This window comes from Streptomyces sp. HNM0645 (assembly GCF_030056615.1).
Lineage (GTDB): Bacteria > Actinomycetota > Actinomycetes > Streptomycetales > Streptomycetaceae > Streptomyces > Streptomyces marianii.
Window position 1 is genome coordinate 1 of sequence record NZ_JASHLT010000022.1, and the last position, 57,671, is coordinate 57,671.

Here is a 57,671-nt window from a genome sequence, read left to right on the forward strand (position 1 = left end):
GCTCCGGCAGGGACACTCATACACAGCGGCCGTTCCTCGATGCTTCGTTGCTCGACACCTCGAAGCGTGAAGAACGGCCGCCTCCGCTGTCCCGGAAAGAACCGCAGATCAGCAGGTCGGGTGACCCGCGCGGTTAAACGCCAAGCTGAGGTGAGGAGCCGTTCGGCGGCTCGGATGTCGCCGTGGACGTGCTCGTACAGGTGTGAGGCGTCGACGTGGACGAAGCGGCAGCTGGCCGCGCGGACCCGGCAGGTGATCACCGAGGTCGGTGCCTGGACGAGTCGCGGCAGCTCGTCGTGGAAGGACAGGTAGTTGGCCTCGAAGGCGCGACGGGTGAGCGTGGCGTACGAGCGGTCCATCTCGGCGCTGTTGGACGCGTCCGGCGCCGGAGAGTCCCAGAGGTCGCAGACCGTGAACTCCTCGCCGGGCCGCAGGTACGAACCCATGAAGATCGCGCTCTTGCCCAGGTAGGCCCCGAGTTCCAGCAGATCGCCCGCGTGCCCGTGGTCCCGCTGATGGCCCAGGAACCAGTCGAACAGCAGCTGGTCGACCGGTCGGAACCACCCCTTCACATCGTCGAGCCGGGCGGGGCGGGGCAGTTCGTCCCCGCCGGGCGTCGTGGACCGGTCGGGGAAATGCACCTGTGCGCCCGTCTGGGACATGAACGTCTTCTCTCTCGGAACGACGAAGGCTGCCACCCCGGTCCTAGTGCCCGAAGGTGTCGGGGCGTTGGCCGGCAGATGTGGAGCGGGTGGGGCACGGATGTGGTGCGGGCGGCTCGCGCTCCCGGGGCCGCACTCCCGGTCGACACGGCGATGTGTGTGCGGCCCCATGGGGTGGATCCCGTTGTGCGCCGTTCTGTACCACCAGGGGGGCGGTGCCGTCACTTCACCGCGCCCGCCATCACCCCCGAGACGAACTGGCGCTGGAAGGCGAAGAACACCGCGAGCGGGATGAGCATCGACACGAACGCCCCCGGCGCCAGGACGTCGATGTTGTTGCCGAACTGCCGTACCTGCTGCTGGAGCGCCACCGTGATCGGCGGCGACTCGGAGTCGGCGAAGATCAGCGCGACCAGCATGTCGTTCCACACCCAGAGGAACTGGAAGATGCCCAGTGACGCGATCGCCGGCCCGCCGAGCGGCAGGACGACCCGGGTGAACAGCCGGATCTCGCCGGCGCCGTCCAGCCGCGCCGCCTCCAGCAGTTCCCTGGGGATCTCCGCGAAGAAGTTCCTCAGCAGGAAGATCGCGAAAGGGAGTCCGAAGGCGACGTGGAAGAGCACCACACCCGTCGTCGTCTCGAAGATGCCGATCGTGCCGAACAGCTTCGACACGGGTACGAGCGCCACCTGCACGGGGACGACGAGGAGCCCGACCACGGCGAGGAACCACCAGTCGCGTCCCGGGAAGTCCATCCAGGCGAACGCGTATCCGGCGAGCGACCCGATCACCACCACCAGCACCGTCGCGGGCACGGTGATCGTGATCGTGGAGAGCAGCGAGTCGGTGATGGTCTCGTTCTGCAGCAGCCGCGCGTAGTTCTCGGTGGTCAGCTGCGCCGGCGCCGTGAACACCTCCCACCAGCCGCTCGCGCTGATGTCGGCGGGCGAACGCAGCGAGGAGAACAGCAGCCCCACGGTCGGCAGCAGCCAGAGCAGACCCACCAGGACGAGGGCGACCCGCAGTACCCCGCCGCCCGTGCGGGCGGCAATGCGGGAGGCGAGCGACGGCCTGGCCCGCACGGGGCCGGTACCGGCGCCGGGGCCGGCGGAGGCGGCGGGACCGGTGCTGACGGAGGTGCCCGCGCTGTCGGTGCTCATCGGCGCGTCTCCCTTCGGATCCGGCGGATGTTGAAGGCCATCACCGGGATCACCAGCAGCAGGAGCAGTACGGCGATGGCGCTGCCGACGCCCAGGTGCGCGTCCGTGCCGAACGACGAGCGGTACAGCTGGAGCGCCAGTACGTTGGCGTCGTCCTGCGCCGAGCCGGGCGCGATGATGAACACCAGGTCGAAGATCTTCAGCACGTTGATCATCAGGGTGACCAGGACGACGGCCAGGACCGGTGCGAGCAGCGGGACGGTCACCCGCCGGAAGACCTGCCACTCGTTGGCGCCGTCCACCCGTGCCGCCTCCAGGAGTTCGCGCGGCACCGCGGCCAGCCCGGCGGCGATCAGCACCATGGCGAAGCCCGCCCACATCCAGAGGTAGCTGCCGATGATGGCCGGGGTGACGAGGGAGGGGCCCAGCCAGTCCACGCCGTTGTACGGCTCCCGGAAGTTGCTCGCGGGCAGCCTGAGGACCGCGCCGTCCGCCTCCTCCGGCAGCGAGAACGTACCGTCGGCCGCCGCGGTGGCCGTGGCGACGACCCGGCCGTCCTTGACCGCCTCGATCGCGATGCCCTTCAGGCCCGGTTCTCCCGCGTCGACGGCGTTCACCGTGCCGCCGCCGCCCTTGGTGAAGTCGAGCCAGGCGGTTCCGGTGATCCGGCCGTCGGCCGCGGCAGGTGCCGTCCTCGCGGGCCGGGCGTCGGACGGCATCCTGTCGGCCGGGACGCCGACCAGCGGCAACGGCACCGGACTGCCCGCGCGGACCGGCTGCTCGGTGACGAACGCCCCGCCCTCGGCGGGCTTCAGCGGATGGTTAAGTCTCGGGCGGGCCTTGGGGAAGCTCGCCGACTCGGAGAAGGTGTCGTGCACGCCCACCCACACCGCGTTGGCGACTCCGCGCTCCGGGTCCTGCTCGTACACCAGCCGGAAGATGATGCCCGCGGCGAGCATCGAGATCGCCATCGGCATGAAGACGACCAGCTTGAACGCCGTTCCCCAGCGGACCCGTTCGGTCAGCACCGCGAACATCAGACCGAGGGCCGTCGCCACGGTCGGAGCCACGACCACCCAGATCGCGTTGTTCTTGACGGCGGTGAGGATGGTGTCGTCGGTGAAGATCTCGACGTAGTTGCCGAGACCGGCGAAGCCGTCGCCGGACCGGTCGAAGAAGGAGCGGTACGCCGAGTACCCGATCGGGTAGACCACGAGCGCGCCGAGCAGCACCAGCGCGGGCAGCAGGAAGCCGGCCGCGACGAGACCCCTGGTGCCGGTCACGCTCCTGCGCAGGCCGCCCCCGGCGGCGGAGGGCACGACGGAGCCCTCCGCCTTGCCGGCGGACGTCTCGGGGGACGTCATCGCGGCGTCAGTTCCCGTACGCCTTGGCGGCGTCGGCCTCCAGCCGCGCCTGCGTGCCGGCGATGTCCTTCGGGTTCTTCAGGAAGTCCTGGAGGGCTTTCCACTCGCCCTTGCCGGGCGTTCCGCCGAACGACTGCGGCATCTGGTCCGACATGTCGAAACGGAAGTCGTCCCCGGCGGCGATGAGTGCCTTGGCGATGTCCCGCTGCACGTCGTTCGGGTACGCGGCGACGTCCAGGGACTTGTTCGGCGAGATGAAGCCGCCGGCCCCGGCCCAGATCCGCGCCGCGTCGGGGGAGGCCAGGAACGTCAGCAGGGCCTGGGCGCCCTTGGTGTCCTTCAGTGCCACCGCCGCGTCGCCACCGGTCACCACCGGGGCCCGGTCGCCGACCGCCGGGAACGGGAACACCTTGGCGTCCGTTCCGATCTCCGCCTCGGTCTGCGCGATGTTGACGGTCACGAAGTCGCCCTCGAAGACCATCGCGCCCTTGGGCTGGTCGCCGCCGGTGAAGGTCTGGGTGACCGACTTGGGGAACTCCGTCTGCAGCGCGCCGCTGGCCCCGCCCGCGATCAGCTCCGGCTTGCCGAACAACTCACCGAGGGTCGTCAGGGCCTGTGCGACGGACGGGTCGGTCCACTTGATCTCGTGCCTGGCCAACTGGTCGTACTTCTCGGGTCCTGCCTGGGAGAGGTACACGTTCTCGAACCAGTCGGTGAGCGTCCAGCCGTCCGCACCGCCCACCGAGACCGGGGTGACGCCGGACGCGGAGATCGTCTCGGCCGTCGTCAGGAAGTCCTTCCAGCTCTTCGGCACGGAGGCGCCGGCGTTCTCGAAGACCGCGGTGTTGTACCAGACCAGCGACTTGTTGGCGGCCTTGAAGTACACGCCGTACGGAGTGCCGCCCACGGAACCGAGGTCCTGCCAGCCCTTGGTGTAGTTCTCGGCGAGCTGCGCCTCTGCCTCCGGGCCCAGGGGCTTGGCCCACTTCTGGTCCACGGCCTGCTTGACGGCGCCGACCTGGGGCAGCATCGCGACGTCCGGCGGGCTGCCACCGGCGATCTTCGTACCGAGGAAGTTCACGATGGGGTCCTGCGCGGGCACGAAGGTGACAGCCGCCCCGGTGCGTTTCTCGAACTCGTCGAGGACCTTCGTGAAGTTCTCCTGCTCCGGCCCCGTCCAGACCGCCGCCACCTCGATCTTCTGGCCGTCCAGCCTCGGCAGTTCGACGGTCGCCGAGGACTCGGAGCCCGGGGTCGCGTCCGCGCTCCCGTCGCCGTCCTCGCCGCCGCCGCAGCCGGCCAGGGTGAGTGCGCCCAGTGCGGCCAGGGCCACCACGGCGGAGCTGCGAGTCGTCCGAGCCGTACGAGCTGTGCGAGTTGTGCGCATCACTGCCCCGTCTCTCCCGCGCCTGCGAAGGGGCGCAGCTGTGACGCAGGCCACGCCCGTTCCGTCCGTGCGCTCAGGTCTACGCCCGGGGAAGGGGCGAGGCAATACCGCCTCCGCCGTCAACTGGGTGATCGTGATGGGCTCGTGACGTGCTGTCAGGCTGCCCTCGGCAGCCCCGCCCGCCGCGGCTCCGGTGTCAGGGGCGTGCGGGTGTCAACGGCGGGACCGGAGCGGCGTCGACGGAGCGGGCCGCGCGGTCCAGGGCGCTGGCGAGCAGGGCCAGGTCCGTGGGGCCGTTGCCCAGCTCGCGCACGGGCCGGCGGGCCGGAGGGTCGCCCATCCGCTCCCAGGCCAGCTCCACGACCGTGGGCCGCAGGGTCGCCGTCCGGGGGATACGGCCCGTCACGCGACCGCTCTGGAACGGCGTCACCCGTCCGTCCGGGTGTCCGAGCCTGCCGCGCCCGGGTGCGGGGTCCTCCAGGCCGGGCGCCGCGGGCGGCGTGTCCAGCACCGCCCTCAGCCGGGTGCTGCGGGCGAGCTCGGTGTCCGCCGTGCGGTCGGGGCGGGCGGACGTCGCGACCAGATGGACGCCGAGGCGCTGCCCGTCGCGGGCCACCGCCTCCAGCGCCCTGACGACGGAGCCCGCCGCGGGGCGGCCCGGACTGCCGAGCGCGGGGGCGACGAGGGCGTCGTAGTCGTCGACGAGGACGACGAGGCGGGGCAGCGGCCGGGGTGTCCCCGTGCCCGTGGCGTCGGTCCTCGCCCGGCCGCCGGCCGGGCGGAGTCTGAGCATGCCGCTGGGCGGCGGGTCCAGATCGCCGCGCGCGTCGGCACGGGTCCCGGACCGGCTCTCCGGGCGGGACTCCGCGGCGCTGGGCGGGCGCTGGCCGACCAGCCGCTCGGAGACCTCGCGGCGCGTGTGCCACTCCTCGAACGCCTCCCGGCCCAGCAGCTCCGCCCGCCGCTTGAGCTCCGCGCCGAGCGCCTGGGCGAAGGCACGCATCCGCAGGGGGTCGGAGGCGACCAGGTGCTCGGTGACGTGGGGGAGGTCGGTCAGAGCCGCCAGGCCCTCACCGCGCTCGCCTCCCGCGCCGTCCACGAGCAGCAGCCCGAGCCGGTCCGGACGGCCGCCGGCCGCCAGCGAGGCCGCGATCGCGCGGAGCAGTTCCGTGCGGCCGCTGCCCGCGGGGCCCTCGATGATCAGGTGCGGGGCCTCCGAGGTGAGGTCGACGGCGACCGGTCCCCCGGGGCCGGCGCCCAGCACGGCGGTACCGGGAGCGGCCGACGCCCAGCGGGCCATCAGCGACGCCGGGGTGGCCCGGGCGAGACCCAGCTCGTCCAGCAGCCGCGCGGACCGCGGCAGCGGGGCCGCCATCGCCCGGCCGTGCGCCGGGGCCTCCCCGTCGGCCAGCAGCGGCGCCAGGGCACGGCCGAACCGCTCGGCCCACGCCTCCGAGACCGCGTCCACCACCCCGACCGTGCCGTGGCCCGCCGGGTGCCCCCCGGCCGTACGCAGCAGCCGCAGCGCCGTCGCCACGTCGCCGCTGAGCAGTCCGACGGCGCCGCACTCCCGGAAGGCCGGAGAGGCAGCGCAGGCCTCCTCGTACGTCGCCGCCACCGGGGAGAGCGGGGAGGCGGGCGGGGTCTCGGCGAGGCAGACGAGATGGATGCCGGCGGCCGCGCCGCCCCCGGCGAGGCGTGCCGTGGTCTCACGCAGTGCGGCGGAACCGGGGTCGCCGTCGAGTACGACGAGGGTGCGCGGTCCCGTGTGGCGGGCCGCCGCCTGCTCGACCGCCCGGCGGTCCGCGCTCGGCCAGCCGGGCCCGAGCGGCCCGTCGTCCAGCCGCCGGGTCAGCTCCGCGGCCCTGGCGGTGGCCTGGTCGCGGTCGTAGGCGAGGAGCAGCCGGCAGTCCTGGCCGTGGCCCGGCCGCAGATGCGGTAGCCAGCCGAGCCAGCCCCACGCCTTTCTGCGCTCCTCCAGCGGCCTGGCGCGGTCGGTGCTGATCAGCACGATCTCCAGCTCGGCGGGCGAGTGGAGCGCGGCGGCCTGGGCGACGACGGAACGGACGAGCCCCATGAGCCGGGCCCGCGGCCCGGCCAGCCCCAGGGACCCCGCCTCGCGCAGGCCGACGGTGACGGGCACGGCGGGGGTGTCCGAGCGGTCGGCGGTCCCGAGGCGCACGACGAGGTTCTCGGGATGGCCCGCGTCGCGCTCCCACAGGCGCGGTCCCGGGCCGAGGGCGGTCAGCAGCACGGCGGCGGGATCGGGCCAGATCTCGGCGGTGGGCTCCGCGGCGGGGGACGGGCTCCCGCCGCCGCCCGCCTCCCGGGCGCCGGGCTCGTCCCGGGCCCCGGCGAGCCGTCGCGCCCAGGCGCCTATCCCGCGTCTGCGCCGCCCGCCGCGCTCGGAGTCCGGGCCCTCCGGGCGGCTCCCGGCGGACCCGAGGCCGTCCACCACTCCCGTGCCGTGCGTGGTGGCGCCGTCGGCGGCGGGCGCCCGGCCGGGGGAGCCGCCGCCCGTCCGGACGCCGTGCAGGTCCCGGCCGGACCCGTCGTCCCGGCCGTACGGGTCCGGGCCACCGGGGACGTCCGCGTTCCGGCGATCGTGCGTCGGGTCCGTGCGGGGGGCCGTGCCGTACGCGGGGACTGCTGCGGCGGTGTCTCGCGCGCCCGGGTGGTGCCCGTCGCGCCTCGTCCGGTCCCCGCCGTACGGGTCCGGGCCACCGGTGCCGAAGCGGCCGCTCCCGGCACCGGCCCCGCCGCCCGTGGCCGGACGTCCGCCGTAGGGAGAAGCGCCGGCGCGCCCGGTGCCGGGGACGTCGGCGTCGGCGGTGCCCGGGGCCGCGGCGGCGTCCGGCGGGTGCCCGCCCGGCGCTCCGGTCCGGCCCTGCCGGGCGTCGCCGCTGTCCGGTCCGTCCGGACGGGTGATGCCGCCCGCGTGCGCGGTGGGTGAGGCGCCCGCGGGACGGCGTCCGCCCGGCGCGGTACCGCGCGGGTCCGGTATGCCCGGTCGCCCTCCGGCATCGCCGTGATCGCCCCGGACCCCGGCCGTGGATGCCGGCCCCTGCCCGTCCGCCCGCCCGCGGTACGGGCCGCCGTCGTCCCGAAGCGATGCCGATGCCGTGCCGGGAGCCGCCGCCCGCTGCTCGCCCGCCTCGCGCGCACCTGCCCAGGACGGGACCCGGTCCGCGCGGTCGGCGTCCGGGGCGGGATCCGGCACGGGACGCCGCACCCGCAGGTGGCCCTCGCCGTCCGGTGCCGTGACCGGACGGACTTCGTGGGCCGGGGAGCCCGAGGCCGACGGGCCGGAATCGGGAACCGGCGGGCCGGAACCGGAGTCCGGGGAAGCCTGCGCGGCCGCGAGCCGGAGCGTGGACTCGCCGATGCGCAGCAGCGCCCCGGGGCCCAGCCGGACCGGCCGCCGTCCGACCGCGGTGCCGTCCAGCGTCGTGCCGTTGGTGGAGCCGAGGTCCGCGACCGTGACGCCGCCGTCCTCCGCGACCGTGACCTCGCAGTGCAACCGCGAGACGTCCGGGTCGTCCAGCGGTACGTCCGCCTCCGCGGCGCGCCCGATCCGGATGCGGCCCTCGTGCAGCAGATGGACCCCGCCCGCGTCCGGCCCCGCGATCACATGGAGCTGCGTCCGCGCCGCCGCGCCCTCGTGGTCGGCCGCCTCGTCCTCGGCGGGCGCCTGGAGGGACAGCACCGCCCCGTCGACGAGCGGCGGCTCGCCGAGCGCGCACCGCTGGGCGTCCAGCCGCTCCCGGCCCGCGTAGAGCACGACCGTCCCGGACGACGGCGCCTCCGGCCCCGACACGGCCGCGGCCAGCGCCGAGGCGACCGCCGCCAGCGCCGTGCCCGCCGGGGCCGTGACGAGCACGTCGCACGCGCGCGCGGCGCCCTGCGAGGACTGGCCGCTGCGCGGCGCGAGGACGGTCAGCCGGATCTGCATCGCCGTCGGCGGTCCCTTCTGCGCGGGGTGCCCGGCAGGGGAGCCGCCCTGTGATTCCCCCCACCCGGCAGGTCGGCACGGACGGGGGCTCTCCCGACCCCACGGCTCCGTGCTGGAGGCATCCTCGCATCCGCCGCGGACAACGCGCCCGGGGCCCACCCGCAAGTGATCTTGATTGGTCGGCTCTGGGCCCAAAAGTGCCTGGTTGGGATCGTCTCTGCCGTTCGGCGCACGGCCGTTCGGCAACCACCGGGGCGTTCCGGACGTCTTAACCGCCGATCCGCTGATCACTCCGGCGACCCGATCGGCGGCACTACAGTGGGTCGGACACCCGGACGGAGCCGACCATGGACCGGGGAAGCGGAACCACGAGGAACGACGTTCCACCGACGATCAGCAGGGAGCGCATGACGTGCGGCCGGTAGGGAGCAAATACCTGCTCGAGGAGCCGCTCGGCCGCGGCGCCACGGGCACCGTCTGGCGAGCCCGCCAGCGTGAGACCGCGGGCGCCGAGGCGGCCGTGCCCGGCCAGCCCGGCGAGACCGTCGCGATCAAGGTCCTCAAGGAGGAGCTCGCGAACGACGCGGACGTCGTGATGCGCTTCCTGCGCGAGCGGTCCGTCCTGCTCCGGCTGACGCACCCGAACATCGTGCGCACCCGAGACCTGGTCGTGGAGGGCGACGTCCTGGCCCTGGTCATGGACCTCGTCGACGGTCCGGACCTGCACCGCTACATCCGCGACAACGGGCCGCTCAGCCCGGTCGCGGCCGCCCTGCTCACCGCCCAGATCGCGGACGCGCTCGCCTCCAGCCACGACGACGGCGTGGTCCACCGCGACCTCAAGCCGGCCAACGTGCTGCTCGCGGAGCAGGGCGGCGAGATGCACCCGATGCTCACCGACTTCGGTATCGCGCGCCTCGCCGACTCCCCGGGCCTTACCCGTACGCACGAGTTCGTCGGCACTCCCGCGTACGTCGCGCCCGAGTCCGCCGAGGGCCGCCCGCAGACGTCCGCCGTGGACGTCTACGGCGCCGGGATCATGCTGTACGAGCTGGTCACCGGCCGTCCGCCGTTCGCCGGCGGCACCGCGCTCGAGGTGCTCCACCGCCACCTCAGCGAGGAGCCCCGGCGCCCCTCCACCGTCCCGGGCCCGCTGTGGACGGTCATCGAGCACTGTCTGCGCAAGGAGCCGGGCGAGCGGCCGAGCGCCGAGAGCCTGGCCCGGGGTCTCCGGGTCGTCGCCGCCGGTATCGGAGTGCACTCCACTCCCGCGCAGATCGAGGCGGCGGAGGGCGTCGGCGCCCTGCTCGCGCCCGACCCGTCGCCGGCCACCGTCCCCGGGATGCCGGGCGCGGCCGACCCCACCCAGGTGCTGCCGAACAACGCCGCCTCCTACCGCCAGGGCGGCGACGGATCGCACGACCCGAACGCCGCGACCAGCGTGCTGCCGCAGTCGGGCCCGGCCGGTGCGGCGGACCCGACCGCGATGATGCCCCCCGTGCCCTCGCGCCCCGACGGCCCGCCGCAGTCCGACGGACCGCACCCCTGGCAGTCCCAGCTGCAGGCCGCCCGGGACCGCAACGAGCAGACCCAGGTCCAGTACCTCGACCCGAGCCAGGACCCCCTGCGCCGCCGCCCGCAGCGCCGCCCGGCACCACAGCAGCAACAGCCCTACCAGCAGCAACAGCCGCAGCCTTACCAGCAGCAGGGCCGGCAGCAGCCGCAGCCGTACGCCCCGCCACAGCAGCAGTACGCGCCGCAGCCCCAGCGCAGGAGCGCACCGCCGCAGCAGCCGCCGCCCCGGCAGCCGGCCCAGCGCCCGCCGCGCGAGCCGCGTCCGCCCCGGCAGCGGAACGCCAACCCGATGCGCATCCCGGGTCTCGGCTGCCTCAAGGGCTGCCTGTTCACGCTGGTCCTGTTCTTCGTGGCGGGCTGGCTGATCTGGGAGCTGACGCCGCTCCAGGACTGGATCGCCCAGGGCAAGAGCTACTGGGAGGCCATCGGTGACGCCGTGTCGAGCGTTTCGGACTGGGTCTCGGAGCTCGGCGGCAGCTCGTCCGACCCCGGAGCCGGTACCGGAACCGGTGCGGGCCAGTAGGACCGCTGCGCGCGATCGCTCTGTCGTTATGTCGACTTCTGCGGGGGAAAAAGCCCCGCAGAAGTGACGGTTGGCGCCATCCGGGGCACGAGGCACCCCGACACCCGCGTACTTTGATGGGCAACGCCAGCCGCTGAGGGAGCAGTCTTGGCACGGAATATCGGCAGCCGGTACACGGCCCATCAGATCCTGGGCCGGGGCAGTGCGGGCACGGTGTGGCTCGGCGAGGGCCCCGAGGGCCCCGTCGCCGTCAAGCTCTTGCGCGAGGACCTCGCCTCCGACCAGGAGCTGGTCGGGCGCTTCGTCCGGGAGCGCACGGCACTCCTGGGACTCGACCACCCCCGCGTCGTCGGCGTGCGCGACCTCGTCGTGGACGGCAACGACCTGGCCCTCGTCATGGACCTGGTCCGGGGTACCGACCTGCGGACCAGGCTCGACCGGGAGCGCCGGCTCGCCCCGGCGGCCGCCGTCGCGATCGTCGCGGACGTCGCCGAGGCACTGGCCGCCGCCCATGCCGCCGGCGTCGTCCACCGCGACGTCAAGCCGGAGAACATCCTGCTGGACATGGAGGGCCGGCTGGGTCCCGGCGGTGCCCACCCCGCCCTGCTCACCGACTTCGGCGTCGCCAAGCTGATCGACACACCGCGCCGCACCAAGGCCACCAAGATCATCGGCACTCCGGACTACCTGGCCCCGGAGATCGTCGAGGGCCTTCCGCCGCGCGCCGCCGTGGACATCTACGCCCTCGCGACCGTGCTGTACGAGCTGCTCGCCGGCTTCACCCCGTTCGGCGGCGGGCACCCGGGCGCCGTGCTGCGCCGCCATGTCACGGAGACCGTCGTCCCGCTCCCCGGCATCCCGGACGAGCTGTGGCGGCTGATCGTCCAGTGCCTGGCCAAGGCGCCCGCCTCCCGGCTGCGCGCCTCCGAGCTGGCGGCGCGCCTGCACGATCTGCTGCCGCTGCTCGCGGGGATGCCCCCGCTCGACGTGGACGAGCCGGACGCCGAGCCCGTGGAAGCGTACGAGGATGATCCCGAGTACGCGACGCAGCCGGCTGAACCGCGGCGCCGCGGGGCCGTTCCGCTGGTCCGCGGCTCGGCCACCGACTCCAACCGGGACACCCACACCTCCATGCGCGTTCCCGGCCCCGACGAGCTGGCGGGGGGCGCCCGCGGCACGGCCCGTGCCCCGCGCACTCCCGGCCAGCGCCGCCCCGGCTCCGCCCGGCACAAGGCGGGTGCCGTCCGCAGACGCCGGATCACACTGGGCGTGGCCGGCCTGGTGCTGGCCGCGGCGGCCGGTGTCGGCGGCTGGCTCGCGACGAGCGGGGACGACGCCTCCGCGCCCCCCGAGGACTCGAAGCAGTCGGCCCCTGCCCAGCCCTAGGTGTTCTGTCCCGCAATCCCCGGGGGGACCGGCGCGTGGCGCCGATGCGGTGCATCGCGAGGCGGAGAGCCGCCCTCACACCGGGCGCATTCGGGCGAGTCGGCAACGCGGCGAGGAGCCGTAGCCGTCGTCGTGCGCCCGCCGGGATCGCGGGACAGCCTTGGGGCGGGCGTGTGGCGAAACCCCTCCCCGGGGCCGGGGACCCCTCTCGGACGGCCGGACGGCCACAGGTGCGACGGGCGTGTCGCGCGATGCCGTTACCCTTGGACGCGTGGCAGTCGTCGATGTATCCGAAGAGCTGAAGTCCCTCTCCTCGACCATGGGGTCGATCGAGGCCGTCCTGGACCTCGACAGGATGAGGGCAGACATCGCCGTGCTCGAGGAGCAGGCGGCGGCGCCGTCCCTCTGGGACGACCCCGAGGCGGCGCAGAAGATCACCAGCAAGCTCTCGCACCTGCAGGCCGAGGTCCGCAAGGCGGAGGCGCTCCGCGGGCGGATCGACGACCTCGAGGTGCTCTTCGAGCTCGCCGAGGCCGAGGACGACCCGGACACCCGGGCGGAGGCCGAGACCGAGCTGGAGGCCGTCCGCAAGGCGCTGGACGAGATGGAGGTCCGCACGCTCCTCTCCGGCGAGTACGACGAGCGTGAGGCGCTGGTCAACATCCGGGCCGAGGCCGGCGGTGTGGACGCCGCCGACTTCGCCGAGCAGCTCCAGCGCATGTACCTGCGCTGGGCCGAGCGCCACGGCTACGGTACGGAGGTCTACGAGACCTCGTACGCGGAGGAGGCCGGCATCAAGTCGACCACCTTCGTCGTGAAGGCGCCGTACGCCTACGGCACGCTGTCGGTGGAGCAGGGCACGCACCGCCTGGTCCGCATTTCCCCGTTCGACAACCAGGGGCGCCGCCAGACGTCCTTCGCGGGCGTCGAGGTCCTGCCCGTCGTCGAGCAGTCGGACCACGTGGAGATCGACGAGTCCGAGCTGCGCGTCGACGTCTACCGCGCCTCCGGTCCCGGCGGCCAGGGTGTCAACACGACGGACTCCGCGGTCCGCATCACCCATATCCCGACCGGCATCGTGGTCTCCTGCCAGAACGAGCGCTCCCAGATCCAGAACAAGGCGAGCGCGATGAACGTCCTCCAGGCGAAGCTCCTCGAGCGCCGCCGCCAGGAGGAGCAGGCCAAGATGGACGCCCTCAAGGGTGACGGCGGCAACTCCTGGGGCAACCAGATGCGGTCGTACGTCCTCCACCCGTACCAGATGGTCAAGGACCTGCGGACGGAGTTCGAGGTCGGCAACCCGCAGTCGGTGCTCGACGGCGAGATCGACGGCTTCCTCGAGGCGGGCATCCGCTGGCGGAAGCAGCAGGAGAAGTAACGGCACAGCCGTACCTGACTGACGGCCGCGCCCCCTCGGGGGCGCGGCCGTTCGCCTTCTCCGTCCCGGTCCTGTCCGGACGGGACCAGGACGGTCAGGCGGTTCCCGACGGCGTCGGAGCGGCGGCCGGACGCGGATCCGCCCCAGGCGCGGCGGCACTCATCCGGCCACCGGACGCCTCCGGCGGGAGCTCGCCCTCGGGGCCGATGGTGACGGCGCCGTCCACCCCCGGCTCCACGGGTTCCGCGAGATCCGCGCCCGGGCCCGCCCCGACGGAGGCGCCGACGGCCCATCCCGGTAGGCCGCTTGCGCAGGCTCAATTTCTCCTCAAGAAGGCGGTGTTCGGCATGCGCAGCCGAACGGGCAGGGATAGATTCTCGAATCCGGGGCGGAAGCTGATTGCGCGACCGCGGGTCCACTGCGCCGGGCTGCGCGTCCACTCACCCTTCATACGGATTCACGCGGATTCACGCGGATCCATGCAGAGGTGCTCGGGGCGGCCGGCGCCCCCGTGTGGTCCCGCCCGGACCCGGCGGGGGGTGCGGGCGTCCGCTTCCTTATCCGCCCGGGGCACTCGCCATCACTTATGCGCACCGCAACTGGCTTTCGCCGTACCGCGGTGCGAGATTCCGTGATGTACATGAAAGCCGGATTCACTACCGACCGCCTCCCGGTGCCGCACGGCCCGAACTGGCATGCCGTCATGTATGGCGCCTCATAAGGAATTTGCTGATGCGATCCCCTTGGGGGGAAGGCGGCCCGGAGGTCCGAACGGTGCGGTCGCCGACCGGGATCCCGTCGCTCCGATGGGGAGCCGGATGGTATTGGGTGTGCGTCCGAGCGTCTGAGGAATTGATAGATTCACAGGGAATCCATAACGATGCCCGTTCATTCAGGGTGAATCGGGCCGCCGGTTGTCCCGTCTGGCACGCCGCGCTTCCGGCCGAACACGTTCTGTAGTGCATCCGGTCCCGGTCCAAACCGGTTGCAGAGGCGTGGGCGGGTGGGAATGACGTTTACTCCTCGGTTCCCTCGGAGCAAGAAATAGATGAAATCTGAACCGGTGGGCTGGTTCCTTGAGCGAAGTTCCTCCGGCTGACAAAGAGAAGTTCAGGAAAGGCCGCCGCGGCAGGCTGTTTTGCCTATTCTCGGTACGGCAGCAGCGTCATCGGCAGTCATACACCCATGGGCGGCCGGAAGCAGCTGACGACGGACGTTCCGCCAAGCACTGCCACTATTCGCAAGAGAGGCAAGGATGGTCGGGCACAGCGGCAGCGGGCCCTCCGAAGAAGGCGCCCATTCCGTGCTCCACACACGACTCATACCGCCTTTGCTCGGTCCCCTTCTGGACCGCCCCAGACTGTTCCGGACACTCGACAAGGGAGTGACGAGACGACTCACCCTCGTGGTCGGTCCGCCGGGGGCCGGCAAGAGCGCGCTGCTGGCCTCCTGGGCCAGATCGCTGCCCCTGGGCGAGCCGGCCTGGCTCACTCTCGACGCCGACGACAACCACGCTCCCCGGCTCCTCACCCACCTCGCCGCGGCCCTGGCCCGCGCCGCCGCCTCCCGGGGAGGCGAGAGGGAAGGGACGCTCCGCTTCCCCGACGGGGTGGGTGTGCCGACCCTGCTCCGCGAGGTCGGCCGGCTCCCGGATCCGCTCGTGCTGGTCGTCGACGCCTTCCACGAACTGCGGCCCGGGCCGGCGCGCAGCGCCCTGCTGCAGTTCGCCCGCTACGCACCGGACGGGCTGAGGGTGGTGCTCGCCACGCGCAGGGAGCCGGACCTGCCTCTCCACAAGCTCCGCGCGGGCGGTGAGCTCACCGAGGTCAGAGGCGCCGATCTCGCGTTCACCCACGAGGAGACGGCGGAGTTGTTCCGGGCGCAGGGAGCGGAGCCCGGTGGCGACCAGGTCGCCGCCGTGGTCCGCTGCTCGGGAGGCTGGGCCCTGGCGGTCCGTTACGCCTCGGCCAACCCGGTCCGGGGAGACGATCCCCGCTCCTGTCTGGAGGGCTGGTCCCAGGCCATCCGCCACTGCTCCGACTTCCTGCTGTCGGAGCTGCTCGACCCGATGCCCGCGGACGACCAGGACGTGCTGCTGCGCACCAGTCTGCTCGGCGAGTTCAGCGCGTCCCTGGTGCGCGCTCTGACGGGCCGCGCCGACCTCAACCGGGTGCTGCGCAGGCTGTCCACCGAGCACGACCTGCTGGTGCGCGACGACGAGTGGACCTACCGGCTGCCCAATCCGCTGATGCGCGGCGTGCTTTCGCGGGAGCTCACCGAGAGGTACGGCTGGCTCGAGGTGAGCCGGCTGCTGGGCAAGGCGGCCCGCTGGTACGAGGACCTGGGAGCGGCCTCCGCGGCCCGGAGGTACGCGGCGGCCGCGCAGGCCTACGGGGCGGGGCCCGCGCCGGGGGGCGGCATCATCCTCCCGCCGGGGCTGGGCCGCGCCGGTGGGGAAGTGTCCCCGCGGGTGCCCGCGGGTGACGCGGCCCCGTCACCCGCTCCGTCATCCCCCGGTGAGCCGGCCGGACCGGGCCACCGGTCGGCCGTGGCCGCCGACTCGCTGACGCGCAGTGAACTCGACGTCCTGAGGCTGCTGCCGCTGGGTCTGACGCTGGACGAGATCGCCGCTCGCCGGCATGTGTCCCTCAACACCGTCAAGACGCAGGTACAGGCCATCTACCGCAAGCTGCAGGTCGGCCGCAGACGCGACGCGGTCCGGGTCGCCACGGAGTGCGGTCTGATCGGTCCTCGCGGCTGAGCGGTGCGCCCGCCGCCGTGGCGGGAACCACGCGCCCCGGAGCGCCGCGGGCGGTGCCCGGCACGGGGGGTGATACGCCGTCACCCTCTCGCCGTCCGGACCGAGACCGCGTTTCACCCCCGACGCGTGATGCCTCCTCCACCGGCCCACCGGTTGGCTTCAGTCGATCGCTGTGCACGCAGAGGACAGGAGGCAGCCAGTGCTGGATGCACGTGCGAGTGGTGACCGGACCGCCGCCGCGGACCGGGGGGACGGCGCGACGGAGGACGACCTCGCCGGGCTCCGGCGGCTGGAGGCCGTCGTCGGGCCGGCCGGGCGGCCGGTGCGGGGGTCCCAGCTCCTCCCCACCCTGCCGGGCGAGCCCCCCTACTCGGTCTTCGTCTCGTCCATCGGCGACCCCACCGCCCTCTGGTCCGACAGCCCCGCCCAGCCCCAGGGCCTGGACGGCGCCGGAGGCGGCACCGACGCCGAGCGGGCCCGGCTGATCAGCGTGGCCGAGGCGCTGGAGCGCTACACCAACTCCTTCTACCAGCCGCATCTGGTGCGCTGGGCGACCGCGGACGAGCTCGGAGACGAGGCGGTCGACCTCGACGCGCTCCCGCGCTGCTCGGACGCGGAGCTCTCCGACGAGTCGAACTGGCTGATCAGCCCCGACAGGTCGCTGCCGCAGCGCTGGGTGCGCGGCTGGTCGCTCACCCGGAGCCGCCCGGTCTGGATCCCCGCGTCCTACGTCTGGCTGTTCACCGCACACGAGGCGATCGGGGAGCGGATCGCCAATCCCATCTCGACCGGCTGCGCGATCCACTCGGATCTTCACCAGGCCCTGGTGAACGGGATCTGCGAAGCGATCGAACGCGATGCGATCGCACTGGTGTGGCTTCAGCGCCTCGAACTGCCGGAGATCGACGTCGCGGACGAGCCGTCCCTGCGGGAGCAGCGTCGGCGGGCCAGGGACGGCTTCGTGGAGTACCGCTTCTACGACGCCACCACGGACGTGGGCGTGGCCACGGTCTACGCGGTCGTGCTCAGCGACCACAACGACACGCTGGGCCAGCTCGTGATGTGCGCGACCGGGACCGACCCCGCGGAGGTCATCCGCAAGATCTACCGGGAGGCGGCCTCCTCGCGCATCGCCCTTCAGGCCCCGCACTCCGTTCCCGAGGACCCGCGCGACTTCACCAGCGTGCTGCACGGCGCCCTCCACATGGGCCGCCCGGAGCGGCGGGACGCCTTCGGGTTCCTGCTGCGACGGCCGCGCACCACCCGGGTGCCCGCGGATCTGCCACGGGCACCGGACGGCCCTCCCGCGCGGCGTCTCGCCTGGCTGGTGGAGCGGCTGGCCGCGGTGGACGCCGAGGTGATCGCGGTGGAGCTGACGACGGACGAGGCCCGACGCGCCGGACTCCGCTCGGTACGGGTCGTCGTGCCCCAGCTGATGCCGCTGTCCTTCGTGCACCGCAACCGGTACCTGGCCCATCCCCGGCTCTACCGGGCACCGGTCGCGATGGGGCTCACGAGCCACCCGGAGCACGAACTCAACCCCCACCCGCAGCCTTTCGCCTAGGAGAGAACCGCCGTGCCGTTCACCACCGCACCCGCACACGTCCTGTGGACCGGGACGTTCGGCAGGAGGGTCGCCGACCACCTGACCGCCCTGACCGACTGGCCCTCCGCCACCGCCGACGCCCTGGGGAGCCGGTCCGCCGAGTGGCCCCACACCGAGCTCCGCGTGCTCGCCCTCTGGCGGGACGAACCCCGCCTCCTGACGGCGGTCTCCCGGCTGCACAGCGTGTGCCGCACGACCTGGCTCCCCGTCGTCCAGGAGTTCCCCCTCATCCGGATCGGCCCCCTGGTCGTGCCGGGCCAGGGCCCTTGCCACTCCTGCTACACCCGACGGCGGGCCCAGCACGACAGGGGACGCGAGGTCTCCCGGGCCCTGCAGGAGTCGCGGGAGGCCGACCCCGGGCACGGGATCGCCGGGTTCACCGACGCTCAGGCCATGATCGCGGCCGGCCTCGCCGTGGATCTCCTCACCCGCTACCGCACCGGGGAGGGCGCGGTAGCGGGGCAGGTGGCGTTCTACAACGTGCTGAGCCGGTCCCTTTTCTCCGACACGGTCATCGGCGTCCACGGCTGCGAGGAGTGCGGGCCGCCGGTGGCACCGGACGACGGCTGGCGGCGACTGGCCGCCGAACTGCCGCTCACCACGGGCACCGTGGCGGGAGGTGAACGGTGAGCTCCCTCGTCAGCGTTCCGGGACAGCGCGGCATGCCCGCCGCCGCCGTCGCCGCGGCCGTGCGCCACGATCCCCAGTTCCGTCTTCCCGTCCGCCCGCAGCTCTGCCGGGGGCTCCACGTGGTCGACACGCCGGACGGCGTGGTCATCGACGGAGGCGCCGAACGCCAGCATCTGCGCGGCGCCTCGGCCGCGGTCCTCCGGCGCAGCCTGCTGCCCCTCCTGGACGGCAGCAGGGATCTCGCCGCGCTGGCCCACGCGACCGGGTGGAACGACTCGGCCGTCCACCAGGCCGTGGCCACCCTGTACTTCGCCGGGGTGCTGGAGGACGCGGCACAGGCCGTACCGCCACCGGGGGGTGACGGGCCGTCGGAGCCGGCCGCGGTCTGGATGTCGCGGACGCTGGACTGCGCCCGTGTGCACCCCCACTCCAGCCATGCGGCGCTCGCCGCGGCACGGGCCAGGGTGCGGCTGAGCGTACGGGCGTCCTGGCAGCGCCCCCTGCGGACGGCGCTGGCCGACCTCGGGATCACCGACGTGCTCCCGCTCGCCCCCGGCGAAGGACCACCGGAGGACGCACTGGTCGTCGCCGACCTCGCGGCGCCCCGCGCGACGGTCGACCGGATCGTCGAGGAGAGCGCCCGGCGCGGCATCCGGCTGCTGCTGGCGGACGAGCGGGACGAACGCGTCGCCGTGGGCCCGCTGGTGGACCCCTCGGCGACCGCCTGCGCACACTGCGCCCGCACCGCCGTCGCGCCCCGGCCCGGTCCACCCGAGTGGTTCCGCGAGGCGGCCCCCACCCCGGGTGCGGCAACCGCGGCCGGACTGATCGCAGAGGAGCTCCGCGCCCTGCTGCTGCGGGGGGAGCCGGTCCAGTCCCTCGGAGGGCAGCTCGTCGTGGACCTGGTGGACATGTCCACCACCACGTACAAGCTGACCCCCGAGGCCGGCTGCCGCACCTGCTACCCGTCCGTCGCAGGCCGTACCGGCCCCCCGCCGGAGGACGGACCGCTGCACTACGAGCACGCCGTGGCCTTCCCTCCCCGGCACCTGGTCAACCCCAAGGCGCACCAGCACCACTTCCGCCCGGAGAACGTCGGGCTGCAGTTCGAGCGACTGAGGTACCCCAACAATCCGAGGTACCCACTGCCCGAGGCGTCCCTGGCGGACCTGGAGAAGCTCGCCGCGGGTACGGAGCCACCACCGTGGCCGGACGCACTGGCGGCCGTGATGCGTTTCACCGCAGGGCTGCGCGGCCCCGGCGACGAGGGGGAGTCCAGCGACTCCGGGCGGGTGAACCGATGGGCTCCGACCGGCGGCAACCTGGGCTCGCCGCATGTCTACGCGCTGCTGCGGGGCGTCCCCGGCCTCCCCGACGGCGTCCACTACTACGACGCCGCCGACCATGCGCTCACCGCCATGCACCCCCACACCGACCACCTGGGCACGCTCCTCGCGGCACTGGGCGGGGACGCCGCCGACGGTGGGGAGCGGCCCGGCGCGCACCTGGTCCTGGCCTCGGACGTCGCCCGCGTTGCCCGGAAGTACGGTCCGTTCGCCTACCGCGTGGGGAACCTCGACACCGGGTGCGCCCTGGCCCAGCTCGCCCTCACGGCCCGGGCGATCGGGCTGGCACACGGCCTGCTGGACCCCCACCCCCTGCAAAGGCACCGGGAGCTCCTCGTGGGTGCCGGCGGTCCCGCGCTCATCACCGCCGCCGTGCGGTTCCAGGACGAAGGGAGCGGCTCGTGCCGCTGATCGACACGGCCGGCCTCACCGAGCAACTGCTGGCCGCACCGCCCACCGCATCCGCATCCGCCGACGTCCGGCCCGGCGCGGCACCCCCGCTGCCCGGTGACCCGGTCCACGCGCTGCGCCGCCGCAGCGCGCAACGGCACTGGGCGCCCGAACCGCTGGACGGGGAGGTCCTCGTCAAGGCCCTCGCGTACGCCTTCGAGCAGGACGATCAGCTGTGGCGGCCGGCCTTCCCCACGCTGCCGACGCCGGCCGCGACCGTCCTGGTCCAGAGAGTCCTCGACGTTCCTGAGGGCTGCCACCGCTACGAGCCCGAGGGGCGGCGGTTGGTGCCCGAGCCGCGTGCCCTGCCGCCGCTCGCGGACCTGGTGCTGCAACTGGAGTTCGCCGAGGCACCGGCCCTGGTGGTGGTGCACGGCGATCTGGCGGCGGCACTCGAGCGGCACGGTGCGGGGGGCCACCGGCTGCTGCTGGCACGCGGCGCGGCGCTGGCCCACTCCGCATGGCTCGCAGCCCTCTCCCTCGGAGCCGTCGGCTCCGTGTTCGCCGGTGTGCTCGGAGCGGCGGGACGCACCCATCTGGGCCTCGACGGGTCCGGCCGGGCACAGCTGATCGGCCTGGCGCTCGGTTCCCCCCGCCGGGCGCGGCCGGCCCCGGCGCCGGGCGACCGGATCGGGGAGTGGTGATGGCCGGCTCGTCCACCCATGTGGCCTCCGGCAGCGCTCAGCCGTCCTGGCTGGACACCGAGCGCCCGGCCATGCGCCCCGACGTCGAGATCACCGAAGGGCTGCACCGGGAACCGCTCGCCTACGACCCGGTCAGCGGCCACTACACCCGGCTGTCGAGCAGCGGGGCCGCGATCCTCACGGCCCTCGACGGCTCCATGACCGGAAGGGAGTTCGCCGCCCGGGTGACGGGGAGGGGTCCCGGTGGAGGCTCCGGCGAGCAGGTGGTGCTGGACTTCCTCGGGGAACTGCGCGCCGCCGGACTGCTGACCGTGCCGCCCGCCCGTGGCCGGGACGCCTCGGCCGTGCGCTTCGCACGCCGAGGCCACATGCCGCGTCTGCCGCTGGTGGGCGCCGGGGTGCGCGCCGTGCTGGACCCGGCCGCCTCGCTCCTCCGCCGCGCCCCGGGGCCGTTCGGCGCGCTGTGGCTCGCCGCGGCGGTCCTCGCGGTGTGGGGGGCGGGGTCGGTGCTCGCCGCTCCGCTCGCGGCCGGCGGTCCCGATCTGTCCCTCCCGGTGTGGGGCTGGACGGTCGTCGTCTGCAGCATGCTGCTGCAGACGACCCTGCACGAGCTGGCCCACGGACTGGCATGCCGCTACTACGGCGTCCCCGTCCGGGAGATCGGCGTCGGCCTTCTCTTCTACCTGGTCCCGGTGGCCTATGTGGACCGCACCGACGCCCACCGGCTCCCCGGACGCGGCTCCCGGGTGGTCATCGCCCTGGCCGGAGTGGCCCAGGACGTGCTGTGGCTGGGCGGCTGGTCGGCGCTGTCGCTGTACGCCGAGGGGCGGGCCGGGCAGATCTGCCTGCTGATGGTCTGGCTGCAGATCGGCCTGCTGCTGGCGAACCTGAACCCGCTGCTCCCCACCGACGGGTACCACGCGCTGGAATCGGCCATGGGCGCACTGAACCTGCGCTCGCGCGCCTTCACCGCTCTGCGGTGCCGGGTGCTGCGGCAGCCGCCGCCGAGCTGGCTCGCCGTCCGGAGCCGCTCCCGGCAACTGCACTACCAGGTGTTCGGACTCGTCTGCCTCGCCTACGCGCTGCTCGTCGCGGTCTTCTGCGCACGCTCTCTGCTGCTGCTGTTCGGGGGCGCGTGATGACGACCTCGACCACGAGGCAGTCCTCGATCGCGACGCGAACCGTGGACGGGCCCGCCGCCGTAGACCCCCTGGCCGTGGGCCCGGCCCTGAGCAGGGTCGCCGGACTCCCGGCGGCCGCCGTGGCACCGCTGGCGGCCGAAGAGGTCGCCGAGGTGCTGGACGGGATCGCCGCGGCCCGCCGGGAGCTGGCCGCCCTCGCACCAACGGTGACCGGTCTGCTGCACGAGGCCGTGCCGTTGATGTCGGCCACCGGCGCGCGCCGGTCGGTGCTGCGCTGGCGGAGAGCCGCGCACGCCGGGAGACCGGATCCGGTGCCACCGGAGCTGCTCGCGCAGGTCCGCGAGGCGCTCGCGGCAAGGGACGCCTCGGCACTGGAACGCTGGGTGGAACGGTCCGGGGCCCTGGCCGAGCTGCGGCAGCTGCTGGGCCGGCGTGCCGGGGCCGCGGAGGCCGCCGAGGAGCAGACACTGCGGCACCTCGTGAGCCTGCCCGCCGTCTCGGGCGCGCTGGCACTCGTCTCGCCCGTGTTCTCCCGTCGTGTACGGCGGCCGGACGGGCGGCCGCTGGACCGGGGGGAGCGCCTGACCGCGTACGGGTACGCCGTACGGTCCGCGCTGAAGGCCAGTCCGCTGTCCTCGCTCACCCATGTCTCGGTCCCGGGAGAGGACCACGGCGCACGGGTCCGGGTCGGCCTGCACCCCTTGGCCGGCCGGGTGCTGCTGCGGGCCGCGGCCGTCCGGGACGGGGTACGAGGCCTGGTCCGCTGGCGGGTCAACGGCTCCCTGCGCGTGGCGGGTCCCGCCGCCCGGCTGAGCGAGCCACGGCAATCGGTGACCGATGGCTGGGCGTGGTCGGACGACGAGGTCCTCGACGCCACTGGGAGGGAGGACCTGTTCGCCGCCCTGCGCGAGCCGGGGAGGCTGCCCGCCGTCCGGCTGGCCCGCTACCTGGAGGCCGGTCTGCTGGACATCGACGACCCCTGCCCTCAGGACGGGCTCCTGGACTGGCTCGCCACGGCACTGGCCGCGTCCCGTGACCCGTCGGACCTCCGGGCGGCCATGCGGCTGCGGACCGCGGCGGGCGAGCTGTCGGTCATCGCCGGCGGCGGCCCGTCGGTCCGTGCCGACGCGCTGGCGCGGCTGCGTGAAGCGCTGGGGGACGCCCTCGGGGCGCTCGGCGCCGCCGACGACTGGCCGCTGAACGACGTCACCCTGGTCTACGAGGACCGGGCCGGCAACCCGCCGGCCCGCCCGCTGGACGCCGAGCGGGCCGCGTTGCTGCGGCGCCATGCCGGGGCCGCGTGCGACAGCCTGCGGGTGTCCCCCGAGTACCAGGCCCTCACGGACGCGTTCGTGGCGCGGTTCGGCCCGGGCGGTGTCTGCGACGACGTGTTCGGCTTCTGCCAGGAACTGGCCGCGCTCGGAATCCCCGGCGGGCCCGGAGCCCCCGGAGCCCCTTTCGGCCCCGCCCCCGGCATGGCCCGCACGGCCCGCCCCGCCCGTCCGGGACGGTCGAGCTGCCTCCCCTCGGTCGCGGCCGTCGTCCAGGAGTGCGAGGCGGACGGTGACGGCCCGCACCTCGTCGTCAACCAGGTCTCATCGGGCACGGGAGGGCTGGTCGCCCGCTTCCACCGGCTGTACGACTCCGCCGACGGCACGGGTTCGGCCGGCTTCGCCGAGCGGCTCCGCGCCTGGGTGCGCACCCTTCATCCGGATGCCGAATGCCTGGAGTTCGTCCCGGCACGCGAGGCCAATCCCCTGCAGGGGGACAGCTGCGGCCTTCTCCCGGCGCTGCACTGGCCCACCGCGCCGCGCCGGTTCGGCCCGGGCGTACCGGTGGAGGAGCTGGCACTGGTGCACGACGGCGGGCGGAACGCCCTGGAACTGCGCCGCCGGAGCGGCACACCGGTGGCCCCCGTCTACCTCGGCACCGTCCCGCGCCATCTGGTGGGCGGAGCGGCCCGGTTCCTGCTCGTCCTGGCGGACCCCTGGTGGCTGCCCCCGGGTCTCGCCGACGGCACGCGCCCCGACGACCCGCCGGGGACGGGACGCGGTGTGTCGGCACGGCGCGTCGTGGCGGGCGCGGCGGTCCGGCGGGCGCACTGGCGGTGGGAGGCGTCCGAGGTACCGCGCCGGGAACGGGGTGAGGAACTGGCGGTCTTCCTCGAACGGGTGGACGCCTGGCGGCGCGCCCACGGCATGCCCGCCGAGGTGTACGTCAGGGGTGAGAGCGGCACCCCGCAGCGCGGGGACAGGGCCCGCAAACCCCTGTGGCTGGCCTTCGCCTCCCCCACGGGGCTGGACCTGCTGGACCGCCTGACCGAACGGCCCGGAACGGTGGTGGTGTTCACCGAGTGCCTTCCACGGCGCCCCGTCGGGGAGGGACCAGGCGCCCATGTGGTCGAGCACTGCGTGCACTTCGCCCGCCCGGTGCGGGGCACGGAACCGGAAGGGCGCCGAGATGGCCGCTGAAGAATGGCTCTACGCCCGTGTCCACCATTCCGGACACCGGGACGGCGAACTCCTGCTGACCGACCTGGTCCCGAGCTGGGTCGAGGCGGCTGAGCACGCGGGCGTCCGGCGGTGGTTCTTCCTCCGTTACGCCGATGCGAGCGGCCCGCACCTGCGGGTGCGCTTCCGCGGCACCCCCGACGCGCTCGACGGCTGCTGGGAGGCCGGCCGCGCCCTGTGGAAGGAGCACGTCCGCCCGCCTGACCGGGGGGAGGTCCACCGGCTGCACCCGCTGGCGGAGGAGGGTCTGCCCGGTCGCGGCAGCCGCCGGCTCAGCCTGGGCCTCTACGGCCGGGAGCACCACTACTACGGATCGCCTCCGGCCGTCGACATCGCCGAGGAGGTCTTCCAGACCAGCAGCGAGCTGTGCCTCGACGCGGTCCGGGCGACCGGTGCGGACCGCACGGCCAGGGCGCATCTCGCGGTACGGGTGATGCGGTCCTGCATGGGCTCGCTGGGGCTGCGCCAGCGTGAGCGGGTCTGGCGGCTGCACTGGGGCCACTGGACCGGCGTCCTCGCCGGGGACCCGGAGTCGCTCCGGGAGACGGAGCGCATCGCCGAACGGTGGCCGGCGGTTGCACGACCGTCCGCCGGTGTCCGGGAGGCCGCGCAGCCGGTCGCCGCCTCCGCCGGTGCCGGGTCCGCCGCCGACCTGCCCGCGGCAGCGGACGCGCTGGGCCGCGACCTCGCGGACGGAGTGCGGCGGGCCCTGCTCGCGGACCCCTCCGCCGTCGCCTCGCGGCTGCTGCTGATGCAGCTGCACATGACGCTCAACCGGCTCGGCTTCCTCCCCCTCGAAGAGGCCGTGCTCGGGCGGGTGGCGGCGCGGGCGGAGCGTCCCGCCTCCCCCGGGCCCCCTCAGGCGCTTCGCGGCGCCTCCCCCGGCACCACCGCCCGTTAGCGGGCCCCGAGACCCGGCGCACGACAGGGCGCCGTAGCGGCCCCGTCCGGGGCCGCAGCATGAAGATCGCGAAAGGAACAGCGTGATGAACGAACTCGATCTGCGCATCGAGCAGGAGCACCCCGAGATCGAGGTGCTCCCCGACACCCGGTCCGCGGGCTCCTGCGCCGGTTGTGCCAGCACGGCCGGGTCCTTCTCCTGCCCGGCGGGCTCCATCGGCAGTGTCGGCTCGGCCAGCAGCGCCGGCTGAGACGGATCGCCCGCATCGGTCCGCACGGACCCGACTGCGGCTCCGGAACCCCGGAGCCGCGCCAACCTCGACACGACAGGAGACCGCAATGAACGACCTCGACCTGCGTCTGGACCAGGAGATGCCCGAACTGGAGGTGCTCCCCGAGGAGTACTCGGCCGGGAACGTGTCCTGCGCCGCCACCGTCGGCTCCGGTTCCTGCCCGGCCATGACCTGGGGGACCGCGAGCACCCTGAGCTCCAAGTAGCCCGACCCCAGCAGACGAGCCGGCGGACACGCCGGTCACACGAATAACGAGCAAGGAGACGCATGGACAGGTTGCCCGACACCGACGTACTGGAGCTCGTGCTGGAGCGCGAACTCCCCGAGCTGGAGGTGCTGCCGGCCGGCTACGCCCCGGGCAGCACCCTCGGGAGTGCGGGGAGCATCAGCTGCGCGTCCTGCCCCGCCGCCTCGATCAGCAGCGCGTCGACCGCCAGCAGCCACTGAGCAGGACGACGGTACGGCGACGGACCAGCGCCGCTCGCCCCCCCGTCGAGCCGCGGCGGCTCCGAGAACGCACCGCCGCCGTCGGCCCGGCGGACACCCACACGGACCCTCGTACAGGAGGAGAACATGAACGACATCACCCCGACTTCCGGCCCGGTACTCGACCTGCGCCTCGATCAGGAGGCGCCGGAACTGGAGGTGCTGCCGGCGGCCCACTCGCCCGGCAGCACCGTCGGCTGCGCAGGAACCGGCAGCTCCATCTCCACGCCGTCGGGATGCTTCAGCAGCGCGGGCACGGCAAGCAGCGTGTGAGCGCCTGCCATCCCGCAGGCCGTTGACGGACGGCCGGTGAACGGGCCCCCGCCCGGCACCTGAGGACGTCCCGGCCGCCGGGGCGGCCGACCCGGCCCTCGTGGGCACGGGCCGGTCGCCCCTCCCCGGCCTCCGCGGTGGATGCGGGGGCTCATGGCCGGCCCGGCGCGTGTCACGTTCCCCGCCTGTCGCGCCGGGCCGGTCTCCGTCTCTTCCGTCCGCACCGGGGTCCGCACGGTCCGTCGACTCGTTCCGGTCACGGAAAGAGACGAAGTTCTCTACGTTCGGTAGCGGCCACCGAGAGGTGACGGCGGCCCTGCACGTACGGCGTGGAGCTCCGGCGCCGTCGTGAGGCGGCCGGTCTCACCCAGGAGGAGCTGAGCCGGCGCGTGGTCATGTCCCGCACCCATATCGCGCACATCGAGGCGGGCAGGCGCAGACCGGACGTGGCGGACGCGCGGCGACTGGACGGCGTGCTGGACAGCGGCGGGTTCTTCGAGCGGTTCCTGCCGTCGCTGAAGGAGGGCGAGGTCGCGGAGCGCTTCGCGGAGGCGCTGGAGCTGGAGCGCCGGGCGAAGGTGATCCGGGAGTACGCGCCGAAACTGGTTCCGGGCGTCCTTCAGACGGCTGCGTACGCCCGGGAGGTGCTCGGCTCCGGATTCCCGCCCAAGACGGCCGAGGAGCGGGACAAGCTGCTCGGTGCACGGCTTGAACGCGCCCGCATTCTCGACGACTTCCATTCTCCGGTGTTCTGGGCTCTGTTCGGCGAAGCGGTGCTGCGTCGAGGGGCTGGTCATCCGGAGATCATGTGCGAACAACTCAGGCACATCGCGGACTTGGGCGAGGTCTATCGGATCCGCGCGCATGTCCTGCCCTTCGCCGTGGGCCTCCACTCTCCCCGTCCGGGACAGCAAGAACCCCCGTGGTCCCGTCGTCGCTTTCGGCGCGTCCGCTTGGACGGCCTTCGTCGGCTCCCTCAAGGTCCACCCGTGCAACCCTGCGTGACCGCGGTTGTCGTTGCCGTGATTCGCGGGCGGGAAGCGGAAATCCGCCGGCGTCTGGCTTTGTCGACAAGGGAACTGGCCGCAGGCGAGGCGTAGTTCCCCTCTTACGTCACAGTTATGCGCCCCGCCTCGGTCAACTGGCCTTATTTCGGGCATCGCAGGCGCAATGAAACTTGACGCGTCCGCGGAAACTGGGAAGGCTGGCGCGCGGCATGCGTACGTGTGGGGCGGACGTGAGCGGGGAAGCGGAAGCGCAGCCCTGAGCGGTCACCGCCCCTGACGCTGCACTACAAACGAATCAGCTACTGGGGGTAGCAACAGATGACCAAGAAGACGCGGGTTCGCGTCGCGCGGATAGCCGCCGGCGCGGTGATCGCCGCCGGTGCTTCCCTGACCGCTGCGGGCGCAGCGCAGGCCCTCGGCGTCGGCGCTGAGGTGACGCAGGAGGGTGCTGAGATCGGTCTCGGTATCCAGGAAGGCGATGACGCCGGGACCAGCCTCGGTCAGACGAGCGGCGGCACCGCGGACGGTGGTGTGACCGACGGTGGTGCGACTGACGGTGGTGCGACTGACGGTGGTGCGACTGACGGTGGTGCGACTGACGGTGGTGCGACCGACGGTGGTGCGACCGACGGTGGTGCGACCGACGGTGGTGCGACCGACGGTGGTGCGACTGACGGTGGTGCGACTGACGGTGGTGCGACTGACGGTGGTGCGACTGACGGTGGTGCGACCGACGGTGGTGCGACCGACGGTGGTGCGACCGACGGTGGTGCGACCGACGGTGGTGCGACTGACGGTGGTGCGACTGACGGTGGTGCGACTGACGGTGGTGCGACTGACGGTGGTGCGACCGACGGTGGTGCGACCGACGGTGGTGCGACCGACGGTGGTGCGACCGACGGTGGTGCGACTGACGGTGGTGCGACTGACGGTGGTGCGACTGACGGTGGTGCGACTGACGGTGGTGCGACCGACGGTGGTGCGACCGACGGTGGTGCGACCGACGGTGGTGCGACCGACGGTGGTGCGACTGACGGTGGTGCGACTGACGGTGGTGCGACTGACGGTGGTGTGACCGACGGTGGTGCGACCGACGGTGGTGCGACCGACGGTGGTGCGACTGACGGTGGTGCGACTGACGGTGGTGTGACCGACGGCGGCAATGCCAACTCCGGCGGCAATGCCAACTCCGGCGGTAACGCCAACTCGGGCGGTAACGCCAACTCGGGCGGTAACGCCAACTCCGGTGGCAACGCCAACTCCGGCGGCGCCACCGGCGGTGACCAGGGTGGTTCCACCGAGGGCTCCGCGACCACCGGCGGCTCCTCCACCACCGGCGGTTCCGTCGCGACCGGTGGCGGCGACGGCGGCTCCGACGGTTGCACCGTGAGCGTCGAGGGTGCCGAGTGCGTCGACAACACCGACACCGACTCCGCCGGCTCCCAGCCGGTCGAGCAGGGCAAGGCCAAGGAGGAGCTGGCCGAGACCGGCGCCGCCGAGACCACGTTCCTGCTGGTCGGCGCCGCGACGATGATCGCCGGCGGCATCGGCTTCCGTATGCTGCCCCGCCTCGTCGGCGGCCGCGCCGCTGTCTGATCGGGCCTGCTCGTCTCTGATCCACGTGATCGGACGTGACGCGCGGTAGCGATCCGTCGCATCCTGCGACAGGGGCCAGGAGAGCCGAAAAGCTCTCCGGGCCCCTGTGTGTTCCTGTGCGTTCCTGTGTGATCCCGTGGGGTTTCGGTGCCTGGGTCCGGCTCCGGCCGGCCCGTCAGGCGGTCTGGTGCGCCAGGAGTGCCAGCGCCGCCACGAGCACCACCAGTAGCGCCACCAGCGCCGCAGGGTTCAGGCCCGCGAAGGGGCCCTGCTGCTGCAGGCGCTCCCGGCTGGCCCGGCAGACGGGGCAGCGGCCCTCCGCGACGGGCGCGGCGCAGTTGGCGCACACCAGTCGGTCGTAGGTCATGCGCTCTCCTCCTCCCGCGCGGCGGAGTCCGTACTTCCGGCGTTCCTCGGTGGTTCTCCGCGTGTCTCTCCGCGCAACGCTCCGGGAACCGCATCCGTTCCCGGTACCACTGTGCCAGCTCGCGAGCGATTCGGCGCGCCCCGTCGGGTTACACCCGTTCCGGGATGCTCGGGTGCGCGGCAAGCGAGGGGTATCCATCCGACATATCGCGCAACTCCGGGCGGTGACTGCACGCGCCATCCTCGTTCGCGTATGGTCACGCACACATACTCCCGGCCGACCGTGGTGCACTCGTGATCCGATTCGACAACGTCTCCAAGAGCTATCCCAAGCAGAACCGCCCAGCCCTGCGCGACGTCTCCCTGGAGATCGAGAAGGGGGAGTTCGTCTTCCTCGTGGGCTCGTCCGGTTCCGGAAAGTCGACCTTCCTTCGGCTGATCCTCCGCGAGGAGCGCACCAGCCACGGCCAGGTGCACGTCCTCGGCAAGGACCTCGCGCGCCTGTCCAACTGGAAGGTGCCCCACATGCGCCGGCAGCTCGGCACCGTCTTCCAGGACTTCCGTCTGCTGCCGAACAAGACCGTCGCGGAGAACGTGGCCTTCGCGCAGGAGGTCATCGGCAAGCCGCGCGGTGAGATCCGCAAGGCCGTTCCCCAGGTCCTCGACCTGGTCGGTCTCGGCGGCAAGGAGGACCGGATGCCCGGTGAGCTCTCCGGAGGTGAGCAGCAGCGCGTGGCGATCGCCCGGGCCTTCGTCAACCGCCCCATGCTGCTGATCGCCGACGAGCCGACCGGCAATCTCGACCCCCAGACCTCCGTCGGCATCATGAAGCTGCTGGACCGGATCAACAGGACCGGCACCACGGTGGTGATGGCCACCCACGACCAGAACATCGTCGACCAGATGCGCAAGCGCGTCATCGAGCTCGAACAGGGCCGGCTCGTACGCGACCAGGCGCGCGGTGTCTACGGCTACCAGCACTGAGCAGGTACTGAGCAGGTAGAGGAAAGGCTGAAACACTCGCCATGCGCGCCCAGTTCGTACTGTCGGAGATCGGCGTCGGTCTCCGCCGCAATCTGACGATGACCTTCGCAGTGATCGTCTCCGTGGCCCTGTCGCTCGCCCTCTTCGGTGGCGCCCTGCTCATGCGTGAACAGGTCAGCACCATGAAGGACTTCTGGTACGACAAGGTCAACGTCTCCATCTACCTCTGCAACAAGAACGACGCGGAGACGGACGAGAAGTGCTCGAAGGGTGCGGTCACCGCTGAGCAGCGGGAGCAGATCAAGTCCGACCTCGCAGACATGAGCATCGTCGAGAAGGTCCACCACGAGTCCGCCGACGAGGCCTACAAGCACTACCGCGAGCAGTACAGCGACACGGCCATCGCCACCGTCATCACGCCCGACCAGATGCAGGAGTCGTTCCGGGTCAAGCTGAAGGACCCGGAGAAGTACAAGGTCGTGGCGACCGCCTTCGCCGGCCGTGACGGCGTCCAGTCCATCCAGGACCAGCGCGGCATCCTGGAGAACCTCTTCAACATGATGCGGGGCATGAACGTCGCCGCCCTCTTCATCATGGGACTGATGCTCGTCATCGCCCTGATGCTGATCGTCAACACCGTGCGGGTGTCGGCGTTCAGCCGCAGGCGTGAGACGGGGATCATGCGTCTCGTGGGAGCGTCCAGCTTCTACATCCAGATGCCGTTCATCATGGAGGCCGCCTTCGCCGGTCTGCTCGGCGGTCTGGTCGCCTGCGTGATGCTCCTGGTCGGCCGGTACTTCCTCATCGACGGCGGGCTGGCCCTCTCCGAGAAGATGCCGCTGGTCAACTTCATCGGCTGGGACGCCGTGATAGCGGTACTGCCGCTCGTCCTCGTGATCGGGCTGCTGATGCCCTCCATGGCCGCTTTCATCGCGTTGCGCAAGTACCTGAAGGTGTGACGAGCGCCCCGGGCGCCGTACGGGTCAACGACCCTACGGCGCCCTTCGCTTGTCCTAGAGTGGGCGCCATGCTGGGCCCCGGATCACGCAAGGTGCCCCGTGGCCTGCGCCACGGGGCGGTCCTGACGCTGGTGTTCGCCGGCGCCCTCGTCACCGGTTCCGCGACGGGCCTGCTGCCCAGCGGTGAGGGCGAGCCGCCCGAGCCCCGCGTGCGGGCCGCCGCCGCCACGGTCGACCGCGAGGAGATCGCGCGGGCCGCCGCCGAGGCCGCCGCGGACGGCAAGTCCGGCGCCAAGGCCGCGGAAGAGGTCGTGAGCCGCAGCGGGGACCGCTGGGGCGCCGTGTACGACAAGGGCGAGTACGAGGAGTTCGCGCGCGCCCTCGACGGTTCGTACACCGGTGTCGGCCTGTGGGCCAGGCGCGGTGCCGACGGCCGGGTCGAGGTCGCCCGCCTGCAGCGCGGCGGTCCCGCCGACAGGGCCGGCATCCGCGTCGGCGACCAGCTGCGCACGGTCGACGGCGCCCGGATAGACGGCCGGCCGGTCAGCGAGGTGGTCCGGCTGCTGCGCGGTGACGGCAAGAGCGCCGGCGCCGGCTCGTCCGTCGTGCTCGGTCTCCAGCGCGGTGACCGCACCTGGGAACGGACGCTGCAGCGGGCCCGGCTCGCCACCGAGGCGGTCACCGTCCGCGAGCTCGGCGGCGAGGCCGTGCTGATCAAGGTCGCCGCCTTCACCAAGGGCGCCGGGGAGCGGGTGCGGCAGGCGGTGGAGTCGGCTCCCGAGGGCGCCGGGGTCCTGCTGGACCTGCGGGGCAACGGCGGCGGTCTGGTCTCCGAGGCCGTCACGGCGGCGTCCGCCTTCCTGGACGGAGGGCTGGTCGCCACGTACGACGTGCGCGGTGAGCAGAAGGCCCTCTACGCCCGGCCCGGCGGGAACACCGAGCGCCCCGTCGTCGCCCTCGTGGACGGCGGCACGATGAGCGCGGCCGAGCTGGTCACGGGCGCCCTCAAGGACCGAGGTCGCGCCGTCACCGTCGGTGCCCGCACCTTCGGCAAGGGGTCGGTGCAGATGCCGGAACGGCTGCCCGACGGATCCGTCGCCGAGCTCACCGTCGGTCACTACCGCACCCCGTCCGGTCACGACGTCGAGGGCCGGGGCATCACCCCGGACCTGGCCGTGAGCGAGCGGGCGGAGGAGCGGGCCCAGACGGTATTGAGTGGCCTCGGGGCGGGGTCGTAGTGCGAAAATGACCGCACTATGGCTAAGGAAAAAGGGCGCAAGCTGATCGCGCAGAACAAGAAGGCGCGGCACGACTACCACATCCTCGACACCTACGAGTGCGGTCTCGTGCTGATGGGCACCGAGGTGAAGTCGCTGCGTCAGGGGCGGGCCTCGCTGGCGGACGGGTTCGTCCAGATCGACGGCCACGAGGCGTGGCTGCACAACGTCCACGTGCCGGAGTACAGCCAGGGCACCTGGACCAACCACAGCGCCCGGCGGAAGCGGAAGCTGCTGCTGCACCGGGCGGAGATCGACAAGCTGGAGTCCAAGTCCCAGGAGACGGGGCACACGATCGTGCCGCTCGCCCTGTACTTCAAGGACGGCCGGGCCAAGGTCGAGATCGCCCTGGCGAAGGGCAAGAAGGAGTACGACAAGCGGCAGACCCTGCGGGAGAAGCAGGACCGCCGCGAGGCCGACCGGGCGATCTCCGCGGCGCGGCGGCGGCAGCGGGCCTGAGCCGGACGGACGGAATACGCTGGCACGGTCGTGCGTTGGTCACGTACGATGGCTCCTGCCCTCCCCGAGGGGGCAGGTCTTGAAAAATCAACATGGGGATGATCGGTTTCGACAGCGGCTGTCGAAGCAGGGGAAGCGTGTCGAGGAAGCGGCAATGATCTCGTAAACCATATGTCGCAACCAATAATCGCCAACACCAAGCGCGATTCCTTCGCCCTCGCTGCCTAAGTAGCGACTTGCGAAGTGTCAGCCCGGGGCTGTTCCCGACCCGGATCCTGGCATCAGCTAGGGAACTGAACCTCTAGGCCCGGTCACGGGGTGTAGAGGGAAAACAAACAGTGACTGAGCCCGTCGGAGACTTGTCCGCGTGATCTCCGGGGCCGAGAAAATCGCAGCGGACTGCACACGGAGAAGCCCTGATTCCGCACCGTTGGACGCGGGTTCGATTCCCGCCATCTCCACCAGTGGAACATCCGGGGGCCCGCCCCCGGATACCGCACCCCATGTGGGCGAGGCCCGGCTGTCATGACAGCCGGGCCTTCGTCATGCGGGCCGGCAGCAGCGCCAGTGCCAGGGCCAGGGCGGCCGCCGTGACCGGGATCGCGTAGCCGTGGGCCGCGCCCGCGTGCTCCACCGTCCAGCCCCCCGCCGCCGAACCGGCCGCGATCCCGCCGAGCAGCGCCGTCACGGCCAGGGTCATGCCCTCGTTCAGCTGCCCCGCCGGAGTGATGCGCTGGATCGTGGTCATGCCGGTCACCATGGTCGGCGCCGTCGCCATTCCGCCGAGCAGGAGCGCACCCGCGACGGTGAGCGGGGAGCCCGTGCCGGCCGCGGCGAGCAGCGGCAGAGCCATGAGCACCGTCATCGCGGCCAGACAGGTCCGCAGCCGGGCGGTACGGCGGACCCGGCCGTAGACGAGGCCCGCGAGACACGAGCCGGCGGCCTGGAGGGCCAGCACCGCACCCGCCGCCGGACCGTCCACGAAGGCGATCGTGGCGACCTCCATCGAGCCGAAGACGGCTCCCGTGGCGAGGAAGACCGCGAGCATCGGGACCATGCCGGGCGTACGCAGCGGGGAGCGGGGCTTCACGGTCCTGTCCGGCACGGGCGGCTCGGTGGACCGCTGGGCCGCGAACAGGACCACGCCCGTCAGCAGCAGCCCCGCACCGACCAGGGTCCCGGCCTCCGGGAACAGTCCCGCGCAGAGCCACGCGGCGAGCACCGGCCCGAGCATGAAGCACAGCTCGTCGGCGGCCTGCTCGAAGGAGTTCGCGGTGTGCCGGGCGGCCGGGTCGTCCTTCAGCAGGTGCGCCCAGCGGGCTCGGGACATCCCGCCGGTGTTGGGCGTCGTGGCGGTCGCGGCGTACGCGGCGAACAGCGTCCAGCCGGGGGCGTCGTGACGGACGCACAGCACCAGGGCGAGCGAGCCGAGCACGGCGAGCACGGTGGCCGGGACGGCGACGCGGGCCTGCCCGTGGCGGTCGACCAGCCGCGCGGTCCAGGGGGCGACGATCGCGGTGGCGGCCAGGCCGGTCGCCGTGACGGCGCCGGCGAGGGCGTACGAGCCGCGCTGTCCCGCGATCATGATCACGGCGCTGACGCTGAACATGCCCATGGGCAGCCGGGCGAGGAGGTTCCCGGCGGTGAAGGCCCGGGCCCCGGGGACGGCGAAGAGCCGGCGGTACGGGCCCGGCGGGCGGGAGGGGTCCGGCTCCCGCTTCCGGGACACCAGGACCAGGGTCCCGCCGGACGTGGTCATCCGGGGGGAGTTCGACTGTGGCATGGATCAAGGTTCGCTTCGGGACCCCTCGGGGGTCCAACACCTGTTCGAACCCCATTGACGCACTCCTGTTGTAGGTTCTCGGGGTGCCCCAGGACCTCGAGCCCCGTCTGCTCCGCGCCTTCCTCGCGGTCGCCGCCGAACTGCACTTCACCCGGGCCGCGGCCCGGCTGTACGTCGCCCAGCAGGCGCTCAGCCGCGACATCCGGCGGCTGGAGCGGGCCGTGGGGTCCGAGCTCTTCGTCAGGACCACCCGGCAGGTGCGGCTCACCGCCGAGGGCGAGCGGCTGCTGCCGTACGCACGACGGGTGCTGGATGCCCACGATGCCCTGGCCTCCGCCTTCGCCGACGCGGAGCGGCCGCTGCTCGTCGACGTGGGCGCCCCGGTGGGGACGGCCCACCGGGTGCTCGGCGAGGCCCGCAGCGCGGCTCCCGGCCTGGAGTTCGTGGCCCGCTACCTCAGTGGGCTCACCGGCGCGGCCGCGGAGATCGTCGCCGGCCGGCTCGACGTCTCCTTCGGCAGGATCGCCGGGATCGACGCGGCGCTGCGCTCCGAACTGGCCCACGAGCCGGTGCGCTACGAGCGGATGGCCGTACTGCTGCACGACGCCCATCCGCTCGCGGCGCTCGACGCGGTGCCGGTGGACGCCCTGGCCGGGGAGACCCTGTACGCCGGCGCGGGCAACCCGGCCACCGCGGAGTGGACGGACCTCGCCGCCCGGCTCTTCGCCGGCCGCGGAATACGCATGGCGGCCCCCTTCCCCGAGATAGCCGGGCAGGAGGAGTTCGTCCGGGTGGTGCGCAAACAGGGCTGGTCGGTGCTGGCGAGCACCGAGTTCCTCCCCGTGCCGGGCATGGTCGTCCGGCCGCTCGTCGACCCCGTGCCGCTGTCGCCGGTCTCGCTGGTCCGGCGGCGCGGGCTGAGCCACCCCGGCCTCGGCGTGCTGCGTTCCGTCGTGGCCGAACTCGCCGCGTCGGGAGGGTGGCTGGACGTGCCGCCGGACGGCTGGCTGCCGGACGGGGACCGGGCCGCTATGGCGCGGAACACCTGACTCCGCGGTCCGGCCGTCAGCCGCGTGCGCTACATTCGTGGTCCGGGTGCAACGTGGTAGGGGTGCTCGGCCCGGGTTTAGGGGGCCCGGTCCGACGGCAGGCGTCCGGTTCCGCCGGCGCTCCCACCTCTCCGTTCAGTGGGGGAAGAGCGTACAGCAGTGGAAAACAGGCGAGAAAAGTCCCGAATAGGGCACAGTCATGACCCCAACGAGGTCACGATCCAGATCGACAGCCTGGAGTTCAGGAACCTCCAGGCTGCCCGGATGAACCCCGAGGCCCCTCAGGAAGACGCCGACGGGCCCGTGTTCGTCGACGAGAGCGGCCGTCGCAGCAAGAAGTTCCGCCGTATCGGATGGGTGCTGGCGCTCGTCTGCGCGGGCTATGCCGTGACCCTCGTGGTCGCCCTCATCGGCGGCAACTCCAACGCCCCGTCGCTCCTCATCCCCGGGCCGGCGGACGACAAGGCGGACACCGCCGAGGAGACCCCCGGGCCCTCCGAGGCCCCCTCCGCCCCCGCCGGTGCCGAGGTCGTCGCCGGCGTCCCCTCGCCCTCCGGCAGCCCGGCAGCGGTGCCGCGGCAGTCCGCCGGGTCCGCCGGCGAGCCGGGCGGCGGCCGGAGCAGCAGCCCGTCGGGCGCCTCCGGCAGCGGCGCGGCCACCACCACCGGCGGCGCCGGCACCGGCGGGGCGACGACCGAACCGAAGCCCGTCGTGTCCACGGCACCGGGCGGCCCGGGAGGCGCCGGGGGCCCGGGCGGCACTGGCGGCGAGGAGCCGCCACCGGACCCGGTCGAACCCACACCCAGCGAGACCTCGACGGAAGAACCCACCGGCGAACCGGTGGCACAGGGCCAGCAGCTGGCCGGGGAAGGTGCCGGCTAGATGACCGCCTCCGGCAGACGGGCCGTCCGGCGACAGAAGAGCGCAGGCCGGTCCGCCGTTCGGCGCAGGCTTCCCATGCGCTACCTGCTGCCCTCGCTCTTCCTCGTCGCGCTCCTCGCGATGCTCATGCTGCGCGGCTATGTGCACAGCGAGATCCTCGCCGACCACCGGGTGCGCCCCCCGGTCTCCAGCGGCCAGGTGCCCGAGCAGATACTGAACGGCGGCCCCGTCGTCGACGCCCGCACCCCCGGCGCGCCCAAGGCGCTCAGCGTCCCCGACAAGAACCTGGTGCTGACCTTTGACGACGGCCCCGACCCGGTGTGGACGCCGAAGGTCCTCGACAAGCTGAAGCAGCACGACGCCCACGCGGTGTTCTTCGTGACCGGCACGATGGCCTCCCGGCATCCGGACCTGGTGCGGCGGATGGTCGCGGAGGGCCACGAACTCGGCCTGCACACCTTCAACCACCCCGATCTGGCGCTCCAGACGCAGAGCCGGATCGACTGGGAGCTCTCGCAGAACCAGCTGGCGCTCGCGGGCGCGGCCGGCATCCGCACCTCGCTGTTCCGTCCTCCGTACTCGTCGTTCTCGGCCGCCCTGGACGACAAGTCCTGGCCCGTGACCGAGTACATCGGCAGCCGCGGCTACATCACCGCGTTCAACGACACGGACAGCGAGGACTGGAAGCGCCCGGGCGTCGAAGCGATCATCAAGCGCGCCACTCCCGAGGGCACCAAGGGCTCCATCGTGCTGATGCACGACTCCGGCGGTGACCGCTCGCAGACCGTGGCCGCCCTCGGCCGCTTCCTGCCCGACATGAAGGAGCGCGGCTACCGGTTCGTGAACCTCACCGAGGCCCTCGGCGCGCCCAGCGCCCACACACCGGTCGCCGGACCGGAGCTGTGGAAGGGCAAGGCGTGGGTTGGTGCCGTCGCCGTCTCCGAGCGGACCACATCGGCGCTGACCGTCGGCCTCGCCGCGATCGGTGTCCTGGTCTTCCTCCGCTTCGGCCTGATGCTGCTGCTCTCCTTCGGCCATGCCCGCAAGGTGCGCCGCCGCCGCTTCCGCTGGGGCCCGGCCGTCACCGAACCCGTGACGGTACTGGTCCCCGCCTACAACGAGAAGGAGTGCATCGAGAACACGGTGCGCTCGTTGATGGAGAGCGACCACCCGATCGAGGTCATCGTCATCGACGACGGCTCGTCGGACGGTACCGCCGACATCGTCGACGACATGTGGCTGCCCAACGTCCGGGTCGTCCGCCAGGCCAACGCGGGCAAGCCGGAGGCCCTCAACAACGGCATCCGCAACGCCCGCCACGACATCATCGTGATGATGGACGGGGACACCGTCTTCGAGCCGTCCACCGTGCGCGAGCTGGTCCAGCCCTTCGGTGACCCGCGCGTCGGCGCGGTCGCGGGCAACGCCAAGGTCGGGAACCGGGACAGCTTGATCGGCGCCTGGCAGCACATCGAGTACGTCATGGGCTTCAACCTCGACCGCCGGATGTACGACGTGCTGGGGTGCATGCCGACGATCCCCGGCGCGGTCGGCGCCTTCCGCCGCGAGGCCCTGGAGCGGGTCGGCGGCATGAGCGACGACACCCTCGCCGAGGACACCGACATCACCATGGCCATCCACCGCGACGGCTGGCGTGTGGTGTACGCGGAGCGGGCCCGTGCCTGGACCGAGGCCCCGGAGTCCGTGCAGCAGTTGTGGTCCCAGCGCTACCGCTGGTCGTACGGCACGATGCAGGCGATCTGGAAGCACCGCCGCTCTGTGGTCGAGAGCGGCCCCTCCGGCCGCTTCGGCCGGGTCGGCCTGCCCCTCGTCTCGCTGTTCATGGTGCTGTTCCCGCTGCTCGCCCCGCTGATCGACGTCTTCCTGCTCTACGGACTCGTCTTCGGGCCCACGCAGAAGACGGTCGTCGCCTGGCTCGGCGTCCTCGCCATCCAGGCCGTGTGCGCCGCCTACGCGTTCCGGCTCGACAAGGAACGCATGGTGCATCTGATCTCCCTGCCCCTCCAGCAACTCCTGTACCGGCAGCTCATGTACGTGGTGCTGCTCCAGTCCTGGATCACCGCCCTCACCGGAGGCCGGCTCCGCTGGCAGAAACTGCGGCGCACCGGAGTGGTGGAGGCGCCGGGGTCGATACCGAACCAGCGCCAGGGCAGCGACGAGCGGAGGCCGGTCGGATGACCTCGCCCTCGCTCGACATGGGCGGCCCCCCACCGGCCGGGGCACGGCACCGGGCCGGCGCGACCGCGCCCGCGGCCTCTCCGGCCGAGCCCGCCGCCGCTCCGAAGCGGCCTGGCCGGGACCGCTACCTCGACCTGCTGCGCTCCATCGCCCTGGTCCGCGTCATCGTCTACCACATCTTCGGCTGGGCCTGGCTGACGGTGCTCTTCCCGTCCATGGGCGTGATGTTCGCGCTCGCCGGCTCGCTGATGGCCCGCTCGCTGGCGCGGCCCGCGTGGGGTGTCATCCGCGGCCGTGTCCGGCGGCTGCTGCCGCCGATGTGGGCGTTCTCGGCCTTCGTCCTCCCCGTGATCTTCTACTTCGGCTGGAAGCCGGTGAAGGAGGAGGGGATCTGGTGGTTCCTCAAGCTGGCCTGGTACATCGTTCCGGTCGGCGCACCGCCGTACCCCTGGCACAGCGGTGACGCCTCGGGACTGCTCGACGACACCTGGGCGGTCCAGGCGGCCGGTCCGCTCTGGTACATCCGCGCCTATCTGTGGTTCGTGGTCGCCTCGCCGCTGCTGCTGTGGGCCTTCCGCAGGCTGCCGTGGGCGACGCTGTTCGCCCCGCTCGCGCTCACCGCGGTCGTCGGCTCCGGGCTGTTCAAGATCCCCGGCGAGACCGGCAACGTCATCACCGACTTCGCCACCTACGGATCCTGCTGGGTGCTCGGCTTCGCCCACCAGGAGGGCATGTTCGAGAAGCTCCCGCGGTACGTCTTCGTGTCCGTGTCCTCGCTGATCATGGCCTTCGGCCTGTGGTGGGCGTCGGGGCACCTGGGCCCGGACGGCTGGGACCTCAACGACATCCCGCTCGCCCAGGCCACCTGGTCGTTCGGCTTCTGTGTGATCCTGCTCGCGTACTCGCCGTCCTGGCAGCGGCTCCCGGGGAGGCTCGCGCACTTCGACAGCCTGGTCACCCTGTCCAACAACCGGGCCGTGACGATCTACCTCTGGCACAACCTGCTGATCATGGCGACGATCCCGGTCATCGATCTGCTCTGGAGGATCCCGGGCCTCGGGCCGACGTACTCGGGCTATCTGGAGCGGGCGTACCCCGTCCTCATGCTGATCGTCGTCTTCCCGCTGATCGGGCTGATGATCATGGCTGTGGGCTGGCTGGAGGACGTCGCCGCCAAGCGCCCCGCCCGGCTGTGGCCGAACGGCGCGACGCGCGAGAAGGCGTCGTGGGGCAGGTCGGTCCGCGGACGGGGCCGCTCACACCGCGCCTGAGCACCGGGTGAGGGCAAGGTTCCACCGCGGTCATCTCGCGCCACGGAGCTGAAACCCGCCATGCCTAGCGTCGGGTCCACTACCCGGAGCATCAGTGGAGGCACGCCATGGCCGGCAGGTGGATCGAGCAGTGGGACCCGGAGGACGAGACCTTCTGGGAGGCGGAAGGCAAGCACATCGCCAAGCGGAACCTGATCTTTTCGGTGATCTCCGAGCACATCGGGTTCTCCGTATGGAGCATGTTCTCGGTGATGGCTCTCTTCATGGGGCCCCAGTACGGCATCGACCCGGCAGGGAAGTTCTTCCTGGTCGCCGTCGCCTCTCTGGTCGGCGCGGCGCTGCGGGTGCCCTACGGATTCGCGGTCGCCCGGTTCGGCGGCCGGAACTGGACGATCGTCAGTGCCGGCATGCTGCTGGTGCCGACCACCGCCCTGTTCGCCGTCATGGAACCGGGAACCTCGTACACCACCTTCATGGTGGTCGCGATTCTCACCGGCGTCGGCGGGGCGAACTTCGCCTCCTCCATGACCAACATCAACAGCTTCTATCCGCTGCGCCTCAAGGGCTGGGCGCTCGGTATGAACGCGGGCGGCGGCAACATCGGCGTGGCCGTGGTGCAGTTGCTCGGTCTGCTGGTCATCGCGACCGCCGGAGCCACGCAGCCGCGGCTGCTGGTGGGCCTCTACATTCCGTTGATCATCCTGGCCACCGTGCTCAGCGCCACGTACATGAACAACCTCGGTCCGGTGAAGAACGACTCCGGCGCCGCCAAGGAGGCCGTCCGGGACAGCCACACCTGGATCATGTCCTTCCTCTACATCGGCACGTTCGGCTCCTTCATCGGCTACAGCTTCGCCTTCGGACTCGTCCTGCAGAACCAGTTCGGCCGTACCCCGCTGCAGGCCGCCTCGCTCACCTTCGTCGGCCCGCTGCTCGGTTCGCTCATCCGTCCCGTCGGCGGCCACCTCGCCGACCGGCTCGGCGGGGCGAGGGTGACGCTGTGGAACTTCGCCCTCATGACCGTCGCGGTCGGCGTGGTCGTCGCCGCCTCCGTGCAGCAGTCGCTGGCCCTGTTCATCGCCGGATTCATCATCCTGTTCATTCTCACCGGCATCGGCAACGGGTCGACGTACAAGATGATCCCCGGCATCTACCGGACCAAGGCGCAGGCCAAGGGCCTCATGGGCGAGGAGGCCCAGATCTACGCCCGACGGCTGTCGGGGGCGACCATGGCCCTGATCGGCGCGGTCGGTGCCTTCGGAGGGCTCGGCATCAACCTCGCCCTTCGGCAGTCCTTCCTCACCTCGGGCAGCGGCACCAGCGCCTTCGTGGTCTTCCTCGGCTACTACGTGCTGTGCTTCGCGGTCACCTGGGCGGTATACCTTCGCAAGCCCGCACGCACCGCCGCACCGGCCGCGACGACCGAGAAGAAGCCGCAGCTCAGCTACGCCGAGGTGTGAGCAGGAGTGCCTCGTAACCACGGGGAAACGCAGCCGAACCGAGCCTGTCACGCGTCCTTGCCAGGCTCGGCCGGCATGTACCACGAACAGCACGCCGCTGCCGCGGTCGCCCCGCTCTCGGGCTTCACGGTCGGGGTCACGGCGGCCAGGCGCGCGGACGAACTGGGCGCGTTGCTGCAGCGCCGCGGGGCGACGGTGCTCCGCGCACCCGCCCTGCGGATCGTGCCGCTCGCGGACGACGGCGAGTTGCTCGCCGCCACCAAGGAGCTCATCGACAACGCCCCGGACGTGGTGGTCGCCACCACGGCGATCGGGTTCCGGGGCTGGGTGGAGGCCGCCGACGGCTGGGGCCATGGCGAGGAACTGCTCGCCTGCCTGCGCGGCGTCGAGCTCCTCGCCCGCGGCCCGAAGGTGAAGGGCGCGATCCGGGCGGCCGGGCTGACGGAGGCGTGGTCGCCCACGTCCGAGTCGATGGCCGAGGTGCTCGACCGGCTTCTGGATGAGGGCGTCGCGGACCGCCGGGTGGCGCTGCAGCTGCACGGTGAACCGCTTCCCGGGTTCGTGGAGGCGCTGCGGGCAGGGGGCGCCGAGGTCGTCGTCGTCCCCGTCTACCGGTGGATGCCCCCGGAGGACCTCGCTCCGCTGGACCGGCTGCTCGACGCGACGGTGGGGCGGTCCCTGGACGCCGTGACGTTCACCAGCGCCCCGGCCGCGGCGTCGTTGTTCTCCCGTGCCGAGGACCGCGGAGTGCTGCCGGAGCTGCTCGACGCGCTCGCCCACGACGTGCTGCCGGCCTGCGTGGGACCGGTCACGGCCCTTCCGCTCCAGGCGCGCGGGCTGGACACGGTCCAGCCCGACCGCTTCCGGCTGGGCCCGCTCGTCCAGCTGCTCTGCCTCGAACTGCCCTCGCGGGCGAGGACCTTGCCGGTGGCCGGCCGCCAGGTCGAGATCCGAGGCCATGCCGTCCTCGTCGACGGCGACGTACGGCCGGTGCCTCCGGCGGGGATGTCGCTGCTCAACGCCCTGGCCCGCCGCCCCGGCTGGGTCGTCTCCCGCGCGGACCTGCTGCGTGCCCTGCCCGGCGCCGGCCGTGACGAGCACGCCGTGGAGACGGCCATGGCCCGCCTCCGCACGGCCCTCGGCGTCCCCAACCTCATCCAGACCGTAGTGAAGCGCGGCTACCGGCTGGCACTCGACCCGGCGGTCGACACCAAGTACGCGGACACCTGACGGGGTTGCGGGGCGCGAGGGCGGCCCCCGCGCGCGGGGGCGGGCGTGCCGGCCCGGGCGCCCGGGCCGGCACGTCGCGGCGGGTGGTCCCCCGCGGCCACGCCGCCGCCGGCGGGCCGTGCGCGGGGACACCCGCCGAAGGGGCCCCGTCGTCCCGCGTGGGATCGGGGCACGTCCGTGGCACGTGGGACCCGCCCGACGCCCGGGGTTCGTCCCCGGGGGGTTCCCGGGGCGCGCTCGCACGGGCACCCTGAATTCATGGGCATCGGCTCGTACGACGGGCGGTTCGACTCCGGGCGCGTCTGCCTGGATCTCGTGGCGGCGGGGCCGGAGGACCCCGGGGGGCTCGGGCGGTGGCTCATGGCGGCCGGACTGCTGCCGCCGGGTACTCCCCTGGGCGCGGTGACCGCGCGGTGGGTGCCCCCGTTCCGTGAACTGCGCGCCTGTGTGGAGGGCTTGGTGGACGCCCAGATCGACCACCGTCCGGGCGCACCCGCTCCCGGGCGCCACGGTGGTCCGGACGGCGCCCTCGTACGGCTCAACGCGTTCGCCTCCGCCTCCGCCCCGCCCGCCGTCACGGCCGTGCGCGACGACGAGGGCGAGCTCGTCCGGGCTCCGCTCGCCCGCCCCGAATGCGCCGCGCTGCTCGCCGCCGTCGCCCGCGACGCGGTGGACCTGCTCACCGATCCCGAGGCCCGCGCCGGGCTCCGCCGCTGCGAGGGCGACGGCTGCCGCCGTGTGTATCTCGACACATCCCGGGGCCGGCGCCGTCGTTGGTGTTCCAGCGAGGTGTGCGGCAATCGGGAGCGCGTGGCGCGGCACCGGCGTCGCGCGGCGCTCTCCAGGGCCTGACAGGCGATCATTTCGCGGTGCTATGACCGGTATCACCGGCCGGATCGGCGAGTCACCGGTCGGCATCCCAAAAGATCTTGAAAGTTTTTCCCGGTCGCGTTGAGTCGATCGGCGCGCCCCTCCGTAGTGATGGACGACAGACAAGCAGTCAGACATCAGACAGGGTCTCGACCGGGAGGTTCAGGTGCGCAAGGATGCCGCCGTGGCCGATGACCGTTCAGGCAGGGCCCGGCATCGCGCCGACTCGTCGCGCACCAGCACATCCGTCCCTGACGAGGAGCTGATGCGCGTGCTTTATCAGGAGCACGCCGGACCTCTCCTCGCCTATGTGCTCCGCCTCGTGGCCGGCGACCGCCAGCGTGCCGAGGACGTGGTACAGGAGACGCTCATCCGTGCCTGGAAGAACGCCGGTCAGCTCAATCGGGCCACCGGCTCTGTCCGACCCTGGCTGGTGACGGTCGCACGGCGTATCGTCATCGACGGTCACCGCAGCCGGCAGGCCCGGCCGCAGGAGGTCGATCCGTCGCCGCTGGAGGTCATGCCCGCGGAGGACGAGATCGACAAGGCGTTGTGGCTGATGACGCTATCCGATGCGCTCGATGATTTGACCCCTGCTCACAGGGAAGTACTCGTCGAGACGTATTTCAAAGGGCGTACGGTCAATGAGGCGGCCGAGAAACTCGGCATACCCAGCGGGACCGTGCGGTCCCGTGTGTTCTACGCACTGCGTTCCATGAAGCTCGCTCTGGAGGAGAGGGGGGTCACGGCATGAACAGGCAGGACCAGTTCGGACAGTTCGGACAGTCCGAAGAGGGGTCGGTCCACGAGACGGCAGGGGCGTACGTCCTCGGCATCCTCGACGACGCGGAAGCCACCGCGTTCGAGGCGCACCTGGCCGGCTGTGACATCTGTGCCGCCCACCTCGAGGAGTTCGCGGGCATGGAGCCGATGCTGGCGATACTCGCCGAGGCCCCGGTGCAGCCGGCCGTGCCCCAGCAACCCACCGTGCTGCCCTTCGACAGCAGGATCATGCAGCCGCCGTCCCGGCCCGCCGTCACGGTTCCGACGGCGCCGAGTCCGCAGCTGCTGGACCGGCTCGTGGACGAGGTCGCGGTGAAGCGCTCCCGGAAGCGCCGTCGCAGCATGTACATGATTGCGGCTTCGGCCGTGCTGATCCTCGGCGGTCCCGCCGTCGCGGTGGTCGTCACCCAGGACGACGCCACGGCGGGCAACGTCGCGGCACCGCACCCGACCAGCCCCGCGGAGAGCGAGTTCTTCGACGGCATGGCGGAGAAGGTCGAGGCGACGGACGCGGTCACCAAGGTCACCGCCACCGTCGGCCTGGAGGAGAAGGGCTGGGGCACCCACGCGGTCCTGGAGCTCAAGAACGTCAAGGGCCCCCAGAAGTGCAGTCTCGTCGCCGTCTCCAAGAGCGGTGAGGAGGAGGTCGTGACCTCCTGGTCCGTCCCCGAGCGCGGGTACGGCATCGCCGACAGTACGAACAAGGAGGCCAAGAAGCCCCTGTACATCCACGGCGGCGCCGCCATGGACCGCAACCAGATCGATCACTTCGAGGTCCGCACCTTCGACGGGAAGCGCCTGGTGGAGGTCGGCGCCTGAACCACGGACACCCGGAGCACGACAGCGGACCTTCCGCCTGACATAACGGCCCCCTTCGCGTACGGTTGACGGCTGCCCAGTGCACGTCAGAAGGGGGCCACGGTGGCCGCGCAGGAAGCCGCTGTCGACTCGGTCCGGGACCGCGAGATCCTTGTCGAACAGGACCATCTGGACCAGGTGTACCGCCGCCTCGAGGAGAAGATCCACGAGGCGGAGTTCCTGATGGACGACGCCGCCAAACGCGGCCAGGTCGGCACGCCCGGCGCGCTCGCCGAGCGGGACGCCCAGGTGTTCCGGGCCGGGATCCACCTCAACCGGCTCAACAGCGAGTTCGAGGACTTCCTCTTCGGCCGGATCGACCTGCTGCGCGGCAAGGACGGCAAGAAGGGGCCCGACGGGGCGTACACCTCCGTCGAGCCGGCCGAGGACGCCGTGCGGACGGACGGGACGGGGCAGTACGCCGACATCGCCGAGACGCTGCACATCGGCCGGATCGGCGTGCTCGACGCCGACTACGCGCCCCTGGTCATCGACTGGCGCGCCCCGGCCGCGGCGCCCTTCTACCGCTCCACCCCCGTCGACCCCGGCCGTGTCGTGCGCCGCCGCGTCATCCGCTCCAAGGGCCGCCGCGTCCTGGGCGTCGAGGACGACCTGATGCGCCCCGAGCTGACCGCACGCCTCGGCGGTCAGGAACTGCCGGTGATCGGCGACGGCGCCCTGATGGCCGCGCTCGGCCAGGCCCGCACCCACACCATGCGGGACATCGTGTCCTCCATCCAGGCCGAGCAGGACCTGGTGATCAGGGCACCCGCCGCCTCGGTCACGGAGGTCTCCGGCGGCCCGGGCACCGGAAAGACGGCCGTCGCGCTCCACCGGGCCGCGTACCTGCTCTACCAGGACCGTCGCCGGTACGCGGGCGGCATCCTGGTCGTCTCCCCGACCCCGCTGCTCGTCGCCTACACCGAGGGCGTGCTGCCCTCGCTGGGCGAGGAGGGGCAGGTCGCGATCCGCGCGGTGGGCTCCCTGGTGGACGGGGCCGAGGCCGTCACGTACGACGATCCGGCCGTCGCCCGAGTCAAGGGCTCGCTGCGGATGCTGAAGGTGCTGCGCAAGGCGGCCCGCGGAGCCCTGGAGCTCGGCGAGACCCCTGGCCGGCTGCGGGTGGTGGCCTTCGGCCGCCGGCTGGAGCTGGAGTCCGACGAGCTCCAGCGCATCCGCCACAACGTCCTGGGCGGCACCGCGCCGGTCAACCTGCTGCGGCCGCGCGCCCGGAGACTGCTCCTGGACGCCCTCTACGCGAAGTCGGGCGCGGCCGGCCGGCACACCGACCCCGAGCTGGCCGCCGAGCTGCGCTCCTCCTTCGACGACGACGTCAGCTCGGAGGACTCGTTCGTCGACTTCCTCGACGCCTGGTGGCCCGAGCTGACGCCGTTCGGGGTGCTCGCGGCGATGGCCGACGAGCGCCGGCTCGGCCGCTGGTCACGACGGGTCCTCAACCCCGGCGAGGTGCGAAGACTCGCCCGCAGCCTCAGACGCGACGGCCTGTCCGCGCACGACGTCGCGGCCCTCGACGAACTGCAGGCGATCCTCGGCACCCCGGTCCGCCCGAAGAAGAAGCGCGAGGCCGATCCGCTGGACCAGCTCACCGGGCTGGAGGAGTTGATGCCGCAGCGCGAGGAGTCCCAGCGCGAGCGGGCCGAGCGGCTGGCGGCGGAGCGCACCGAGTACGCCCACGTCATCGTCGACGAGGCGCAGGACCTCACGCCCATGCAGTGGCGGATGATCGGCCGCCGCGGCCGGCACGCCACCTGGACGATCGTGGGCGACCCCGCCCAGTCGTCGTGGTCGGACCCGGACGAGGCCGCCGAGGCCCGCGACGACGCCCTCGGTACCCGGCCGCGCCGGCGGTTCGAACTCACCGTGAACTACCGCAACCCGTCCGAGGTCGCCGAGCTCGCCGCCCGGGTGCTGACGCTGGCCATGCCGGGAATGGCGGCGCCCCGCGCCGTCCGCTCGACGGGCCTGCGACCCCGGTTCGCGGTGGCGCGCGACGACCTGGAGCGGACCGTCCGTCTGGAGACCCAGCGCCTGCTGGACGAGGTGGACGGCACCGTCGGTGTCGTGGTCGCGATGGACCGGCGCGCGGAGGCCGCCCGCTGGCTCGACGGCCTCGGCGACCGTGCGGTCGCCCTCGGTTCGCTCGAGGCGAAGGGCCTGGAGTACGACGCGACGGTGGTCGTCTCGCCTGCGGAGATCGCCGACGAGTCGCCGGCCGGCCTGCGGGTGCTGTACGTGGCGCTGACCCGCGCCACCCAGCAACTCACCGTGGTCTCGGGCCGGCGCGACGAGCCGGACGCGGACGGGGTCCCGGACCTGCTGAGGGACTGAGGGCCCGCCCGGACCTGCCGGGGCACGTCCCGGTCCCGTTGACGGACTGCGGGCCGGACGGGGCGGGCGGGCGGCCGAACGGGGTCAACTCGCGGAGCGGGGAATCACCTTCTGGGACTCTTTGTTAGCCTGTGTGTGGCACCGGCCCGATCCAAGCCCCCGGGCCCAACCTTCGTCCCTCAGAGGGACCACTTGCCGCGAGGCGAGCATGGCGGGTCGGTGTCACCAGAGCGTCGGGAAGAGGTCCGCGTCACCACGGTGACGCGGACCTCTTCCGTTTCTCCGCTCTTCTGCTTCTCCGCGACTTCTCGTATGGTGGAAAAAGTTTTCCAAAACTAAAACGACCAGTATTACCTGCTACTGGCAGGTAGGTGCGACCATCGGATGGCCCCGCCCGGTCACCACCGGGCGGTGCGGCAACGAAGCTAGGGAAAGCAGAGGAACTCGGCCATGTCAACGGCGCCCAGCGTCTCGTACTCGATGACGGTCCGGCTGGAGGTGCCCGCGAGCGGAACCGCAGTCTCGCAGCTCACCACCGCCGTGGAGTCCTCCGGCGGTTCGGTCAGCGGTCTCGACGTCACCGCGTCCGGCCACGAGAAGCTCCGGATCGACGTCACCATCGCGGCGACCTCCACGACGCACGCGGACGAGATCGTCGAGAAGCTGAACGGGATCGAGGGCGTCACCCTCGGCAAGGTGTCCGACCGGACCTTCCTCATGCACCTCGGCGGCAAGATCGAGATGCAGTCCAAGCACCCCATCCGCAACCGTGACGACCTCTCCATGGTCTACACCCCGGGCGTGGCCCGCGTGTGCATGGCCATCGCCGAGAATCCCGAGGACGCCCGCCGCCTCACCATCAAGCGCAACTCCGTCGCCGTCGTGACGGACGGCTCCGCCGTGCTCGGTCTCGGCAACATCGGCCCGAAGGCCGCCCTGCCCGTCATGGAGGGCAAGGCGGCCCTCTTCAAGCGGTTCGCCGGCATCGACGCCTGGCCGATCTGTCTGGACACCCAGGACACCGACGCCATCGTCGAGATCGTCAAGGCCATCGCCCCGGGCTTCGCCGGCATCAACCTGGAGGACATCTCGGCGCCCCGCTGCTTCGAGATCGAGGCACGGCTGCGCGAGGCCCTCGACATCCCGGTCTTCCACGACGACCAGCACGGCACCGCGATCGTCGTGCTCGCCGCCCTCACCAACGCACTGCGCGTGGTGGGCAAGGCGGTTGGGGACGTCCGGGTCGTGATGTCCGGCGCCGGCGCGGCCGGTACGGCCATCCTGAAGCTGCTCATCGCGGCGGGTGTCAAGCACGCCGTCGTCGCCGACATCCACGGCGTCGTGCACGCCGGCCGCGAGGACCTCGTGGACGCCGCACCCGGGTCGGCGCTGCGCTGGATCGGCGACAACACCAACCCCGACGGCGTCACCGGCACGCTCAGGGAAGCGGTGCGCGGCGCCGACGTGTTCATCGGCGTCTCCGCCCCGAACGTGCTGGGTGCGGAGGACGTCGCGGGGATGGCGGACGACGCGATCGTGTTCGCGCTCGCGAACCCCGACCCCGAGGTGGACCCGGCAATCGCCCGGCAGACCGCGGCAGTTGTGGCCACCGGCCGCAGCGACTTCCCGAACCAGATCAACAACGTGCTGGTGTTCCCGGGTGTCTTCCGCGGCCTCCTGGACGCGCAGTCGCGCACCGTCAACACGGAGATGATGCTCGCCGCGGCAACGGCGCTGGCGGACGTCGTCACCGAGGACGAGCTCAACCCGAACTACATCATCCCGTCCGTCTTCAACGACAAGGTCGCGGGTGCCGTCGCCGGGGCCGTCCGGGACGCCGCGAGGGCGGCGGGCGCGGCTGTGACGGGCCCCACCCCGTACTGAGTCCGGCGCGTCGCGAGTCGCGGGCCCGGAAAACCGCCCTTAGGGTGGCGGACCATGGGCCCGCTACGGGCCGCACGACTTCGGAGGATCCGTCCTCCGGAGGCTCTTTCGGACCGTTTCGGCTCCGTGGAGTCCGCAGGGAGTCGACGGAACGTCACCGGAACGAGCCAGTGGCGCTTTTCGTGTGACTCCGGAGGGTGCCGGATTGGCTTTCCCGCCGCTGGTGGGGGCAGGATGCTCAATTGGGCGCGAGGGTCTGACAGCAGACCCGGGTCCGGGGAACTGTCCGAGGGCCCTGGCAGCATCGGCTTCGATCTCACGCCTCACAGGCAAGAAGAACACGGGAGTAAGAACATGAACCGCAGTGAGCTGGTGGCCGCGCTGGCCGACCGTGCCGAGGTGACCCGCAAGGACGCCGACGCTGTGCTGGCCGCCTTCGCCGAGGTCGTCGGCGAGATCGTCGCCAAGGGCGACGAGAAGGTCACCATCCCCGGTTTCCTGACCTTCGAGCGCACCCACCGTGCCGCTCGCACCGCTCGTAACCCGCAGACCGGCGACCCGATCCAGATCCCGGCCGGCTACAGCGTGAAGGTCTCCGCGGGCTCCAAGCTCAAGGAAGCCGCGAAGGGCAAGTAAGCCTCAGAGCGCGAGGGCGGCCACTTCCCGTCGGGGGGTGGCCGCCCTCGTGCTGTGTCGGGGGTCCGTACCGCCTCGGGGCGGCATTGGAGGCGTGTGTGGCCCACCGAGAGGCGGCGGGCAGGGCGCACGGGCCCCGCGGGCGGCCCCGCCGAGCCGACGCGCACGGCCTTCGGTGCGGGTGAGGGCCGTGGCGCCGGTGCGCGGCGCCCGGCCGTGGGCGCTCGGTGCGGCCCGCCGGGGGTGGTGCCTGCGGCCGTGTGACGGGGGCACCGGTGCGCGGTGGTGTGCGGAGGCAGGCACCACGGTCGCGCAGGGACGGGGCGCCCGCCTCCGTCGCGTACGGGAACGCGACGAGCGCCGGTCCGGGCCGCTGGGCGGCCGGACCGGCGCTCGGAGAAGCGGGTGGGTTCAGACGACCGCGCCGCGCGGCAGATCGACCTTCGCGCCGAGCTCGACGAGCTTCTCCATGAAGTTCTCGTAGCCGCGGTTGATCAGGTCGATGCCGTGCACCCGGGACGTCCCCTGCGCCGCCAGCGCCGCGATCAGGTACGAGAAACCGCCGCGCAGGTCGGGGATCACCAGATCCGAGCCCTGGAGCTTCGTCGGGCCGGAGACCACCGCCGAGTGCAGGAAGTTGCGCTGGCCGAAGCGGCAGTCGGAGCCGCCCAGGCACTCCCGGTACAGCTGGATGTGCGCACCCATCTGGTTGAGCGCCGAGGTGAAGCCGAGCCGCGACTCGTACACCGTCTCGTGCACGATCGACAGGCCCGCCGCCTGCGTGAGCGCCACCACCAGGGGCTGCTGCCAGTCCGTCTGGAAGCCGGGGTGCACGTCGGTCTCCAGGGCGATCGCGTTGAGGGAGCCGCCCGGGTGCCAGAAGCGGATGCCCTCGTCGTCGATCTCGAAGGCGCCGCCGACCTTCCGGTAGGTGTTGAGGAAGGTCATCATCGAGCGCTGCTGCGCGCCGCGCACGTAGATGTTGCCCTCGGTCGCCAGCGCCGCCGAGGCCCAGGACGCCGCCTCCAGCCGGTCCGGGAGCGCCCGGTGGGTGTAGCCGCCGAGGCGGTCCACACCGGTGATCCGGATGGTCCGGTCGGTGTCCATCGAAATGATCGCGCCCATTTTCTGCAGGACGCAGATCAGGTCCTCGATCTCCGGCTCCACCGCCGCGTTCGACAGCTCCGTGACGCCCTCCGCCAGCACCGCGGTCAGCAGCACCTGCTCGGTGGAGCCGACCGACGGGTACGGCAGGCGGATCTTGCATCCGCGAAGTCGCTGCGGAGCCTCCAGGTACTGCCCGTCCGCCCGCTTCTCGATCTTCGCGCCGAACTGCCGCAGCACGTCGAAGTGGAAGTCGATCGGCCGGCCGCCGATGTCGCAGCCGCCCAGGCCCGGGATGAAGGCGTGCCCGAGCCGGTGCAGCAGCGGGCCGCAGAACAGGATCGGGATGCGGGAGGAACCGGCGTGGGCATCGATGTCCGCGACGTTCGCACTCTCGACGTGCGTCGGGTCGAGCACCAGTTCGCCGGGCTCGTCCCCGGGCCGCACCGTCACGCCGTGCAGCTGCAGCAGACCGCGCACCACCCGCACGTCGCGGATGTCGGGCACGTTGCGCAGCCGACTCGGCTCGCTGCCGAGCAGCGCGGCGACCATAGCCTTCGGCACCAGGTTCTTGGCGCCGCGGACGCGGATCTCGCCCTCCAGCGGGGCTCCGCCGTGGACAAGCAGTACATCGTCTGTGCCGGTCATGAATCTCGCGTTCCGGAGGGTCCTCCCAGTGGAGCCGGGGGAGGAGTTCGGGCAGGGGCCAGAGAAAAGGTTAAGGCCCTCCTACCCCTGTCCCGTAAGGCTGAGGGCACATCACAGGTGTAATGAATCCGGCACAATACGTTCCGTTTCGGTACGCCTCCGGAGGGTTACCATCCGCTTTGCTTCGGCGGACGCGCCCTCCCGCTGCCGCGGTGCGCCCTGAGCTGCGTCGGTCCGGACCGGGACGCCTGCTCCCCGCGGAGGGCGAAGATGCGGGATCATGTCTCCCATGACCGAGGTGTCCTCCCTCACAGGGCGGCTGCTCGTCGCCACTCCGGCCCTCGCGGACCCGAACTTCGACCGCGCGGTGGTGCTCCTGCTCGACCACGACGAGGAGGGATCCCTCGGCGTGGTCCTCAACCGGCCCACTCCCGTCGGCGTCGGCGACATCCTGGAGCCCTGGGCGGGTCTGGCCGGTGAGCCCGGCGTGGTCTTCCAGGGCGGTCCCGTCTCCCTCGACTCGGCGCTCGGTCTCGCCGTCATCCCCGGTGACGAGGGACCGCTCGGCTGGCGCAGGGTCCACGGGGCGATCGGCCTCGTCGATCTGGAGGCCCCGCCGGAGCTGCTCGCCGCATCGCTGGGTTCGCTGCGGATCTTCGCGGGTTACGCGGGCTGGGGTCCGGGCCAGCTGGAGGACGAGCTGAGCGAGGGTGCCTGGTACGTCGTGGAGTCCGAGCCTGGTGACGTCTCCTCCCCGCGGCCGGAGTCGCTGTGGCGGTCCGTGCTTCGACGGCAGCGCAACGAGCTCGCGATGGTGGCCACCTATCCGGACGACCCGTCGCTGAACTGAATCCGCGCGGCTTGAGTACCCTTGGCACCTATGAGCACTCTCGAGCCCGAGCGCGGGGCAGGTACGGGCACCCTCGTGGAGCCGACACCCCAGGTGTCGCACGGCGACGGCGACCACGAGCGCTTCGCCCATTACGTCCAGAAGGACAAGATCATGGCGAGTGCCCTCGACGGCACTCCCGTGGTGGCACTGTGCGGCAAGGTCTGGGTGCCGGGGCGCGACCCCAAGAAGTACCCGGTGTGCCCGATGTGCAAGGAGATCTACGAGTCCATGGGCTCCGGTGGGGACAAGGACAAGGGCGGCAAGGACAAGAAGTAGCCGGACGGCCGGTTCGCCGGCCTCCGGACCTCCTTCCGGCTCGGGGGCGGCCCCCGGGGCGCACCGCGCTGGTGCGTCCCGGGGGCCGTTCGTGTCGTCCGGCTCCCGTGCGGCGTCTCCCCGGCCCCGCCCGTCGGCGTGCCGCTGCGCGCTGCGCTTCCGCCGGTCACGGAGTGGTTGAGACCTCTTGCCGCCCCCCTGGGGCAGCCCTGATCTCCTGCGTGTTGTGCACCGCGAGACGACTCCTGCGTATGTTGCAACGTCCCGCCGGATGGGCCCCGCCGTGAAGCTTCCCGTCCGAATGGCCGCCCCCGTCACCGCCCTTGCCCTGTACGACCGCACCGACGTCTTCACGGACCTCGGCGTCCGGCCGCCCAGGACCCGGGCCGAGCTCGTTCCCGTCGGGAGAAAGGTCCCAAGGCGCGGCCCGAGTTGTCCGGACTCGCCGTCGGCGGCGCGTACACCTACGGCGCCATGCCGTTTCATCTGGGCGAACGGCGGTGAGCCGGCGAGCGCGAGCGGCGGCACGTACGAGGCGGCCGTCAACAGTCCGCAGGCGCGCGAGGGCATCGAGGCGTACACCTCGCCTTTCGGGGACGACAGCTGCCCGGCCGTCAAGTGCGCGTCGATGGGCGGCAGCGCGACCGTCACCGCGTTCACCTCCGGCAAGGAGGCGATGGCGACCGGCGGCGACTTCAGCCACGAGGCCGTCGAGGCGGGTGGGGTGAAGGGCAGGTGCGCGGTCGTCCCGCTGCCCGGTGTCACCGATGGCTCGATCGCCCCGGTCTTCACGGGCGGCAACAACATCGGCGTACTGAAGAGCAGTTCGCACCGCACGCTCGCGGTGGACCTCATGAGGTCGCCGGCCGGCGAGGAGGCCCAGGGCGAGTTCTCGTTCATCTCGACGTGGAACGACTTCCTCTTCGCGAAGTCCTGCATCGTCGGCGACAAGAGGCGGACCCCGGCACCGAGCGGGTCGCGCGGTGGCTGTGTGCGACCTCGGCGCGGCCACCGGCCACCCGTTCCCGCCGCACGCGGACAGCGGGAAGCGTGTCCTGCTGCGCATCGTTCCCCCGCTCGCCGAAGAACCCGGCAGCCCGGAGGCGTACCGCTCCACGGCCGACGGTCTCGGGGTCGCCATCCACGGAGCGAGCGAGGCGGGGGTCTTCTGGGGGCCCAGACGTTCCGTCAACTGCTCGGCCCGGACGCCTTCCGCCGTGCTCCGGTGGCCGGGAGGCGGGAGTGGGGGTGCCCGCCGTCACCATCCACGACGCCCGCGCTTCCGCCGGCGCGGTCTCATGCTCGACGTGGCCCGGCACTTCCGCCCCAAGGACGACGTCCCGCGGATGCTGGACGACGGGACGGGGGCTCACCCGGGGCGCCGCGGTGTCCTCCTGGCGCGGCTACGCGGCGGGATCGCCGCCGCACGCGCGGGCCACGACGTGGTCGTGTGCCCCGAGCAGCAGGTGTATCTCGACCACCGGCATGCCGCCGGGGAGGACGAGCCGATGCCCGTCGGGTACGCGCTCACCCTGGAGGACGTCTTCCGCTTCGAGCCCGTTCCACCGGAGCTCGCCGGGACGCCCGGGGCCGCTCGGGTCCTCGGCGCCCAGGCCGACGTCTGGACCGAGGTGATGCAGGTCCGTTCGCGCGTCGACCACCAGGTCTTCCCGCGCCTCGCGGCCTTCGCGGAGGTAGCCTGGTCCGAACTGCCCGCCCCTCCGACCGGGACTTCGCGGACTTCGAGCGGCGCATGTCCGTCCACTGCGCCCGGCTCGACGCACCCGGCGTCGACTACCGGCCGCCCGGGAGCCCGTTGCCGTGGCAGAGGCGACCGGGCGTGCTCGGACGCCCGATCGAGGGGGCGCCCCCAAACGTGTGAGCCCTGCCCCAACGGGGTGTTCCGGATGCGGCTCCCTGGGACCGTGGAGGCTCACGGGGAAAAGTCGTACGAGGAATGCCTTGGGCCGGCAATCCGTTTGTGACGGCAACGGCGTAGCAATTCGGGCATTTCCCTTTTTGGGGGAGATCCGGGGCAGATGCGTCCTTCGTGGACCCCCGCGCCGGACCGCCCGGAAGATGTGCCAGAGTTGCCACGTCCGGGCTGTGAGCACGTACGGTACGGCAACACAGGCGGACAGCCGGGACACCGGGAAGGGGCAGCTGGGTTGACCACGCACGCACCGCAGGCGGCGCAGTCCGTGACGCTGCCGGCCTCGCTCGACGAGGCCGTGGCGGCGCTCGCCGCCATGCCCGCCGCCGTGCCGGTCGCAGGAGGCACGGACCTGATGGCTGCCGTCAACAAGGGTCGGCTCAGGCCCGCGGGCCTCGTCGGGCTCGGCCGCATCAACGAGATCCGCGGCTGGCAGTACCAGGACGGCCACGCCCTGCTCGGCGCCGGACTCACCCACTCCCGGATGGGCCGGCCCGACTTCGCCGCGCTCATCCCGGCGCTCGCCGCCTCCGCCCGGGCCGCCGGGCCCCCGCAGATCCGCAACGCGGGCACCCTCGGCGGCAACATCGTCACCGCCGCTCCCACCGGCGACGCGCTGCCGGTGCTGGCCGCCCTGGAGGCCGACCTGGTCATCGCGGGACCGGGCGGGGTGACCCGCGAGGTCCCCGTCTCCCATCTGCTGGCCGGCCGCGAAATGCTGGGTCCCGCCGAGCTGATCGGCTTCGTGCGGGTTCCGCTCCTGCACGCCCCGCAGGTGTTCCTCAAGGCCACCGGGCGCACCGGCCCCGGCCGGGCCACGGCGTCCGTCGCCGTCGTCCTCGACCCGGCGCGGCGCGGGGTGCGCTGCGCGGTCGGCGCGATCGCTCCGATGCCGCTGCGCCCGCTGGAGGCGGAGCGCTGGATCGCCTCGCTGATCGACTGGGACGGCGAGCGCGGGCTCGCCCCCGAGGCGCTTGCCGCGTTCGGTGAGTACGTGGCGGCCGCCTGCATCCCGGACCAGGAAGGCGACGAGCAACTGCCGCCCGCGGTCCTGCATCTGCGGCGCGTGGTCGCCGCGCTGGCCCGACGAGCGCTGGGGAGGGCACTGTCGTGAGCTCCGAGGAGAACGAGTCCCGGGACGCCGCCCCGCCCGGTGGCGGCTGGCGGCCGATCCCGCAGGGCGGCGAGTACGACGCCGAGGCCACGGCCTTCGTCCAGTTGCCGCCCGAGGACATGCTCGACGCACCGCTCGCCGCCCCAGGCCACGGTTATGTGCCCCCGCAGATCCCGCCCGCGTCCGCGGGCGGCTGGACCGTTCCGGAGGAGGCGTCGGACGGTGAGGCGCCGCACCACTGGACGGCGCCGGAGGCGGGGCGGTCCCGGAACTCCTACGATCCGTACGCCGGGCAGCAGCCGTACGACGGACCCGGTCCGCGGGGCGGACAGGACCCCCGGGGCGGCCGCGAACCGCACGACGCGTACGGCCGGCAGGACGCCACGGACGGCCGGGACGCGTACGGCGCGCAGGACCCGCACGGCGCCCCCCGGGCGTACGGCGCACAGGGTCCGTACGGCGAGGACGAGTCGCACGCCGGGCACGAGGCGCCCCCCGGGCACGAGGCGCCCCCCGGCCGCGGTCCGCAGGGCGGTGGGGACCCCCGTGGCGCGCAGGATGCCCACGACCCGCACGCCACGGGTCAGTGGACGTTCCCGGAAGCGGAGCAGCCGTCGTCCGGCCCCGCCGCGGCACCCGCCACGGGAGACCTGACCGGCCAGTGGACCATCCCGGTCGCCCAGGGGGACATCCCGGAGGAATCGGGCGAGTTCACGACGTCCGCCCTGGCCGCCCAGTGGGGCGGCCGCACCCCGCCGGCCACCCTTCCGGGCGGCGCGCCCGCCCCGTGGGCCACCACGCCCGACGGCGGCACCCCGGCGGAGGGCACCCCCGTCGGCGGTACACCCGCCTCCGGCACACCGGTGCCCGGAGCCGGCCACCCCGCCACCCTCCCCGGCGGCGCGCCCGCCCCCTGGGCGACCGAGGCGTACCCCGCCCGCGAGGAGCCGGCAGGCCCCGCCGCCGAACCCCACGCCGGGCAGCCCTCCGACGAGCGGCACGGCCGGCGGGACGACGAGACGCACCCGGGCGCCGGGGGTGACGCCTCCGATGCCGTGGCCGACCCGGAGCGGAGCGCGGGGGACGCCGCGGGCCCCACCGAAGCCGTCCGCTCCGAAGCCGTCCGCTCCGAAGCCGTCCGCTCCGAAGCCGGCCGGGCCGAAGGCTCCCAGGACCACGGAACCCCGGAGTCCGACACGGCCCCGCAGGGCCCGCCCGGATCGCCCGCGGCCGGGGGCACCGCCGACCCGGACGCCTCCGCCGCCGAGGAGGACCTCGAGGCCGCCACCGCGACGACGGCGAACGACGAGCACCCGCACACCTCGTACCTCCTGCGCGTGAACGGCGCCGACCGGCCCGTCACCGACGCGTGGA

General features: G+C 72.6%; 46 protein-coding genes, 1 other RNA gene and 2 pseudogenes (1 of these 49 running past the window's edge). 41 read left to right on the forward strand and 8 right to left on the reverse strand.

Translation table 11 applies throughout. The features are described from left to right. The 5 genes from QMZ92_RS17720 to QMZ92_RS17740 all read right to left on the reverse strand — a co-directional run. Nucleotides 1-662, reverse strand: a 662-nt coding sequence (locus tag QMZ92_RS17720; RefSeq protein WP_283298357.1) for a class I SAM-dependent methyltransferase, incomplete at its 3' end; no start/stop codon positions are given. A gap of 221 nt (nt 663-883) precedes the next feature. Then, nucleotides 884-1,822: a carbohydrate ABC transporter permease gene (locus QMZ92_RS17725; protein WP_283298358.1), complete on the reverse strand. Its 939-nt coding sequence runs from the start codon at nt 1,820-1,822 to the stop codon at nt 884-886. Next, the gene (locus QMZ92_RS17730) at nt 1,819-3,186 is read right to left on the reverse strand and encodes a carbohydrate ABC transporter permease (protein ID WP_283298359.1); all 1,368 of its coding nucleotides are present in this window, start codon (nt 3,184-3,186) and stop codon (nt 1,819-1,821) included. Before QMZ92_RS17730 ends, QMZ92_RS17725 begins: the two co-directional genes overlap by 4 nt. 7 nt (nt 3,187-3,193) lie before the next feature. Next, entirely contained in the window at nt 3,194-4,573 is a 1,380-nt protein-coding gene (locus tag QMZ92_RS17735; RefSeq protein WP_283298360.1) for an ABC transporter substrate-binding protein, read from the reverse strand. A gap of 196 nt (nt 4,574-4,769) precedes the next feature. Beyond that, nucleotides 4,770-8,525, reverse strand: a complete 3,756-nt coding sequence (locus tag QMZ92_RS17740) for an FtsK/SpoIIIE domain-containing protein (protein ID WP_283298361.1) — start codon at nt 8,523-8,525, stop codon at nt 4,770-4,772. A 412-nt stretch (nt 8,526-8,937) separates the two neighbouring features. Between QMZ92_RS17740 and QMZ92_RS17745 the strand changes: the two genes are divergently transcribed. The 18 genes from QMZ92_RS17745 to QMZ92_RS36060 all read left to right on the forward strand — a co-directional run bounded on the left by QMZ92_RS17745 (nt 8,938) and on the right by QMZ92_RS36060 (nt 29,031). Continuing rightward, a complete protein-coding gene (locus QMZ92_RS17745) occupies nt 8,938-10,623 on the forward strand; it encodes a serine/threonine-protein kinase (protein ID WP_283298362.1) in 1,686 nt (561 codons plus the stop codon). 147 nt (nt 10,624-10,770) lie between these two features. After that, the gene (locus tag QMZ92_RS17750) at nt 10,771-12,009 is read left to right on the forward strand and encodes a serine/threonine-protein kinase (protein WP_283298363.1); all 1,239 of its coding nucleotides are present in this window, start codon (nt 10,771-10,773) and stop codon (nt 12,007-12,009) included. A gap of 271 nt (nt 12,010-12,280) precedes the next feature. Then, nucleotides 12,281-13,387: a peptide chain release factor 2 gene (gene prfB, locus QMZ92_RS17755; RefSeq protein WP_138054937.1), complete on the forward strand. Its 1,107-nt coding sequence runs from the start codon at nt 12,281-12,283 to the stop codon at nt 13,385-13,387. 1,255 nt (nt 13,388-14,642) lie between these two features. Continuing rightward, nucleotides 14,643-16,148, forward strand: coding sequence for a helix-turn-helix transcriptional regulator (locus tag QMZ92_RS17760; protein ID WP_502962082.1), 1,506 nt, complete (start codon nt 14,643-14,645; stop codon nt 16,146-16,148). A gap of 199 nt (nt 16,149-16,347) precedes the next feature. Next, entirely contained in the window at nt 16,348-17,712 is a 1,365-nt protein-coding gene (locus QMZ92_RS17765; protein WP_283298365.1) for a YcaO-like family protein, read from the forward strand. A 12-nt stretch (nt 17,713-17,724) separates the two neighbouring features. Continuing rightward, nucleotides 17,725-18,384 (forward strand): TOMM precursor leader peptide-binding protein, encoded by a 660-nt coding sequence (locus QMZ92_RS17770; RefSeq protein WP_283298366.1) that lies wholly within the window; start codon nt 17,725-17,727, stop codon nt 18,382-18,384. Continuing rightward, nucleotides 18,381-20,141 carry a nitroreductase family protein gene (locus tag QMZ92_RS17775; protein WP_283298367.1) on the forward strand — a complete coding sequence of 587 codons (1,761 nt, stop codon included), beginning with the start codon at nt 18,381-18,383 and terminating at the stop codon, nt 20,139-20,141. The genes QMZ92_RS17770 and QMZ92_RS17775 overlap by 4 nt, the downstream gene beginning before the upstream one ends. Next, on the forward strand, nt 20,132-20,824 hold the full coding sequence (locus QMZ92_RS17780; protein ID WP_283298368.1) for a nitroreductase family protein: 693 nt from the start codon (nt 20,132-20,134) through the stop codon (nt 20,822-20,824). Before QMZ92_RS17775 ends, QMZ92_RS17780 begins: the two co-directional genes overlap by 10 nt. Further along, a complete protein-coding gene (locus QMZ92_RS17785) occupies nt 20,824-21,963 on the forward strand; it encodes a PqqD family protein (protein WP_283298369.1) in 1,140 nt (379 codons plus the stop codon). The genes QMZ92_RS17780 and QMZ92_RS17785 overlap by 1 nt, the downstream gene beginning before the upstream one ends. Continuing rightward, nucleotides 21,963-24,437, forward strand: a complete 2,475-nt coding sequence (locus QMZ92_RS17790) for an amino acid adenylation domain-containing protein (protein WP_283298370.1) — start codon at nt 21,963-21,965, stop codon at nt 24,435-24,437. The genes QMZ92_RS17785 and QMZ92_RS17790 overlap by 1 nt, the downstream gene beginning before the upstream one ends. Continuing rightward, complete coding sequence (locus QMZ92_RS17795; RefSeq protein WP_283298371.1) at nt 24,427-25,377, forward strand: thiopeptide-type bacteriocin biosynthesis protein; 951 nt, start codon at nt 24,427-24,429, stop codon at nt 25,375-25,377. The genes QMZ92_RS17790 and QMZ92_RS17795 overlap by 11 nt, the downstream gene beginning before the upstream one ends. An 85-nt stretch (nt 25,378-25,462) precedes the next feature. Further along, nucleotides 25,463-25,627 carry a thiocillin family RiPP gene (locus tag QMZ92_RS17800; RefSeq protein ID WP_283298372.1) on the forward strand — a complete coding sequence of 55 codons (165 nt, stop codon included), beginning with the start codon at nt 25,463-25,465 and terminating at the stop codon, nt 25,625-25,627. 88 nt (nt 25,628-25,715) lie between these two features. Beyond that, nucleotides 25,716-25,874, forward strand: a complete 159-nt coding sequence (locus QMZ92_RS17805) for a thiocillin family RiPP (protein WP_138054946.1) — start codon at nt 25,716-25,718, stop codon at nt 25,872-25,874. 62 nt (nt 25,875-25,936) lie between these two features. Continuing rightward, the gene (locus tag QMZ92_RS17810) at nt 25,937-26,116 is read left to right on the forward strand and encodes a thiocillin family RiPP (RefSeq protein WP_138054947.1); all 180 of its coding nucleotides are present in this window, start codon (nt 25,937-25,939) and stop codon (nt 26,114-26,116) included. Between the two features lie 126 nt (nt 26,117-26,242). Further along, nucleotides 26,243-26,428: a thiocillin family RiPP gene (locus QMZ92_RS17815; protein ID WP_283298373.1), complete on the forward strand. Its 186-nt coding sequence runs from the start codon at nt 26,243-26,245 to the stop codon at nt 26,426-26,428. Nucleotides 26,429-26,757: 329 nt separating this feature from the next. Next, nucleotides 26,758-27,528: a helix-turn-helix domain-containing protein gene (locus QMZ92_RS17820; protein ID WP_502962083.1), complete on the forward strand. Its 771-nt coding sequence runs from the start codon at nt 26,758-26,760 to the stop codon at nt 27,526-27,528. Nucleotides 27,529-27,976: 448 nt separating this feature from the next. Beyond that, the gene (locus QMZ92_RS36055; RefSeq protein ID WP_349307736.1) at nt 27,977-28,510 is read left to right on the forward strand and encodes a hypothetical protein; all 534 of its coding nucleotides are present in this window, start codon (nt 27,977-27,979) and stop codon (nt 28,508-28,510) included. Between the two features lie 71 nt (nt 28,511-28,581). After that, nucleotides 28,582-29,031: an LPXTG cell wall anchor domain-containing protein gene (locus tag QMZ92_RS36060; RefSeq protein WP_349307737.1), complete on the forward strand. Its 450-nt coding sequence runs from the start codon at nt 28,582-28,584 to the stop codon at nt 29,029-29,031. Nucleotides 29,032-29,206: 175 nt separating this feature from the next. Here the strand turns inward: QMZ92_RS36060 and QMZ92_RS17835 are convergent, their stop codons facing one another. Next, entirely contained in the window at nt 29,207-29,398 is a 192-nt protein-coding gene (locus tag QMZ92_RS17835) for a hypothetical protein (protein WP_283298375.1), read from the reverse strand. A 293-nt stretch (nt 29,399-29,691) separates the two neighbouring features. Here QMZ92_RS17835 and ftsE point away from each other — a divergent pair, with 293 nt between their 5' ends. The 5 genes from ftsE to ssrA all read left to right on the forward strand — a co-directional run bounded on the left by ftsE (nt 29,692) and on the right by ssrA (nt 33,540). After that, entirely contained in the window at nt 29,692-30,381 is a 690-nt protein-coding gene (gene ftsE, locus QMZ92_RS17840) for a cell division ATP-binding protein FtsE (protein WP_093660379.1), read from the forward strand. Nucleotides 30,382-30,422: 41 nt separating this feature from the next. Further along, a complete protein-coding gene (gene ftsX / locus QMZ92_RS17845; RefSeq protein ID WP_283298376.1) occupies nt 30,423-31,340 on the forward strand; it encodes a permease-like cell division protein FtsX in 918 nt (305 codons plus the stop codon). 68 nt (nt 31,341-31,408) lie between these two features. Next, nucleotides 31,409-32,578, forward strand: coding sequence for a S41 family peptidase (locus QMZ92_RS17850; RefSeq protein WP_283298377.1), 1,170 nt, complete (start codon nt 31,409-31,411; stop codon nt 32,576-32,578). Nucleotides 32,579-32,596: 18 nt separating this feature from the next. Continuing rightward, a complete protein-coding gene (gene smpB, locus QMZ92_RS17855; RefSeq protein ID WP_283298378.1) occupies nt 32,597-33,076 on the forward strand; it encodes an SsrA-binding protein SmpB in 480 nt (159 codons plus the stop codon). 94 nt (nt 33,077-33,170) lie between these two features. Next, nucleotides 33,171-33,540, forward strand: a transfer-messenger RNA (tmRNA) gene (gene ssrA / locus QMZ92_RS17860). 59 nt (nt 33,541-33,599) lie between these two features. On the opposite strand, the gene QMZ92_RS17865 is transcribed toward ssrA, so the two are convergent. Then, on the reverse strand, nt 33,600-34,859 hold the full coding sequence (locus tag QMZ92_RS17865) for an MFS transporter (RefSeq protein WP_502962084.1): 1,260 nt from the start codon (nt 34,857-34,859) through the stop codon (nt 33,600-33,602). Nucleotides 34,860-34,942: 83 nt separating this feature from the next. Here QMZ92_RS17865 and QMZ92_RS17870 point away from each other — a divergent pair, with 83 nt between their 5' ends. The 12 genes from QMZ92_RS17870 (at nt 34,943) to QMZ92_RS17925 (ending at nt 50,330) form a co-directional block, all read left to right on the forward strand. Continuing rightward, nucleotides 34,943-35,908: a LysR family transcriptional regulator gene (locus QMZ92_RS17870; RefSeq protein WP_283298379.1), complete on the forward strand. Its 966-nt coding sequence runs from the start codon at nt 34,943-34,945 to the stop codon at nt 35,906-35,908. Nucleotides 35,909-36,067: 159 nt separating this feature from the next. Continuing rightward, complete coding sequence (locus QMZ92_RS17875; protein WP_283298380.1) at nt 36,068-36,790, forward strand: hypothetical protein; 723 nt, start codon at nt 36,068-36,070, stop codon at nt 36,788-36,790. Further along, nucleotides 36,791-38,989, forward strand: a complete 2,199-nt coding sequence (locus QMZ92_RS17880; protein WP_283298381.1) for a bifunctional polysaccharide deacetylase/glycosyltransferase family 2 protein — start codon at nt 36,791-36,793, stop codon at nt 38,987-38,989. After that, entirely contained in the window at nt 38,986-40,260 is a 1,275-nt protein-coding gene (locus QMZ92_RS17885; protein WP_283298382.1) for an acyltransferase family protein, read from the forward strand. The genes QMZ92_RS17880 and QMZ92_RS17885 overlap by 4 nt, the downstream gene beginning before the upstream one ends. A 107-nt stretch (nt 40,261-40,367) precedes the next feature. Then, a complete protein-coding gene (locus QMZ92_RS17890) occupies nt 40,368-41,720 on the forward strand; it encodes a nitrate/nitrite transporter (RefSeq protein WP_283298383.1) in 1,353 nt (450 codons plus the stop codon). A gap of 75 nt (nt 41,721-41,795) precedes the next feature. Then, nucleotides 41,796-42,950 carry a uroporphyrinogen-III synthase gene (locus QMZ92_RS17895; protein ID WP_283298384.1) on the forward strand — a complete coding sequence of 385 codons (1,155 nt, stop codon included), beginning with the start codon at nt 41,796-41,798 and terminating at the stop codon, nt 42,948-42,950. A 258-nt stretch (nt 42,951-43,208) separates the two neighbouring features. Continuing rightward, nucleotides 43,209-43,802, forward strand: a complete 594-nt coding sequence (locus QMZ92_RS17900; protein ID WP_283298385.1) for a CGNR zinc finger domain-containing protein — start codon at nt 43,209-43,211, stop codon at nt 43,800-43,802. Between the two features lie 184 nt (nt 43,803-43,986). Beyond that, complete coding sequence (locus tag QMZ92_RS17905) at nt 43,987-44,574, forward strand: sigma-70 family RNA polymerase sigma factor (RefSeq protein ID WP_026165301.1); 588 nt, start codon at nt 43,987-43,989, stop codon at nt 44,572-44,574. After that, nucleotides 44,571-45,422 (forward strand): anti-sigma factor family protein, encoded by an 852-nt coding sequence (locus QMZ92_RS17910; RefSeq protein ID WP_283298386.1) that lies wholly within the window; start codon nt 44,571-44,573, stop codon nt 45,420-45,422. The genes QMZ92_RS17905 and QMZ92_RS17910 overlap by 4 nt, the downstream gene beginning before the upstream one ends. A 102-nt stretch (nt 45,423-45,524) precedes the next feature. Next, nucleotides 45,525-47,810 carry a HelD family protein gene (locus QMZ92_RS17915; protein ID WP_283298387.1) on the forward strand — a complete coding sequence of 762 codons (2,286 nt, stop codon included), beginning with the start codon at nt 45,525-45,527 and terminating at the stop codon, nt 47,808-47,810. Between the two features lie 450 nt (nt 47,811-48,260). Continuing rightward, nucleotides 48,261-49,694, forward strand: coding sequence for an NAD-dependent malic enzyme (locus QMZ92_RS17920; protein WP_283298388.1), 1,434 nt, complete (start codon nt 48,261-48,263; stop codon nt 49,692-49,694). Between the two features lie 354 nt (nt 49,695-50,048). After that, a complete protein-coding gene (locus QMZ92_RS17925; RefSeq protein WP_017947975.1) occupies nt 50,049-50,330 on the forward strand; it encodes an HU family DNA-binding protein in 282 nt (93 codons plus the stop codon). 411 nt (nt 50,331-50,741) lie between these two features. On the opposite strand, the gene murA is transcribed toward QMZ92_RS17925, so the two are convergent. After that, entirely contained in the window at nt 50,742-52,082 is a 1,341-nt protein-coding gene (gene murA / locus QMZ92_RS17930; RefSeq protein WP_283298389.1) for a UDP-N-acetylglucosamine 1-carboxyvinyltransferase, read from the reverse strand. Between the two features lie 289 nt (nt 52,083-52,371). On the opposite strand from murA, the gene QMZ92_RS17935 reads away from it, so the two are divergent. The 6 genes and pseudogenes from QMZ92_RS17935 to QMZ92_RS17960 all read left to right on the forward strand — a co-directional run. Continuing rightward, complete coding sequence (locus tag QMZ92_RS17935; protein ID WP_283298390.1) at nt 52,372-52,932, forward strand: YqgE/AlgH family protein; 561 nt, start codon at nt 52,372-52,374, stop codon at nt 52,930-52,932. A gap of 30 nt (nt 52,933-52,962) precedes the next feature. Then, entirely contained in the window at nt 52,963-53,250 is a 288-nt protein-coding gene (locus QMZ92_RS17940; RefSeq protein WP_138054965.1) for a DUF3039 domain-containing protein, read from the forward strand. A 325-nt stretch (nt 53,251-53,575) separates the two neighbouring features. Next, a pseudogene (locus QMZ92_RS17945) lies at nt 53,576-54,166 on the forward strand (extracellular solute-binding protein); the annotation flags it as partial. A gap of 449 nt (nt 54,167-54,615) precedes the next feature. Then, a pseudogene (locus tag QMZ92_RS36405) lies at nt 54,616-55,132 on the forward strand (family 20 glycosylhydrolase); the annotation flags it as partial. 286 nt (nt 55,133-55,418) lie between these two features. After that, nucleotides 55,419-56,297, forward strand: coding sequence for an FAD binding domain-containing protein (locus tag QMZ92_RS17955; RefSeq protein ID WP_283298391.1), 879 nt, complete (start codon nt 55,419-55,421; stop codon nt 56,295-56,297). Continuing rightward, nucleotides 56,294-57,671, forward strand: the 5' portion of a protein-coding gene (locus QMZ92_RS17960) for a 2Fe-2S iron-sulfur cluster-binding protein (protein ID WP_283298392.1). 542 nt of this gene lie beyond the right edge of the window; the window shows 1,378 of its 1,920 coding nt (coding positions 1-1,378); its start codon is at nt 56,294-56,296; its stop codon lies beyond the right edge, outside the window. The genes QMZ92_RS17955 and QMZ92_RS17960 overlap by 4 nt, the downstream gene beginning before the upstream one ends.

Excerpts from the sequence above, each read along its gene's own strand:
- QMZ92_RS17725 (WP_283298358.1), bottom strand. The coding sequence starts at position 1,822 with ATGAGCACCGACAGCGCGGGCACCTCCGTCAGCACCGGTCCCGCCGCC.
- QMZ92_RS17730 (WP_283298359.1), bottom strand. The coding sequence starts at position 3,186 with ATGACGTCCCCCGAGACGTCCGCCGGCAAGGCGGAGGGCTCCGTCGTG.
- QMZ92_RS17735 (WP_283298360.1), bottom strand. The coding sequence starts at position 4,573 with ATGCGCACAACTCGCACAGCTCGTACGGCTCGGACGACTCGCAGCTCC.
- QMZ92_RS17740 (WP_283298361.1), bottom strand. The coding sequence starts at position 8,525 with ATGCAGATCCGGCTGACCGTCCTCGCGCCGCGCAGCGGCCAGTCCTCG.
- QMZ92_RS17760 (WP_502962082.1), top strand. The coding sequence starts at position 14,643 with ATGGTCGGGCACAGCGGCAGCGGGCCCTCCGAAGAAGGCGCCCATTCC.
- QMZ92_RS17785 (WP_283298369.1), top strand. The coding sequence starts at position 20,824 with ATGGCCGGCTCGTCCACCCATGTGGCCTCCGGCAGCGCTCAGCCGTCC.
- QMZ92_RS17790 (WP_283298370.1), top strand. The coding sequence starts at position 21,963 with ATGACGACCTCGACCACGAGGCAGTCCTCGATCGCGACGCGAACCGTG.
- QMZ92_RS17795 (WP_283298371.1), top strand. The coding sequence starts at position 24,427 with ATGGCCGCTGAAGAATGGCTCTACGCCCGTGTCCACCATTCCGGACAC.
- QMZ92_RS17800 (WP_283298372.1), top strand. The coding sequence starts at position 25,463 with ATGAACGAACTCGATCTGCGCATCGAGCAGGAGCACCCCGAGATCGAG.
- QMZ92_RS17805 (WP_138054946.1), top strand. The coding sequence starts at position 25,716 with ATGAACGACCTCGACCTGCGTCTGGACCAGGAGATGCCCGAACTGGAG.
- QMZ92_RS17810 (WP_138054947.1), top strand. The coding sequence starts at position 25,937 with ATGGACAGGTTGCCCGACACCGACGTACTGGAGCTCGTGCTGGAGCGC.
- QMZ92_RS17815 (WP_283298373.1), top strand. The coding sequence starts at position 26,243 with ATGAACGACATCACCCCGACTTCCGGCCCGGTACTCGACCTGCGCCTC.
- QMZ92_RS17835 (WP_283298375.1), bottom strand. The coding sequence starts at position 29,398 with ATGACCTACGACCGACTGGTGTGCGCCAACTGCGCCGCGCCCGTCGCG.
- ftsX (WP_283298376.1), top strand. The coding sequence starts at position 30,423 with ATGCGCGCCCAGTTCGTACTGTCGGAGATCGGCGTCGGTCTCCGCCGC.
- QMZ92_RS17850 (WP_283298377.1), top strand. The coding sequence starts at position 31,409 with ATGCTGGGCCCCGGATCACGCAAGGTGCCCCGTGGCCTGCGCCACGGG.
- smpB (WP_283298378.1), top strand. The coding sequence starts at position 32,597 with ATGGCTAAGGAAAAAGGGCGCAAGCTGATCGCGCAGAACAAGAAGGCG.
- QMZ92_RS17865 (WP_502962084.1), bottom strand. The coding sequence starts at position 34,859 with ATGCCACAGTCGAACTCCCCCCGGATGACCACGTCCGGCGGGACCCTG.
- QMZ92_RS17880 (WP_283298381.1), top strand. The coding sequence starts at position 36,791 with ATGACCGCCTCCGGCAGACGGGCCGTCCGGCGACAGAAGAGCGCAGGC.
- QMZ92_RS17885 (WP_283298382.1), top strand. The coding sequence starts at position 38,986 with ATGACCTCGCCCTCGCTCGACATGGGCGGCCCCCCACCGGCCGGGGCA.
- QMZ92_RS17890 (WP_283298383.1), top strand. The coding sequence starts at position 40,368 with ATGGCCGGCAGGTGGATCGAGCAGTGGGACCCGGAGGACGAGACCTTC.
- QMZ92_RS17895 (WP_283298384.1), top strand. The coding sequence starts at position 41,796 with ATGTACCACGAACAGCACGCCGCTGCCGCGGTCGCCCCGCTCTCGGGC.
- QMZ92_RS17900 (WP_283298385.1), top strand. The coding sequence starts at position 43,209 with ATGGGCATCGGCTCGTACGACGGGCGGTTCGACTCCGGGCGCGTCTGC.
- QMZ92_RS17910 (WP_283298386.1), top strand. The coding sequence starts at position 44,571 with ATGAACAGGCAGGACCAGTTCGGACAGTTCGGACAGTCCGAAGAGGGG.
- QMZ92_RS17920 (WP_283298388.1), top strand. The coding sequence starts at position 48,261 with ATGTCAACGGCGCCCAGCGTCTCGTACTCGATGACGGTCCGGCTGGAG.
- QMZ92_RS17925 (WP_017947975.1), top strand. The coding sequence starts at position 50,049 with ATGAACCGCAGTGAGCTGGTGGCCGCGCTGGCCGACCGTGCCGAGGTG.
- murA (WP_283298389.1), bottom strand. The coding sequence starts at position 52,082 with ATGACCGGCACAGACGATGTACTGCTTGTCCACGGCGGAGCCCCGCTG.
- QMZ92_RS17935 (WP_283298390.1), top strand. The coding sequence starts at position 52,372 with ATGACCGAGGTGTCCTCCCTCACAGGGCGGCTGCTCGTCGCCACTCCG.
- QMZ92_RS17940 (WP_138054965.1), top strand. The coding sequence starts at position 52,963 with ATGAGCACTCTCGAGCCCGAGCGCGGGGCAGGTACGGGCACCCTCGTG.